General features: G+C 59.1%; 53 protein-coding genes (2 of these 53 only partly in view). 35 read left to right on the plus strand and 18 right to left on the minus strand.

What is annotated here, in order from left to right:
* The 8 genes from GSF27_RS01150 to GSF27_RS01185 form a co-directional block, all read left to right on the plus strand.
* A protein-coding gene (locus tag GSF27_RS01150; protein WP_160964882.1) for an LEPR-XLL domain-containing protein crosses the window boundary here: on the plus strand, window positions 1–8043 show its 3' end. 11862 nt of this gene lie to the left of the window's left edge; 8043 of the gene's 19905 nt are visible here — the last part of the coding sequence; its start codon lies beyond the left edge, outside the window; the stop codon is at window positions 8041–8043.
* Between the two features lie 54 nt (window positions 8044–8097).
* Complete coding sequence (locus tag GSF27_RS01155; protein WP_160964884.1) at window positions 8098–8403, plus strand: DUF3467 domain-containing protein; 306 nt, start codon at window positions 8098–8100, stop codon at window positions 8401–8403.
* Window positions 8404–8473: 70 nt separating this feature from the next.
* Window positions 8474–10321 carry an HlyD family efflux transporter periplasmic adaptor subunit gene (locus GSF27_RS18050; RefSeq protein WP_160964886.1) on the plus strand — a complete coding sequence of 616 codons (1848 nt, stop codon included), beginning with the start codon at window positions 8474–8476 and terminating at the stop codon, window positions 10319–10321.
* A 9-nt stretch (window positions 10322–10330) separates the two neighbouring features.
* Window positions 10331–12478: a PqqD family peptide modification chaperone gene (locus tag GSF27_RS01165; RefSeq protein WP_160964888.1), complete on the plus strand. Its 2148-nt coding sequence runs from the start codon at window positions 10331–10333 to the stop codon at window positions 12476–12478.
* On the plus strand, window positions 12471–14471 hold the full coding sequence (locus GSF27_RS01170) for a helicase-related protein (protein ID WP_160964890.1): 2001 nt from the start codon (window positions 12471–12473) through the stop codon (window positions 14469–14471). Before GSF27_RS01165 ends, GSF27_RS01170 begins: the two co-directional genes overlap by 8 nt.
* Window positions 14472–14553: 82 nt before the next feature.
* On the plus strand, window positions 14554–15390 hold the full coding sequence (locus tag GSF27_RS01175; RefSeq protein ID WP_160964892.1) for an efflux RND transporter periplasmic adaptor subunit: 837 nt from the start codon (window positions 14554–14556) through the stop codon (window positions 15388–15390).
* A gap of 395 nt (window positions 15391–15785) precedes the next feature.
* Window positions 15786–16295, plus strand: coding sequence for an MOSC domain-containing protein (locus GSF27_RS01180; RefSeq protein WP_160964894.1), 510 nt, complete (start codon window positions 15786–15788; stop codon window positions 16293–16295).
* 20 nt (window positions 16296–16315) lie between these two features.
* Window positions 16316–17182: a CPBP family intramembrane glutamic endopeptidase gene (locus GSF27_RS01185; RefSeq protein WP_160964896.1), complete on the plus strand. Its 867-nt coding sequence runs from the start codon at window positions 16316–16318 to the stop codon at window positions 17180–17182.
* On the opposite strand, the gene murI is transcribed toward GSF27_RS01185, so the two are convergent.
* Window positions 17139–17981 (minus strand): glutamate racemase, encoded by an 843-nt coding sequence (gene murI / locus GSF27_RS01190; protein WP_160964898.1) that lies wholly within the window; start codon window positions 17979–17981, stop codon window positions 17139–17141. The two genes, GSF27_RS01185 and murI, sit on opposite strands and share 44 nt — an antisense overlap.
* A gap of 15 nt (window positions 17982–17996) precedes the next feature.
* Complete coding sequence (locus tag GSF27_RS01195) at window positions 17997–18578, minus strand: TetR/AcrR family transcriptional regulator (RefSeq protein ID WP_160964900.1); 582 nt, start codon at window positions 18576–18578, stop codon at window positions 17997–17999.
* A gap of 212 nt (window positions 18579–18790) precedes the next feature.
* On the opposite strand from GSF27_RS01195, the gene GSF27_RS01200 reads away from it, so the two are divergent.
* A complete protein-coding gene (locus tag GSF27_RS01200; RefSeq protein ID WP_160964902.1) occupies window positions 18791–19108 on the plus strand; it encodes a 2Fe-2S iron-sulfur cluster-binding protein in 318 nt (105 codons plus the stop codon).
* 52 nt (window positions 19109–19160) lie between these two features.
* Window positions 19161–20441 (plus strand): cytochrome P450, encoded by a 1281-nt coding sequence (locus GSF27_RS01205; protein ID WP_160964904.1) that lies wholly within the window; start codon window positions 19161–19163, stop codon window positions 20439–20441.
* Between the two features lie 27 nt (window positions 20442–20468).
* Here GSF27_RS01205 and GSF27_RS01210 read toward each other — a convergent pair whose 3' ends face one another.
* A complete protein-coding gene (locus GSF27_RS01210) occupies window positions 20469–21737 on the minus strand; it encodes a TIGR03862 family flavoprotein (RefSeq protein ID WP_160964906.1) in 1269 nt (422 codons plus the stop codon).
* A gap of 135 nt (window positions 21738–21872) precedes the next feature.
* On the opposite strand from GSF27_RS01210, the gene GSF27_RS01215 reads away from it, so the two are divergent.
* Window positions 21873–23366 carry a PQQ-dependent sugar dehydrogenase gene (locus GSF27_RS01215; RefSeq protein ID WP_160964908.1) on the plus strand — a complete coding sequence of 498 codons (1494 nt, stop codon included), beginning with the start codon at window positions 21873–21875 and terminating at the stop codon, window positions 23364–23366.
* A gap of 129 nt (window positions 23367–23495) precedes the next feature.
* Here the strand turns inward: GSF27_RS01215 and GSF27_RS01220 are convergent, their stop codons facing one another.
* Complete coding sequence (locus GSF27_RS01220) at window positions 23496–24719, minus strand: NAD(P)/FAD-dependent oxidoreductase (protein ID WP_160964910.1); 1224 nt, start codon at window positions 24717–24719, stop codon at window positions 23496–23498.
* A gap of 281 nt (window positions 24720–25000) precedes the next feature.
* On the opposite strand from GSF27_RS01220, the gene GSF27_RS01225 reads away from it, so the two are divergent.
* Window positions 25001–26044, plus strand: a complete 1044-nt coding sequence (locus GSF27_RS01225; RefSeq protein WP_160964912.1) for an AraC family transcriptional regulator — start codon at window positions 25001–25003, stop codon at window positions 26042–26044.
* A 3-nt stretch (window positions 26045–26047) separates the two neighbouring features.
* Here GSF27_RS01225 and cobB read toward each other — a convergent pair whose 3' ends face one another.
* From cobB to GSF27_RS01240, 3 genes are all read right to left on the minus strand, one after another.
* On the minus strand, window positions 26048–26749 hold the full coding sequence (gene cobB, locus GSF27_RS01230; protein WP_160964914.1) for a Sir2 family NAD+-dependent deacetylase: 702 nt from the start codon (window positions 26747–26749) through the stop codon (window positions 26048–26050).
* Between the two features lie 61 nt (window positions 26750–26810).
* Window positions 26811–28169, minus strand: a complete 1359-nt coding sequence (gene yegQ / locus GSF27_RS01235; RefSeq protein WP_160964916.1) for a tRNA 5-hydroxyuridine modification protein YegQ — start codon at window positions 28167–28169, stop codon at window positions 26811–26813.
* 145 nt (window positions 28170–28314) lie between these two features.
* On the minus strand, window positions 28315–29181 hold the full coding sequence (locus GSF27_RS01240; protein WP_160964918.1) for a glutaminyl-peptide cyclotransferase: 867 nt from the start codon (window positions 29179–29181) through the stop codon (window positions 28315–28317).
* Between GSF27_RS01240 and GSF27_RS01245 the strand changes: the two genes are divergently transcribed.
* Window positions 29159–29767 (plus strand): DUF502 domain-containing protein, encoded by a 609-nt coding sequence (locus GSF27_RS01245; RefSeq protein ID WP_160964920.1) that lies wholly within the window; start codon window positions 29159–29161, stop codon window positions 29765–29767. The genes GSF27_RS01240 and GSF27_RS01245 overlap by 23 nt on opposite strands.
* Before the next feature lie 11 nt (window positions 29768–29778).
* On the opposite strand, the gene mnmC is transcribed toward GSF27_RS01245, so the two are convergent.
* From mnmC to trmL, 3 genes are all read right to left on the minus strand, one after another.
* On the minus strand, window positions 29779–31842 hold the full coding sequence (gene mnmC / locus GSF27_RS01250; protein ID WP_160964922.1) for a bifunctional tRNA (5-methylaminomethyl-2-thiouridine)(34)-methyltransferase MnmD/FAD-dependent 5-carboxymethylaminomethyl-2-thiouridine(34) oxidoreductase MnmC: 2064 nt from the start codon (window positions 31840–31842) through the stop codon (window positions 29779–29781).
* Between the two features lie 6 nt (window positions 31843–31848).
* Entirely contained in the window at window positions 31849–32379 is a 531-nt protein-coding gene (gene fldB, locus GSF27_RS01255; protein ID WP_160964924.1) for a flavodoxin FldB, read from the minus strand.
* A gap of 116 nt (window positions 32380–32495) precedes the next feature.
* Complete coding sequence (gene trmL, locus GSF27_RS01260) at window positions 32496–32975, minus strand: tRNA (uridine(34)/cytosine(34)/5-carboxymethylaminomethyluridine(34)-2'-O)-methyltransferase TrmL (RefSeq protein ID WP_160964926.1); 480 nt, start codon at window positions 32973–32975, stop codon at window positions 32496–32498.
* A gap of 209 nt (window positions 32976–33184) precedes the next feature.
* Here trmL and GSF27_RS01265 point away from each other — a divergent pair, with 209 nt between their 5' ends.
* Window positions 33185–33949, plus strand: a complete 765-nt coding sequence (locus GSF27_RS01265) for a VIT1/CCC1 transporter family protein (protein ID WP_160964928.1) — start codon at window positions 33185–33187, stop codon at window positions 33947–33949.
* Window positions 33950–33963: 14 nt separating this feature from the next.
* Here the strand turns inward: GSF27_RS01265 and GSF27_RS01270 are convergent, their stop codons facing one another.
* Window positions 33964–34506, minus strand: a complete 543-nt coding sequence (locus GSF27_RS01270) for a glycine cleavage system protein R (RefSeq protein ID WP_160964930.1) — start codon at window positions 34504–34506, stop codon at window positions 33964–33966.
* A gap of 148 nt (window positions 34507–34654) precedes the next feature.
* On the opposite strand from GSF27_RS01270, the gene GSF27_RS01275 reads away from it, so the two are divergent.
* Window positions 34655–34924: a YheU family protein gene (locus GSF27_RS01275; RefSeq protein ID WP_160964932.1), complete on the plus strand. Its 270-nt coding sequence runs from the start codon at window positions 34655–34657 to the stop codon at window positions 34922–34924.
* A complete protein-coding gene (locus GSF27_RS01280) occupies window positions 34914–35546 on the plus strand; it encodes an alpha/beta fold hydrolase (RefSeq protein WP_160964934.1) in 633 nt (210 codons plus the stop codon). The genes GSF27_RS01275 and GSF27_RS01280 overlap by 11 nt, the downstream gene beginning before the upstream one ends.
* A gap of 11 nt (window positions 35547–35557) precedes the next feature.
* Here GSF27_RS01280 and GSF27_RS01285 read toward each other — a convergent pair whose 3' ends face one another.
* Both GSF27_RS01285 and GSF27_RS01290 read right to left on the minus strand, forming a co-directional pair.
* Complete coding sequence (locus GSF27_RS01285) at window positions 35558–35839, minus strand: antibiotic biosynthesis monooxygenase (RefSeq protein WP_160964936.1); 282 nt, start codon at window positions 35837–35839, stop codon at window positions 35558–35560.
* 93 nt (window positions 35840–35932) lie between these two features.
* Window positions 35933–36340: a hypothetical protein gene (locus tag GSF27_RS01290; protein WP_160964938.1), complete on the minus strand. Its 408-nt coding sequence runs from the start codon at window positions 36338–36340 to the stop codon at window positions 35933–35935.
* A gap of 106 nt (window positions 36341–36446) precedes the next feature.
* Between GSF27_RS01290 and tusA the strand changes: the two genes are divergently transcribed.
* Window positions 36447–36680, plus strand: coding sequence for a sulfurtransferase TusA (gene tusA / locus GSF27_RS01295; protein WP_160964940.1), 234 nt, complete (start codon window positions 36447–36449; stop codon window positions 36678–36680).
* 106 nt (window positions 36681–36786) lie between these two features.
* Here the strand turns inward: tusA and GSF27_RS01300 are convergent, their stop codons facing one another.
* Window positions 36787–37485 (minus strand): hypothetical protein, encoded by a 699-nt coding sequence (locus tag GSF27_RS01300; protein ID WP_160964942.1) that lies wholly within the window; start codon window positions 37483–37485, stop codon window positions 36787–36789.
* Window positions 37486–37668: 183 nt separating this feature from the next.
* Here GSF27_RS01300 and GSF27_RS01305 point away from each other — a divergent pair, with 183 nt between their 5' ends.
* The 4 genes from GSF27_RS01305 to GSF27_RS01320 are packed head-to-tail and all read left to right on the plus strand — an operon-like array spanning window position 37669 to window position 40827.
* Complete coding sequence (locus GSF27_RS01305) at window positions 37669–38166, plus strand: gamma-glutamylcyclotransferase family protein (protein ID WP_202410224.1); 498 nt, start codon at window positions 37669–37671, stop codon at window positions 38164–38166.
* A gap of 8 nt (window positions 38167–38174) precedes the next feature.
* On the plus strand, window positions 38175–38723 hold the full coding sequence (locus tag GSF27_RS01310) for an elongation factor P hydroxylase (protein WP_237457324.1): 549 nt from the start codon (window positions 38175–38177) through the stop codon (window positions 38721–38723).
* Window positions 38720–39652 carry a 5'-3' exonuclease H3TH domain-containing protein gene (locus GSF27_RS01315; RefSeq protein WP_160964946.1) on the plus strand — a complete coding sequence of 311 codons (933 nt, stop codon included), beginning with the start codon at window positions 38720–38722 and terminating at the stop codon, window positions 39650–39652. Before GSF27_RS01310 ends, GSF27_RS01315 begins: the two co-directional genes overlap by 4 nt.
* On the plus strand, window positions 39649–40827 hold the full coding sequence (locus GSF27_RS01320) for a 4-phosphoerythronate dehydrogenase (protein WP_237457325.1): 1179 nt from the start codon (window positions 39649–39651) through the stop codon (window positions 40825–40827). The genes GSF27_RS01315 and GSF27_RS01320 overlap by 4 nt, the downstream gene beginning before the upstream one ends.
* 39 nt (window positions 40828–40866) lie before the next feature.
* Here GSF27_RS01320 and GSF27_RS01325 read toward each other — a convergent pair whose 3' ends face one another.
* Window positions 40867–41112: a PA1571 family protein gene (locus GSF27_RS01325; protein WP_202410225.1), complete on the minus strand. Its 246-nt coding sequence runs from the start codon at window positions 41110–41112 to the stop codon at window positions 40867–40869.
* A 401-nt stretch (window positions 41113–41513) separates the two neighbouring features.
* On the opposite strand from GSF27_RS01325, the gene GSF27_RS01330 reads away from it, so the two are divergent.
* The 10 genes from GSF27_RS01330 (at window position 41514) to GSF27_RS01375 (ending at window position 50427) form a co-directional block, all read left to right on the plus strand.
* On the plus strand, window positions 41514–42674 hold the full coding sequence (locus GSF27_RS01330) for an ATP-NAD kinase family protein (protein WP_237457326.1): 1161 nt from the start codon (window positions 41514–41516) through the stop codon (window positions 42672–42674).
* On the plus strand, window positions 42671–43603 hold the full coding sequence (locus tag GSF27_RS01335) for a class I SAM-dependent methyltransferase (RefSeq protein ID WP_160964948.1): 933 nt from the start codon (window positions 42671–42673) through the stop codon (window positions 43601–43603). The genes GSF27_RS01330 and GSF27_RS01335 overlap by 4 nt, the downstream gene beginning before the upstream one ends.
* A gap of 221 nt (window positions 43604–43824) precedes the next feature.
* The gene (locus tag GSF27_RS01340; protein ID WP_160964950.1) at window positions 43825–44163 is read left to right on the plus strand and encodes a hypothetical protein; all 339 of its coding nucleotides are present in this window, start codon (window positions 43825–43827) and stop codon (window positions 44161–44163) included.
* Window positions 44164–44237: 74 nt separating this feature from the next.
* Complete coding sequence (locus GSF27_RS01345; RefSeq protein ID WP_160964952.1) at window positions 44238–45107, plus strand: DUF692 domain-containing protein; 870 nt, start codon at window positions 44238–44240, stop codon at window positions 45105–45107.
* Between the two features lie 13 nt (window positions 45108–45120).
* A complete protein-coding gene (locus GSF27_RS01350; RefSeq protein WP_160964954.1) occupies window positions 45121–45864 on the plus strand; it encodes a DUF2063 domain-containing protein in 744 nt (247 codons plus the stop codon).
* 264 nt (window positions 45865–46128) lie between these two features.
* Complete coding sequence (locus GSF27_RS01355; RefSeq protein ID WP_160964956.1) at window positions 46129–47085, plus strand: porin; 957 nt, start codon at window positions 46129–46131, stop codon at window positions 47083–47085.
* 188 nt (window positions 47086–47273) lie between these two features.
* Window positions 47274–47654, plus strand: a complete 381-nt coding sequence (locus GSF27_RS01360; protein ID WP_160964958.1) for a hypothetical protein — start codon at window positions 47274–47276, stop codon at window positions 47652–47654.
* 95 nt (window positions 47655–47749) lie between these two features.
* Entirely contained in the window at window positions 47750–48520 is a 771-nt protein-coding gene (locus GSF27_RS01365) for a VacJ family lipoprotein (RefSeq protein WP_160964960.1), read from the plus strand.
* A 207-nt stretch (window positions 48521–48727) separates the two neighbouring features.
* Entirely contained in the window at window positions 48728–49915 is a 1188-nt protein-coding gene (locus tag GSF27_RS01370; RefSeq protein ID WP_160964962.1) for a fused response regulator/phosphatase, read from the plus strand.
* A 20-nt stretch (window positions 49916–49935) separates the two neighbouring features.
* Window positions 49936–50427, plus strand: coding sequence for an STAS domain-containing protein (locus tag GSF27_RS01375; protein WP_160964964.1), 492 nt, complete (start codon window positions 49936–49938; stop codon window positions 50425–50427).
* Between the two features lie 70 nt (window positions 50428–50497).
* Here the strand turns inward: GSF27_RS01375 and GSF27_RS01380 are convergent, their stop codons facing one another.
* Both GSF27_RS01380 and dusA read right to left on the minus strand, forming a co-directional pair.
* On the minus strand, window positions 50498–50935 hold the full coding sequence (locus GSF27_RS01380) for a TerB family tellurite resistance protein (RefSeq protein WP_237457327.1): 438 nt from the start codon (window positions 50933–50935) through the stop codon (window positions 50498–50500).
* A 45-nt stretch (window positions 50936–50980) separates the two neighbouring features.
* Window positions 50981–51982: a tRNA dihydrouridine(20/20a) synthase DusA gene (dusA, locus tag GSF27_RS01385; protein WP_160964966.1), complete on the minus strand. Its 1002-nt coding sequence runs from the start codon at window positions 51980–51982 to the stop codon at window positions 50981–50983.
* Window positions 51983–52227: 245 nt separating this feature from the next.
* Here dusA and GSF27_RS01390 point away from each other — a divergent pair, with 245 nt between their 5' ends.
* From GSF27_RS01390 to GSF27_RS18055, 4 genes are all read left to right on the plus strand, one after another.
* Window positions 52228–53019, plus strand: a complete 792-nt coding sequence (locus GSF27_RS01390) for a serine protease (protein WP_160964968.1) — start codon at window positions 52228–52230, stop codon at window positions 53017–53019.
* On the plus strand, window positions 53019–53498 hold the full coding sequence (locus GSF27_RS01395; protein ID WP_160964970.1) for a low molecular weight protein-tyrosine-phosphatase: 480 nt from the start codon (window positions 53019–53021) through the stop codon (window positions 53496–53498). The genes GSF27_RS01390 and GSF27_RS01395 overlap by 1 nt, the downstream gene beginning before the upstream one ends.
* A 125-nt stretch (window positions 53499–53623) precedes the next feature.
* Window positions 53624–54412: a PEP-CTERM/exosortase system-associated acyltransferase gene (locus GSF27_RS01400; protein WP_160964972.1), complete on the plus strand. Its 789-nt coding sequence runs from the start codon at window positions 53624–53626 to the stop codon at window positions 54410–54412.
* Complete coding sequence (locus tag GSF27_RS18055) at window positions 54409–56418, plus strand: ThiF family adenylyltransferase (protein WP_160964974.1); 2010 nt, start codon at window positions 54409–54411, stop codon at window positions 56416–56418. Before GSF27_RS01400 ends, GSF27_RS18055 begins: the two co-directional genes overlap by 4 nt.
* Window positions 56419–56585: 167 nt before the next feature.
* Here GSF27_RS18055 and prsT read toward each other — a convergent pair whose 3' ends face one another.
* Window positions 56586–57671 carry the end of an XrtA/PEP-CTERM system TPR-repeat protein PrsT gene (gene prsT / locus GSF27_RS01410; protein WP_160964976.1) on the minus strand. It continues 1770 nt past the right edge of the window, so 1086 of the gene's 2856 nt are visible here — the last part of the coding sequence; its start codon lies off the right edge, out of view — the gene reads right to left on this strand; the stop codon is at window positions 56586–56588.

Here is a 57671-nt window from a genome sequence, read left to right on the forward strand (position 1 = left end):
TCCCTGGAGAATGCTGACGCGGGAGTCTGGGTAGACCTGTCTGCTAACACCGCCAGCGCCGCTACCTTCCAGCAGCAGCAAACCTTCTCCTATGCGGACATAACCTTCGACACAGGGGAAGGCCCGGTCAACTCCATTTTTGTCGCTGGTCATAACTACACCACCGGCATGCGGGTTGAGGTGAACTCCGAGGATGTACCGGTGCTTGGTCTGCCGGTGGGGGACTATTACGCCATTGTTATTGACGAAAGCCATATTCGTCTGGCGAACAGTCTGGTGGATGCCGAAGCCGGTGTGGCGATCGATCTGGCTCCCTTGGGAACGCCGTTTATCAACGTCTCGGGTGTGTTGGAGGTGGAGCTGGGTGAACAGCGCATTACGCCTCTGCTGGACGACGGGTTGGCGGGCCAGTATCGCGTCACGGTGATTGATGCGTTCACCTTCAAACTGCAGGATCTTGCGGTTGCCAATGGCAGTGATCAACTGACCAAAGCCGATTTTGACCAGCTAGGTGTTAACAAGAACCCCGGTGATATTTACTGGGATGGGGGTATTCGCTCGACAGAGTTCCAGGTGGGTGACTACATCACCTACTACGAAGAGGGTCTGGTAGAGACCGTGTCCGCCTCCATGCTGGGCAAGGTGCCCGTGGAGAGGGATTTCGAGCGGGGCAACGGTAACACCACCATTGACCAGTACGAGTTTGAAGAGGGATCCAACAACATTTACGTGCCGGGACATGGCTACGCCACCGGCGATATTGTGGAATATCAGTCGGCCAACGGTAATGCCGGAGGCCTGACTGCCATTAATCCCGGACGTTATTCCGTCGTTGTGGTGGATGACAACCTGTTCACCCTGCATTACCTGGTGGCGGATGCCACCCACAATGTCGGCGATGAGGTCAATGTCTGGGCAAATATCGAATGGTACGAGGCCAATCCGGGCTCTTACGGTATTGACGGTGAGATAGACCCGACTCTGGATCTGGGTTCCATACACAAAGTGGTCAATGGCCAGTTGGTGGGTGTAGATGGGTTGGTTCACGGCCACGGCTATTACGTGATCGACACCGTAGCTGGTGACGGCTACCTCAACCTGTCGTTGACGGAAAACGGTGACGCGCTGGAGTTTGTGGCCCGCGAGGGCACCGTGACCTTCAGCCGAGAGGGCCTCAACCTGTCGCGCTCCTGGGGTGAGTTCCAGGCGCTGCTGGACTTCAGCCAACTGGCGGGCAAGGACATTGAGGTATTGGGAGAGGATGGCGTTCGCCTGAGTGAAGTCCTTAACGATGTAGGTGACAGCAAGTCATCATTAACCCTGCGCAATACCAGTGGTGGTGCGGTCAATGTCGGCACCAGTGAAGGGCACCTGACAATTGACGTGACCCTGGATACCACCATCGAAGGTGAGCTGCTGGCGCAAAGCGGCATACTGGTAGACTCGGAAAACAAAACCTTTGGTTCCATAGACAATAGGCTGGTGGGTATCGGTGTGCTCGGCGGTGGCAAAAATACGGGATCATTCCTCGATTACACCGAAAACCAGACGGTCCATATTACCGATGCGGTACTGGATGCCGGTTACGCCATAGCCATCAAGGCAGAGACAGCACCCAACATGACCACGGTCGCCAACGGCCGTGGTGGCGGTTTGGTGGATCTCAACTTTGCCAACGCCGATACCACCGTCAATATCCAGCAGAACAAGGTTATTATCGATGGCTCCTCCACCCTGGTAGCGGCTGGCCGCGGGGTAACGGATTTTGATGGCAACCCACTGCCGGGTTTGAGTGTACAGGCGATTACCGGCGGGCTGGCCAGCAACTCCTCCACCGCCTCCAACGGAGGCGTGGTGGCCGGCCTGCAGATCAACGCCCGCGGTGATTACGAGACATCCTTCACCGCACACACTGGCGTCTCCATCGGTGAACAGGCGAGCCTGGAAGCCTATGAGTTGTTGATCGAGGCCAAAAACACCGGCATTGACCTGGATTCCACAGCTCATCTGAGCATGGGCGGTCTCTTTGCCGGCGGCACGGCGGCCGCCAAAATTACGGCCAACCTTTACGCTGATGTGAGCCTGTCCGGTGCCGCCACCCTGACCGGCAGCGATGGCGTCAAGATCAAGGCCCTGAACGTCGACAACACTTTTGATACCAGCACCACCATGTACATTATCGCCCTGGGTGGAGGCGAGGGCTGGGCGCAGTCCGGTGTCAACACCTGGTCCACCATCAATGCGGCGGCGGGTACTACTGTCTATGCCGGTGCCGACGCCCAGGACGACCGGGCGCTGGTGGTGATTGCCGAGGACGGCAATAACACCATCAACAGCCGCCAGCACGATGTGATGATCGGGGCCATCCATACCAACAACAGCCGTAATCCAGTCTCCGAGGTGAACTGGGATGCCGATGTTCATATCTCCGCCATCCGCAAACCATTTGGTCTTGTGGTCTCCGGGAGTGGTTTGGTACTGGCGACCCAGGGGGTAACCGTTAACGGTGGTTATGGTACCGGTTATCAGATCACGGATGATTTCTACGTTGACGATATCAGCGGTCAGCCACTGGAGTACGGTAAAACCGTGATCGAAGCCAACAGCCAGGGGAACAACCGCACCGTCACCGGCAGTGATGGAACCTTTTTCTACAACACCCAAGGTGGTTTGCTGGAGATTGCCAATTACAGCGCCTACGACATGACCATCAATAACATTGATATGTATGGTCAGGGCGGTGGCTCTGATGGGGCGGAAATCACCATAGACGCCAATACCCGCACTTTGAGCTTCGATATAGCGTTTGAGGTGGATGGCTCCGAAATCAATATATATGGTCTGACGGATGTTGGCCTGGCAGGACATATTGATAACTCCAAAGGACGTACCACGGTGACCTCTGCCCTCGGCTCGATCAAGCTGGCAGGCAGCGGATTATTTTCGTCATTTATCGAAAGCCAGGAGGTAGCGCTGAGCGCAACCATCGGTTCGGTCGATGCGCTGGTGGCGCTGGTGTCGGATGCCACCGAGGCGAAACTGGAAGTCGATGCACTCTTCGATGTGTCGCTGTTAATCGCTAATTATGTAATCAGGGATAACGCCAGTTTCTTTGTGAACGCAGAGAACCCGCTCGAAATAGATACCCTGGGTGATGTGAACATTGTTTACCTGTCGCCATTTACACGTTCCGACGATGTAGTGACTGGTGGTGCCATTGGCGTAACGGCGCAGAACAATGACTCCACCATCAGCGCGGAATCGGGCTTTTACAGCGGCCACTACTCTACTGGCAAGGTGGGTAGCGTGGCAGACGCTCCCATTGAAGTGAGTTTCGGTGATGTGGGTGAGCAGATCGACTCAATGTTGATAGCAGATATTTCTGCAAGCAATATCAGCTTCAGCGGCCTTGGAGAAAAGCCGATAGACCTCAGGTTGACCTCGGATATCTTGGGTGACGGTGCCATTAATGTGACCAACACTGGCAGCGTGGCGGTGACAGAGTCCACCGGTGATCTTCGCGTCGGCCGTATCGCCACCAGCTACGAGTTGTCCCTCAGCACCCCCGTGGTGTTGACGGCTTTGGATGGTGGAGTGGTAGACGCCTATGGGGACCCTGAGGCCGATGTGTTGGCCCATAGCGTTTATATAGGCCGGTCTGACTTTATCGGCAGCGTCGATAACCCTCTCGAGATTGCGCCATACGATCAGGACTCCAGCACTATCAAGGTCACCGCCAGGGCGACGGGCGATATCTATCTCACGCAAACCCGGGGAGATTTGTCCATTGGCGAGATTGCCGCGGGAGGTGACGCCGGTATTGAAACTGTAAACGGCAGTATCCTGGCGGGTGAACCCGGTCTGCACGAAGAGTTTGATGTTAAGGGCGTTAATGTTTCGCTGGCAGCGAGTGGCGGCACTATAGGCTCCCCGGACTATTATCTCGATATAGTTACAGGTTACGGGGTGTTGAACGCGTTTTCCGACGAAACCATTTATCTTGTTGAGCAATCCGGCACGTTGCATGTTCAGTCTTTGGTTTCCGGGGCCGATATTAACCTGCATATGGGCGACCAGAATCCGGAGGTGGATGAGGCCACACTGCTGCATTTGATTGAGGGTGGGGTTATATCCGCGCAAGGGGCGGTGGAAATTTACGTGGCGGATGATTTCCATGCGGCCGCAGACAGTCAGATGATTGCCGGTTCAACACTGGCGCTCTATGGTGATGCGATCAAGATCCCACGCGATACCATCACCTATTTTGTGGGTGACATGGAACTGGATGGGCAGATCGCGCTGTTTTCGCAGTCGCATATCAATATTGAGGTGGAAAGGACAAATGTCACTGGCGGTTACTGGATGACCGTGAGTGGCGACCGGGCCTCCAATGTGACGCCCGATGATGACGGCGCTCATCTACTGTTTGAGGGTCTTATCGCCACGCAGGATGGGGCTTCGATTTACGGCGCTGACGATCAGGACCTGATTCATTTCAGGGGGGCGACCCTGTCTGGAATCGTTACTGCCTTTGGAGGGGATAACAATGACACCCTGATGGTCACCCGTCTTGCCCCCATGTCGGCCCCCATCGAAAGCCAGGTCGACGGCAGCATCACCGGACGCGATGTGCTCAACCTGGTGGGCGGTGACGGTGTGGATCACGTTACCATCTACACCCACGGCTCCGGCGACACCTCCAATCAATACGTGATCAACATCGACAGCGACGCTGTGGATGCCGTTGCTATCCACGGTGCCGACGACAGTGACGATATTTTCCTGCTGCGGGAAACCGTCGGTGTGGCCAGTTATCCCGGCAGTTTCAATATGGTATCGGTGATCAACGGCACCTTGCCGGATGCCACCACCAGCGGTGGTCCGGAGAGTGTGCAGCGGATCAACATCAGTACCAATCTGGATCGCCTGTGGATCGCAGGTGGCAGTGGCAATGACTACTTTGCGGTTGACAGCTTTGTGCACACCGAGCTGGTATTTGCCGGTGGGGAAGGGGTGGATACCTACGCCCTGGGGCAGTACTTCGGCAGCAAGCGTGATGCTGGTGCCCAGGTGGCAGCGCTGGATCATTTCACGACGGCTACCCGTACCATCGACGGCACCGATGTTGAGGAGAGCCCTGGCAGTGACAAACCAGTGCTGATCCTCGATGGCTACAACGGCACCTCCGGTGAACCGGAAGATCAGGTAATCCTCAGCAGTGCCGGGAATATGCCTGTGGGCGTGAACAGGGCCGAGGTGAAACTGGTGGCGGCGGTGTTGATGCCCGGTGAGCTGAATGAGATCGCCTTTGACACCTTGCCCGACGCTGGCGAAATCCTCCGGGACGAAGACGGGGTTCTGCTGTTGCAGGATACCCTGAGCAGCTATCAGAGCAGCATTGATCTGGTGTTCACCGCCGCTGACAGCGACCTGACCGGCTTTGCCTTTGACACAGATACCAGTGCTATCCGGATGATCGGGCTGGCCAGCACCGCCACCGTTAACTGGTCTGTGGTAAACGGGGCGCTGGTCGCTAACGACGGTAACCAGGATGTGCTGCGACTGGAAATCGTGGCTGCCCCCATTGCGGCCAACAGCAGTGGCAACGTAAGGGTAACGGCCACCATGCTGGGCGCTTTCAGTCACGAGAGCATTATCAATGTGGATACGCTGGCCATCACCGGGATTACTCTGCTGGCCACGGACGCCACCGGGCAATCTGCCAGCAGCGGTTTGCGGATTATGGTGGCGGATGCGGTGCCGCAGCTCAGCGTTGAAGGCGGTGGCCTGTCCGGCAGTGCCGGTGAACTGCTAAGCGGCAGCTGGAGTGGAATGGTTGGCGCAGATCTGCCGGGTGACTACACCGTGCTGCTGGATGGTATCGGCTACGGACTGGATGAGGCCATTGCCATCGTCAGGGACGGCGTGCAGGTGGGCACCTTGACCGTGAAGTCCAGCGGAGTCTGGGAGGTTGTTGGAGCCGACAGTTTGCAGGATCTCTACATCAACCAGAGCTATGTCATTAACTTTATGGTCTTCTTGCAGGACAGCGATCTGGATAGTGTCAGCGGTTCTGGCAATGTCACCCTGATCGGTGCCAAGGTACCGGAGATCCCCGCCATCGGCGAGGACGCGTTCCTGAGTGTGACCGATACCACCACAACCGACGTTCACAGCGTGGAGCTGACCTATACCGCCGGTGGCCTGGATCTGGTATCGGTAGGGTTTGACAACGACTTCTCTACCATCCAATTGGACGGCCTGGACGACGCAGCCGTGATGAACTGGTCGCTGGTGGACGGGGCGCTGGTAGGCAACAACGGCATAAGTAATGTGATTATGCTGGAAGTATCCGCCGACCGGATCGCGGCGCTCACCAGCGGCAAGGTGACCGTCAGCGTGACTTTGATGGGCGCCCTGGCTCATGAGGATTCCCTCAATGTTGACCAGCTGACCATCAGTGGCATCGGTTTGGTGGCCATCGACAGTGCCGGCTTCGAGTTGCACCAGTCAGCCACTGTGACCGTGTATGACTCTCTGCCCACCATCAGCGCTAACCAGCCGGTGTCACAGGTTCTGCAGGGTGAAACCATCAGCGGTACCTGGAGCTACGATGCCGGAGCTGACGGACTCGGCCTGCTTGGCGTCAGGGTCGACAATATGGACTATGCTCTGGATACCGCTATTGCGGTGTTCGGGGATGGGCGCCAGATCGGTCAGTTGACTGTATCTTCCGATGGCACCTGGCAGTTGCAGGCCTTGCCGGATCTCTGGACGGTGGATGGTGCTGCAGCGCTCTATCAGCTGGGTGTGGAGATCATGGTGGCCGACAGCGACCAGGACACAGCCGCAGTGCAATTCGGCCTGGCTGTGGAGGTCCCGGCAGTGGTCTTTGCCCAGATCGAAACCGGTACCGTGGTGCTCGACGAAGACCTGATCGTGGACGAGAAATCCATTGACCTCGCCGTGAAGACCGGCACCTTCGCCCTGGCAACCGTGGCGTTTAACAGCGACACCTCCGGCATACAGATTGACGGCCTGGATAACGCGGCGGCGATCAGCTGGCGTATTGATGAGAGCGGGGCATTGATCGGTAACGACGGAACCGGGGATGTTATCCAGCTGACTCTCACCTACGAGAACATGATCCAGGCGCAATCCGAAGGGGTGGTGCGACTGACCGCGACGCTGCTGGGGGCCATGTCCCACGAAGATATGGTCAATGTGGACAGCCTGTCCATCAGCGGTGTGTCGTTGGTTCTGATGGACAGCTGGGGTTACAGCGTTGCCCAGACGGTTGGTATCAGCGTGCTGGACGATGAGCCGGTAGTGGGGCTCTCCACCAACGATTACATCGGCAATTACAAGGGCGGTGAAGTTCACAGCGGCACCTGGAATGTGGATATGGGGGCTGATGCCGATGGCGCCATTATGGTGGTGGTCAATGGCCAGCAGTACGCCATTGGTGAAACCATCGAAGTGGTATTTGATACCGACTATGTGGGTGACCTGACGGTCCACGACGACGGCACCTGGACCTTCGTGGCGCAGAAGAAAACCTACGACGAAACTGCTGTGGTTCTGGATATCAGTTTTGAGCTGGTAGCCGTCGATGCCGATGGTGATCAGGTTGCCGACGACACCACCTTTACCGTGACCCGTATTCTTGGTCGCGCCAACAATGGCGTCGGTAACGGCCTCGATCCGCAACCGCCGGGCTTGCCACCGGAAAACGACACCGGCGACGCGGTACCGGGTGACCCGGGTAACGAAGGCGGGGCGGATTATGACAGCGAACTCAGCGTTTCGACCCTGGAGTTTGAAGATTCTGAATCCACTACCATTATCACGGCGACCGCTTCTTCGGCCACGCCTTCCACCAGCGAAGAGCTCGGGGATAGTGTGATGAGCGGGGAAACCTGGTTGCTGGAGGAGGAGAGTCTGGAGCTGGCCGAACTGTCGGATGAGGAGCTGGCATCTGCGGAGCTTGTAGCCGGTGCGGAGACAATCAATACCGGTGAAGAGTGGCAGCTGGTCAGCTGACCACATTGCGATTGGTATTTTGGAAGTGTTAATTAACTGAAAAGGGAACAAGGCATGTCGAAAGGAAATGCAGAAACGGTTGAAGTCGCAGCGGAGCCGGTACAGCAACCACAGGTGGTGTGGAGCGATAAAAACATGGTCTCCAACTTCGCTAACGTGGTGAATATCCAGAGTACCAAGGATCAGATTGACCTGTTTTTTGGCACCAATCAGACCTGGAACCTGTCCCAAAGCAACGGAGTAACCGTTGATCTCTCCAGTCGTATTATCCTCACGCCCCATGTGGCCAAGCGCCTCTGCCAATCGCTCACGAAGTTGCTGGCGGAGCATGAAGCCCGCCATGGTGTGCTGACTGATTGATGTCGGGTCCGGGTAATGCCGCCGGTTTGACGTGGTGTCAGCCCGGCGCCGACCGGTCGGAGTTGTGTCCGTGAACCATCCTGCCGAAGAGCCTCTCACCGCCGTATCCCGTGCGTCGGCGGAGGCCACTGATCGTCACTGGTCGATGCTGATTCAGGCCGCTTCGCTGCAGGCCGCGGCCCAGTCCTGGCTGGCGGTGATGTGCGAACAGGTTGATGAGACCAATGCCGGCTTACTGGTATTGCAGCAGGCCGCTGGAGGCTACCAGCCGGTAGCCCATTGGCCCGAAGATCAATTGCTGCCGGAGCCTCTGCGCTCGCTGGCTGGTGTTGCTCTCGAATCCGCCAAAGGCACCGTTCGCAAGGCCGATAACGCCACCCTGATTGCCTACCCGGTAAAGTCCGGTGAACAGGTATTTGCCGTGGCCTGCCTCTCTGTCACCACCGACAACATGGCCCGTATACGCAAGACCATGCGGCAATTGCAGTGGGGCAGCAGTTGGTTGCGGGATCTGTGGCAGCGGGACTCCAGGCAGCTTGAGGATGGCCGGCAACGGCTGACTCACCTGGCACTGGATATTATCGGCGATACTCTGGAGGCGAGCAGTGCGAAAGTGGCGGAGCACGACCTGGTGCACCGTCTGGTTGCCGAGTTTGCCCTGGAGCGCGCGAGTCTTGGCTTTCTCGATCACCAACAGTTGCGGGTGACTACCATCTCCCACAGCGCCAGCTTCGGCGAAGAGATGAACCTGATTCGCCAGATTGGCGAGGCCATGGACGAGGCGATCGAGCAGGGCACCAGCATTGTCTATCCCTCAACTGACAGCGAGACTCCGGTGATGGTGCGGGCCCACGAGTCGCTGCACCACGCCAACCGGGATGGAATGATTCTGACCATCCCGCTGCTGAAATGTGGCGAGCCCGTTGGCGCTCTGTTGTGCGAGGCGGGAAGGGGGCAGGAACTCAACCGGCAGCAGGTGGATTTGATCGCTGCAGTGGCGGCCTATATGGGCGGCTTGCTGTTTGAAAAACGCTGCAACGACGCCCACATTCTCTCCAAGGTCCGGCAATCAGCCAGGGTGCAGTGGACACGTATGACGGGGCGGGGTTACACCGGTCGCAAGTTGTGTGTGGCGCTGTTGGTGGTGCTGGGTGTGTTGTTTACTTTTTTGTCGGGTACTTATCAGGTCAAGGCCAATGCCGTACTCAAAGGGCAGATACAGCGCGCTATCGTGGCGCCCTTTGACGGCTTTATTCTCAACAGTGATGTCCGCGCCGGGGATGTCGTGCAGGCGGGTGATCTGATGGCGGCCTTTGATGACCGGGATCTGGCACTGGAGCGGCTTAACTGGGTGTCGCAAAAGCAGGAGTACCTGTTCGAATACAATCGCGCTCTGGGCAGTCGCAAGCGGGCTGAAGCCAAAGTCTACGAGGCTCGCGTCACCCAGGCTGAAATCCAGCTGGAGCTGTTGGATCAGCAGTTGGCGAGGACCCGTTTGACGGCTCCCTTCGATGGAGTGGTGGTGAGCGGTGACCTGAGCCAGTCCATCGGCGGCAGCCGTAAACGCGGTGAGGTGTTGTTTGAAGTCGCCCCGCTGGATGCCTATCGGCTGACGCTGCTGGTGGACGAATCGCAAATCACTGATGTTCGGGTGGGCCAGCAGGGCAAGTTCCTGGCGGCCTCCCTGCCCGATGCTCCTTTCAGTTTTGAAGTGAGCAAGATTACCCCGGTGGCGCGGGCCGAGGAGGGGAAAACCGTGTTCGAAGTCGAGGCGATGGTATTGCACTCGACGGCGCAGCTGCTCCCGGGCATGCAGGGGCTGGGAAAAATCAACGCCGGTGAACGCAACCTGCTGTGGATCTGGACCCGCAGTTTCGGTCACTGGTTACGGCTACACCTCTGGTCACTGTTTGATTAAGGGGCGTCGGTGAAAGAGTCGCACTTTTCCCCCAACTGGTACCGGGTAGCAAACCTGAAACTGTGTTTGCGCAACCATGTTGAGATTCATCGCCAGCAAATGCGGGGACGTACCTGGTACGTCCTCCAGGATGCCCAGTCCGGCAAATATTTCCGGGTGTCTCCGGCGGTACGGGATATTATCCAGCGCCTTGATGGCAGGGCGAGTATCGATGACATCTGGCAGGCGGCGGCAGCGCGGCTGGGAAAGGAGCAGCCAACCCAGTCGGAGGTCATTGAACTGATTGCCCAGCTCTATCGTGCCGACCTGATCCGCGGGGACGTTCCACCGGATATGGATGAACTGGTTCACCGTGCCGGTACCCAGGCGCGACAGCGTTTCCTGAGTCGTTACAAAAACCCTTTGGCACTGCGGTTTCCGCTGCTGGACCCGGACAGGTTCCTTAACCGGATCATGCCTGTGTTCCGCCCACTCTTCACTTACTGGGGCGCGCTGTTGCTGGTGGTGTTGGGTATAACTGGTGTAGTGCTGGCCGTATTGAATTTTACGGCGCTGACCTCCAACCTGTCGGACCGCGTGTTATCGCGGGATAACCTGATATTGATGCTGCTGCTCTACCCGGTGATCAAGGGGCTGCACGAGATGGGGCATGCTATTGCTGCCAAGGCTTTCGGCGGCGAGGTGCACGAGATCGGCATTATGCTGCTGGTATTCATGCCAGTGCCTTACGTGGATGCCAGCGCAGCTTCCGCCTTCCGCAGTCGCTGGCAGCGGGCGGCGGTGGGGGCGGCGGGTATCGCGGTGGAGTTTTTGCTGGCAGTGCTGGCACTGTTGGTCTGGTTACAGGCCGAGCCGGGCCTGGTACGGGCGGCGGCCTTCAATGTGATAATAATCGGTGGCGTTTCAACCCTGCTGTTTAACGGCAACCCGTTGTTGCGCTTTGACGGTTATTACGTGCTGTCGGACCTGCTGGCGATACCGAATCTTGCCAGTCGTTCCAACCGTTATCTGATGTATCTGATCAAAACCCGCCTGTTTTCCCTGCCCAACCAGGAAAATCCTGCACATAGCCGGGGCGAGCAACGCTGGTTCATCTTTTACGGTATCGCGTCGTTTGTCTACCGCCTGTTTATCACCATTACCATTGCCTTGTTTATCGCGACCCGGTTCTTTTTTATCGGTGTTCTGCTGGCCTGCTTCAGCCTCTACATGGCACTGCTCAAGCCCACCTTTAATGCCCTTCGCTACCTGCTGTTTGCGCCCTCACTGGGGCAGCAACGGGCAAGGGTACAGATGATTTCGGCAACCCTGCTGGTGACGCTGTTGGCGGCGCTGTTTTATTTGCCTGCCCCCTATAGCACACGGACAGAGGGGGTGCTGTCCATGGGGCAGCAGGCGCAGGTGGTGGCCGGGGCCTCCGGCTTCGTTGCCCGCGTGGTGCAGGAAAGTGGCTCCGAGGTTCAGGCGGGCGACGACCTGATTGTGCTGGAGGACCTGGAACTGGCGTCAACCCTGGAGTTGCTGGAAGCACAGTTGCAGGAGTTTACCGCCAGTTATCGCGGGGTGAACCTGTTCGATAAGGTACAGGCGGATATTCTCAATCAGCAGATCGCCCGCACCCGGGCCCGTCTCGATTACTTTCGCCAGCGCCAGCAGCAACTCTCGCTCACCGCTGCCAGCACCGGCCAGTTGGTGATACCCGCTGTTGATGAGCTGCCGGGGCGGTTTCTGGAAGAGGGAACCGTTGCGGCCTACGTGTTGCCGGCCGCTGTCCGCGAGGTGGATGTGGTGGTGGGCAGCGACCGGGTATCGCTGGTCAGCGACGGGACACTGCAAGTGGAGGTGCGGGTGGAAGGCGCCGTTGACAGGGTCATTCCCGCCCGCATCATCCGTCAGACACCATCGTCGCTGGAGCGCTTACCCAGTCACGTGCTCACTGCCCGGGGCGGCGGAACGATTGCTGTAGACCCGGAGGCCGCCAGTACGCTGGCGCCTCTCGGCAGCTACTATCTGTTTACCCTGGCACTGGACGAGCCGGTGGAGCAGCGGTTGGTGGAGGGGCGGGTTTACGTCCGTTTTGTGCATCAGGCGCTGCCTCTCGGCCGGCAGTGGTTGCTGGTTATTCGTCAAACCTTCCTGAGACTGTTAAATGTCTGAAACTTCCCGCCTGGAACCGGTGCCAATCACTGCGCCATCGTTGATCACCGCCTTTGAAAAAAATCGGCCTCGGGAGGGTGTTTTCGAACGCTGGGTGAAACGCATCGACGGCTGGCTGGGGCACCGCCGGAGTGGCCGCAGGCTGGAGAAAAAATTAGCCCTGCTGACGGATTTGTCCGGCTATGCAGAGGAACTGGTACGACTGGACGATGCACAGTTGTGCTCCCGCGCCAGGTTCCTCGGCGCCACCCTGCGGCACTCGGGCCTGACAAATACCACAGCCTTGCTGGAGTTGCTGGCATCGTTGAGCGAAGTGTCGAAACGAAGCCTCGGCCTGCAACCCCATAGTGTGCAACTGGCCGGGGTATGGGTGTTGCTGGAGGGGCAGCTGGCGGAGATGGCGACCGGCGAGGGCAAAACCCTGGTGGCAGGGCTGGCCGCAGCCGCGGCGGCACTGTGTGGCCGCAAGGTGCACGTGGTTACCGTTAATGATTATCTGGCCGAGCGGGATTCGGCCTGGGTACTGCCATTGATGAAGTTTCTGCGTCTGTCGGTGGGCGTTGTGGTACAGAAGACCGGCGACAGTGTGCGTCGCAGTGCCTATGACAAGCCGGTCTGTTACTGCACCAATAAAGAGTTGGCCTTCGACTACCTGAAGGATGCCCGCCTGAACGCCCGTCAGGGCCGCTTGTCGCGGCTGGCCTTTTCGGGCCTGACTGCCGCTGCCGTGGCACAGACTCGTATCACCTCACTGGATTTTGCCATTGTCGACGAGGCGGACAGTATCCTGGTGGATGAGGCCCGGACGCCGTTGATTCTCTCGGAGGGGGCAGATGCCAGTATCGCCCCGGAGGTTATCCGGCAGGTGATGAATGTGGCTGTGACTCTGGACGAGGATATCCACTTCCGCCTCCTCGCGCAGCAGGATACGGTGGTTCTGCTGGAGCCGGCGCGACAGCTGTTAAGCCGGGAGTTCGCGGATATCACCTGCGGGCCGCTGTTGCTGGAGGCGCTGCGTGAAGAACTGTTGGTGAAGGCCCTGTGTGCGCTGTATCTCTATCATGCCAATCAACACTACCTGGTGGCGGATGACCGCATCTGCATGATTGATGAGTACACCGGCCGCGTCATGCCAGACCGGGTCTGGAGTGAAGGCCTGCACCAGATGATCGAATTCAAGGAGCAGTGTCCGTTATCGGATCCCCTGAAGACGGTAGCGCGCATGACTTTTCAGCGCTTTTTCCGGCGCTACCGGACATTGGCGGCCATGACCGGCACCGCCGCCGAGGTGCGCGGCGAGCTCTGGCAGGTCTATGGACTGGAGGTGGTGGCTATTCCCACCCACGCGCCCTGTGCCAGGGTCAGCCTGCCAGAGCGCATTTTCCTGACCCGTGAAGAGAAGTGGCAGGCACTGGTCACCCGCGTGATTGAGATCCATAACAGCGGCGCACCGGTACTGATAGGCGTGCGCACGGTGGCGGAGGTGGAAACCCTGCTGCCACTGCTACGGCAGGCGGGATTGGAATTCGCGGCCTTGCACGCGGCGGACGATCGGCAGGAGGCGGAGACAATTGCCCGCGCGGGCCAGAAGGGCAGCATAACCGTGGCCACCAACATGGCGGGGCGGGGTACGGATATTGCCCTTGGTCCGGGTGTTGGCGGCCTCGGTGGCCTGCATGTCATTATGACCGAGCGGCACGATTCCGGTCGTATCGACCGACAGCTGATGGGGCGCTGTGCCCGCCAGGGCAATCCCGGTTGTTTTCAGGCCTTTCTCAGCCTGGAGGATGACCTGGCGCTGCTGGCGGCTCCGGAGTGGACCCTGCGATGGGCGCGTTACCGATTACGACAGGCGCATCCGCAGGCGGCAGCGAACGTATTGTGCAGGGGGCAGAAACAACAGGAACAGGCTCACTCCAGAGCGCGACAGAGATTGCTGCAGAGTGACCAGTCGGAAAGTGAATTGCTGGCCTTCAGTGGGCAGCCGGAATAGCAGCAGGGAATACACAGGGATGATGGACAGCAGAACCAGCACGAGCAAAACAAACAACCGATTGGCGCTATTGTGGCAGGGGATGTGGCAATCGTTGTGGCAATGGCTGTGGCAGGTGCGGCGGATCCTGCCGGCGCTGGTTCTGCTTGGCCTGGCCAACATAACACACGCCTCCGTGGAGGTGCAGAACGAATACGATTGCCTGATTGACCCGGCCCAGGTCCTGGAAATTGGCAGTCCGGTTATGGGGATTCTGGAGAAGGTGCTGGTGTCCCGTGGCGACACGGTCACCGCCGGTCAGCAACTGGCGCAGCTGGAATCCACCATTGAAGAGGCTTCGCTCAATATTACCCGTGTGATGGCCGACAGTGATGCCGCCATCAAGGCCCGTGAGGCAAAACTGGATTACGCCCGCAAGCAACGGGATAGAGCGGTTGAGCTGCAGGGCAGGGGAGCGATCTCCAGCCAGAGCTTTGATGAACTGGGAGCCGATTACACCATTGCCCTGCAGGAGCTACAGCTGGCCAGGTTTGAGCAGCAGAGGCTGCTGCTGGAGCGTAAAAGAGCGGAAGCGGTGTTGGCGCAACGGCATATCAAAAGTCCGATTAGCGGTGTGGTACAGAAGGTGGACCGGGGGCCGGGCGAGTACGTTTTCCAGGAGGCCTCAATTATGACCGTGGTGCAGCTGGACCCGCTTTATATTGAAACCTTTGTACCGGTGAGCAGTTACCGGGATATCGCCCCGGGCATGGAGGGGGAGGTTATGCTCAGCCAACCGCAGGAGCAATCGGTGACGGCCAGGGTGATCGTTATTGATCGGGTTTTTGACACCTCCAGTGACACCATCGGGGTGCGCTTGCAGTTGGACAACCCCGGCGGAGTGATTCCCGCGGGCCAGCGTTGCAAGGTACGCTTTTAACGGTCACGCCTGCAGTTGTGTAAGACGCTATCTGGTGCTGGTTACCGGATATTTTATCCGCTGCAGGCTGGCCACCTGTTCCTCTCCCCGCAGTAACATGATCGCGCCGTTATCGGTCGCATCAACCCTTCGCCCCTGGTGGCGTCATCGCCGGCACAACTCATGTTGAGCCGCAGTCCGGCAGGTCGCCGGATGTTTAACCGAGAATCATACCGAAGGGCAAGGCCCGGCTTTTGATTTTGCTCATAACACCTCATCGCGGAAACGAGCAGGCGAGCGGCTATGGAGTTGACGGGGTCTTTGCGACACACTGCGGCGACAGGCTGACTGGTTCAACTCAGCCATGGATTTCGGACAACGGATCTGGCAATGGAGCCGGGGCAACGGAGGTCGTTATGCGTGGCAATATTGAAAAGCTGCTGGCCACACTTCCACAGCAGGGCACATTGGAGAAAATTCTCTTGCGGCCGTCACGGGAGCTACCCATGGTCAGTGTCGATCGGGTTGGTGTCGTACCCGGGCTGGGGCTTGAGGGAGATCGCTTCAAAGGGCGCGTCGACAGCAAGCGGCAAGTGACACTGTACCAGGCGGAAAACCTGGCGGTGCTGGCCTCACTGCTGCATCGGGAGACCATCGATCCGGCGCTGCTGCGCCGCAATTTGCTGGTGCAAGGCATCAACCTGCACGCTCTCAGCGGACGTCGCTTCCGCATCGGCGAAGTGCTGTTTGAAGGTGCCGGCCAGTGCCACCCCTGTTCGCGTATGGAGTCCGCCTTGGGGGCGGGTGGTTTCAACGCCATGCGCGGCATGGGCGGACTGTGTGCGAAAGTGCTCAGTGAAGGCACGATTAGTCTGGGCGACGCGGTTGTGGCCCTGGCGGATGAGCAGCAGCAAGAAGATAAGTGATTTAAACGGGGATTTGTACTTTGACCATTGGGTTGCCGCTGCAGGCATTTTTACTCTACGTACTGGTGTTGATGTTAGGCCTGCTGGTGCACTACCGGCGCTTGCCAAGGGAAATCCTGATTGTCGGCATGGCGGATTTGTGTGCCCTGTTGCTGCTCGGTGGCTGGTTTCTGTTGGGCGTGGTGGATTGGCGGGCGGCACTGGCCGGGGCCATCCTGATGTTGCTGGCACGGTTCCAGGCGCGACTCTCCGGTTACCCGCAGGGGGTGATGACCGGTGCGCTGGTGGTGCTGTGCCTGGCGCTGGCGCTGCATTACGTTCCCGGCTTGTCCCGCTGGCAGGTGGAAGCACCACAAATCCTGACCCCGGGTTACGGCTTTTTCAGCCTCCATCTCAGTCTCGATAAGGCACTGGTGGGGGCGGCACTGTTACTCTACCTGTTGCCGGCAACAGCGGCCCGGTTGCCGCGGGACTGGTTGGGTGTGGCGCTGGTGGCGCCGGCGTTGCTGGTGGGGCTGGCGGTGTTTCTCGGTATCCGTTTTGATCCCAAGGCGGGCAGCTACCTGCTCTGGTTTGTGCCCATCAACCTGCTGATTACCGTGTTGGCGGAAGAGCTTTTCTTCCGGCGCCTGATTCAGGACTCCATAGCGCGCCTGATCCGGCCCCAGGCCCTCAGTGCACTGGTGGCGATTCTGTTGACCTCCTGGCTGTTTCTGGTGGCCCATGGCATCTGGTATCCCACGGGCACGGTCACCATGCTCTTTGCCGGCGCCAGCCTGCTCTATGCGGCGGTCTACCAGTTCTCCGGGCGGGTGGAGTTATCCATACTCTGCCACTTCATGGTCAACCTGCTGCACATCCTTTTACTGCCGTATCCGCTCTGGTAACACCGTTGACGGGACTCTCCAGACTGACACTCTGTCGCAGGTTCAGCGCCTGCAACAGGGGCGTCAGTGTGGACTGGTAGGCCGGACCTGTGTGGTAAAAGCAGGGCGTTGCCGTGGTTCGCGTCGCCGGGCTGGTTTCAGCCAGCAGGCTCTGCAGTCGCCGTGCCACCGCCGCGCCGGAATCCAGCCACTGTACCTGTGGTGCAATGCGTTGCAGCTCTTCCCGCAGCCAGGGAAAGTGGGTGCACCCCAGAATACCGGTATCAATCCCGCTCTCCAGCAGTGGGGCTACCAGTTGATGCAGCTCGCTGATATCGACGGCTTCTCCCTGTAATTTCCCTTCCGCCATTTGCACCAGCTGCGGTGCGGCCAATTTAAACAGTTGGCAGTGGCTGGCGAAGCTGTCCGCCAGTTGTTGGGCATAGGTGCCGTTAACGGTGGCGGCGGTAGCCAGCAGACCAATCCTGCCATTGGTGGTTCGCTCGGCGGCGGTTTTGATGGCGGGGACCACACCGACAAACGGTATGCCGAAGGCGGTGCGCAGGTGTGCGAGGGCTACTGTGCTGGCGGTGTTGCAGGCGATAACCACCGCATCAAAGGCGCCGTTCTGCAGCAGCGGGTGCAGGAGATCCTGCAACCGCTGCTGCAGCTGTTGTGCTGTTTTATTGCCGTACGGAAGGAAGTGGTTGTCGGCCAGGTAACTGCAGTGCAGGGGTTGCAGGCGGATGATATCGCGCAGCACGCTGAGCCCGCCGAGGCCGGAATCCAGCACCAGTACCCGATGCAGGGTGGTTGTCATACAGAACCTGTTGTTTCAGGGGGCGGAGCGGAATTCCACCCGGGATTGCAGAATGCCGGCAACCTTCTGCGGCTTGAAGGGCCGGGCCTGTCGCAGCCACCAGGAGAGGGTTTCCAGGATGGTAGTGACCGACAGGATCAGGGTCAGTTCCATCTCGTCGCTGTTGGCCCTGGGTTGGTCGCCGTAGAGCTGTTCGGCAATTTCCCGGGAGATCTGCAGCAGCTCCTCCTTCACCGCACTGGCGGCGCCACCGGTGAGCAACGTGGTCCAGAGCTGACGATGCTGATCCACATAGCTGCACATCTCCAGCCACGCGGCGCTGGAGTCAGACTCACTCAGCAGTGGCAGCGTCAGCTGCACCATGTGGCGTATTTCATCGGCTGCCAAATCATTCAGCAGGGCTTCCTTGCTGCTGTAGTGGCGGTAGAAGGTGGCGTGACCAATGCCGGCTGCCGCTGCCAATTCGCGAATGGAGATCTGCTCCAGGGTTTTCTGCTCCAGCAGCTGCAGCAGGGTCTGGTGCATGGCGCTGCGCGAGCGTATCTGGCGGCCATCGGTCGTGGCGGGGGCTTTTAACTGGTCGAGTCGCTTGATCATGGTTCGGGCATTCGTGGCCGTGCATTGCCTGAGATGTTACAGGGTCGGACGGATTCAACGCCAGTGATCCGCTGGTTGTCCGGCGCCGGGGCCATCATTGACAGTGGTTATTCGGGATGTCTATGATACTGTGTGTATCATAAATAATAAATCCACTGACCTGCTTCGAGGCAATCCACTGCCGGCAGGTGAAAGCACCGGAGCCTGCTGTCATGACCGGCATTATTGTTACCACCCGCGAGAGTGAATCCCGCACCCTGGAACTGGAACCGGAGGCGACGCTGATGCAGTTGATCTGCGATGCCGGCGTCGACGAACTGCTGGCTCTCTGTGGCGGTGTCTGTTCCTGTGGTACCTGCCATGTCTATGTCGACGCAGAATTCCTGCCCCTGTTACCACCGGTGGAGGAAGATGAAGACCTGATCCTGCAGGAGTCGCCTGCCCGCCAGCCGAATTCACGCCTGTCCTGCCAGATCCGCCTGACGGAGGCGTTGCAGGGGTTGCGCGTCACTATTGCACCGGAAGGTTGAACACTTGCACGACTGCATCAATAACAATCAATAATCTGTCGAGGAGAACACCATGTCTGCCCAGGCTCTGAACGAAAAAGATTACTTTACCGACCTCTCTGTGCTGCTGGATCCCTACGCCTATTTCGAGGCCATGCGCGAGCAGGGACCGGTATGCCCGCTGCCCAATCACGAGGGCGCACTGATGATTACCGGCTTTGCCGAGGCGATTGAAGTGCTGCGTAACCACAAGGATTTTTCCTCCCTCAATTCCACCGTCGGTGCCGGTTTTCCACTGCCATTCAAGCCGGAAGGGAATGACATTACGGCGTTGATGGAAGCCAACCGCGACAAGTACATGGGTGGTGACCTGCTGGTGGCATTGGACGGGGAGAAGCACTCGGCCCTGCGCTCGGTGATGAATCGCCTGTTGACGCCGACGCGGCTGAAAGCCAACCAGGAATTTATGGTGGAGTACGCAGAGCAGCTGGTAAAGGAGGCTGTTGCGAAAGGTGGGTGTGAACTGGTGAATGAGATTGCCACCCCCTTTGTGACCCTGGTGATTGCCGACCTGCTGGGTGTGCCGGCAGAGGACCGGGAGAAATTCCGCGAGGTGATCGACAACGCACCGCCACCCGGCAATATGAACAACGAGGCAATGCCGACGGAAATGTCGGTGCTGGTATTTCTGGGGACGTTCTTTTACGAGTACCTGATAGATCGCAAGGAGAATCCCCGGGAGGATGTACTGTCACAACTGGCTCACGCCAAGTACCCCGATGGCAGCGACGCCGACCTGCTGGATATGGTGAAAATGGCCACCTTTATGTTTGCCGCCGGACAGGACACCAGCGCCAAATTGCTGGGTAACGCCATGCGTTACATCGTCGACGTCCCCGGTCTGCAGGAGCAGTTGCGCGCTGACTACAGCCTGATTACGCCGTTCCTGGAAGAAGTACTGCGTCTGGAGGGCTCCACCAAGATCACCTCCCGCCTGGCCTGCCGCGACACCAAAATTGGTGACATCGAGGTGCCGGCCGGTACCCAGGTTCTGATCTCCCTGGCGGCAGCCAATCGCGATCCACGGCGTTGGGAAAACCCCAACCAGTTTCAGCTGCATCGCCCGCGCATCATGGAACACCTGGCGTTTGGGCGCGGGGTTCACACCTGTGCCGGTGCGCCATTGGCCCGCGCTGAAGTGAAGGTGATCCTGGAGCGTTTCTTTGAGAACACCAGTCATATTGACCTGAACCCGGAGAAGCACGGCACGGCGGGTAATCGTAAGCTGGAGTTTGAGCCCAGCTTTATTATTCGCGGCTTATCGAACCTGCAGGTGGATCTCACACCCGCCTGACCTGCCGCAATAAGGGGTGAGGGAGTGTTACTCGCCCCGAAGGGCCAACCAGTTGGCCAGTCCACGGCCTGCCAGACGGCCGGTGGCAAAGCAGGCAGTCAGCAGGTAACCGCCGGTGGGTGCTTCCCAGTCCAGCATCTCGCCGGCCACAAACACACCGGGCAAGGCACGCAGCATCAGCTGTTCATCCACGGCGGTAAAGCGGACGCCGCCGGCGCTGCTGATGGCTTCGCTCAGGGGGCGGGTGCCGGTTACGGTTGGCAGCGGCATCGCTTTGAGGGCGCGGGCCAGTGCCCTGTGATCACTCATCACCAGATCCGGGCAGCATTCCCGCAGCAGCGCGTTGGCGATCGACGGCAGTTTCAATTTTTTCTGTAACAGGTTGCTGCTGCTCATACCTTTGCGGGCTTGCTGCAACTTATCAACAATCTCTGCCTCGCTGTTATGGGGCAGCCAATCCAGCAACAGCCGGGCCTTGTCGGGAGTCTGCTGCGTCAGTTCACGCAGGGGAGCGCTGAGGGCGTAAACCAGGCTGCCTTCCACACCATAGGCCGAGACAATGCATTCGCCGGTCTGCCGCTCCTGTTGGCCATCTGCGGTGGTCAGGCCCAGGCCGACATTTTTCAACGGGGTACCGGCAAAGCGTTCGCGGATGTAGTCGCTCCAGGGCAATTCAAAACCACAGTTACTGGCCTGCAGGGGGTTGATCTCAACGCCCACGTCACCCAGCAGGTCGCACCAGTTACCGGTGGAACCCAGTTGCGGCCAGCTGCCACCGCCCAGTGCCAGTACCACGCCGCCAAAGCGCAACTCTTGTACGCCATGAGGTGTGTCCAGTTGCCAGCACAGCCCCTGTTCATCCTGCTGCAGGCCAACCCAGCGATGACGGGTATGGAGGGTGATTCCCTGTTCCCGCAGCCGGTGCAGCCAAGCTCGCAGCAGCGGGGCGGCTTTCATCTCCCTGGGGAAAACCCGGCCGGAGGTGCCGACAAAGGTTTCCACCCCGAGGGCGTGAATCCAACCGCGCAATTCATCGGGCGTAAACGCATCGATGGCGGGGCGTAAACAGGGCTCCGCTTCCCGGTAGCGGGGCAGGAATTGCTCATAGCCCTCGGCGTGGGTAATGTTCATACCACCAACCCCGGCGCGCAGGAATTTACGTGCGGCACTGGGCATGGATTCGAACACCGCCACCTTATAGCCAGCGCCTGCCAGTTGTTCTGCCGCCATCAGACCGGCCGGACCAGCGCCGATCACGGCAACAGGCAAAGTTTGGGGGGCAGGGGGTGTGGTCATGGTGTTTCCGGCGGCAGTTCAGTGCCGCGCAGTGTACCATTTCAGCAGCGCTGAGGTGGGGAAAGCTGAGCCATTCGGACAGCTGCTGTTATTGCCTTGGCAGACAAAAAATAGCAAAGCGCAGGGAGTGGTCGAATGAAAAAAATCCTGGTGGCACTGGCGATCGTGGTGCTGTTGCTGGTGGCGGTGAAACTGCTCACCAGCGACGTCACGGTGAATGCTCCCTTCAGCCAGTTTCTTTATCAATACACTGGCAAGGTGCCTGAGGATGCGGCTGTGGTCGGGCGTATGCGTGTTCCGGACGGGCTACAGCTGCAGGTCTGGGCTACCGGGTTGCCCGGGGTGCGTATGCTGGAGATGACCCCCCAGGGACACCTGCTGGCGAGCCTGCCACGACAGGGGCGGGTGGTTGCCATAACAACAGGGCCGCAGGGGCAGGCGTTGTCGGTGCGGGATCTGCTTACTGACCTGGATCGTCCTCATGGATTGGCGCTGCATGGTGGTTACCTGTATGTGGCGGAGGGCACCCGGGTGGTGCGCGCGGTCATGGAGGAGCGCGCTGATGGCATTGCGTTGAGTGGCATGCCGGAAACCGTAGTCAGCGGTTTGCCGGATGGTGGCAACCACTGGACCCGCAGTATTGGCTTTGGCCCCGATGATCGCCTCTACATCACCGCCGGTTCCAGCTGTAATGTCTGTGAGGAGAGCGAACCCATGCGCGCCGCCATGATGGTGGCCAATGCGGATGGTTCGGATTTCCGGGTTTATGCCAGCGGCCTGCGCAACAGTGTGGGGTTCGACTGGCACCCGTTAACAGAAGTGCTCTATGCCACGGACAACGGTCGGGACCTGCTGGGGGATGATTTCCCGCCCTGCGAACTCAACCGGGTTGTGGACGGGGGTTTTTACGGCTGGCCTTACGCCAATGGCGCCAATGTCCCGGATCCTGATTTTGGGGCGGCTAACGCCGATATAATCGCCAGCGCCAGGGCACCGGTGTTTGATTTTCCTGCCCACACTGCCCCCTTGGGTATCACTTTTCTAACCAGCCTGCAGGCGCCGCCGGGGTATCGCAATGCCGCATTGGTGGCCTTGCACGGCTCCTGGAATCGCAGCAAAAAATCCGGATATAAAGTTGTGTCGCTGCACTGGCCGCAGGATGGCCGCATTCAGATGCGTGACTTCCTTACCGGCTTTGAAGTGGATGAAGATGTGATCGGCCGGCCGGTGGATATCGCCGAGGGGCAGGATGGCAGTATCTATATTTCGGACGATTTTGCCGGGGTTATCTGGCGGGTCTCGGGGGCGCCGGGCGACTCTGGCACACTGCTGAACCAGCCACTTGCCGCCAGTGCAGCAAAGACGGCCGCTGTGGTGTTTGCACCTGAGCAGGTAGCCCGGGGCAAAGCACTGTTTGCCAGTTATGGGTGTGGCAGCTGTCATCTGCAGCAGGAAGCGGATCAGGGCGTGGTGGTAAAGCCGCTGCTGGAACTAGCGGAGCGCTACGACCAGCTGGCGCTGGTGGCGTTCCTGTCGGCGCCCACTCCGCCCATGCCGCAATTCCCGTTGTCGGATACGGAGCGGGAAGATCTGGCCGCTTACCTGTTGTCGGAGTCGACGCTGCAGTGAGGATCGGTTTCCTGCTGCGGGAGTGAGGTCTTTGAAGTCATTATCTGGCGTTGGCCTGACGACAAGGCATAAAAAAGCCAGCTCCAAGGGGCTGGCTTTTCAGGTTCAGGTACAGGCTGGTAACCGGAATTACTGGACCAGCAGCTCCTTCACCGCAATGCTCTCATCCGCCAGGCGCGCAGGATCTACCGGCAGGCTGTCGGCAATAATGCGCTTGGCCAGCATAAACTCCTGCGGACGGTTTACGCAGTCAGCAGCAATCAGTTTGCCTTCTTTCAGGTAGTAGGCCACGAAGCTGCGGCTGGTGTCCTTGTCGCCACGAATGACCACCTGATCGTAACCCTGGCTCATACCGGCGATCTGCAGTTTCAGGTCGAACTGATCGGACCAGAACCATGGCAGGGCGTTGTAGACCTTCTCCTTGCCACAGATGCTGGCAGCGGCGGACTTGGACTGCTCGGTGGCGTTGGGTACAGACTCCAGGCGCATGCGGATGTTGTAGAGGTGGTTGAAGTGGTTGGCGCAGTCACCGGAAGCCACGATATCGGGATCATTGGTGCGGGCGTAATCGTCCAGCACGATACCGTTTTCCACGGTGATGCCAGCGGCTTCGGCCAGCTCGGTGTTGGGGATAATACCCACGCCTACCACCACCAGATCGGCGTCGAAGCTGGTGCCGTCGGCACACACAACGCGCTGTACGTGACCGTCACCTTCAAAGGCGGAGACGGCCACGCCGGTGCGGATATCCACGCCTTCTTCGCTGTGGACGCGGGTGTAGAACTCGGACAGTTCGGGAGCGGTCACACGGGCCAGCACACGGGGCGCCATTTCCAGTACGGTGACGTTCATGCCCATCTTTTTCAGGGATGCAGCGGTTTCCAGACCGATGTAACCACCACCAACAATCACGGCGCTCTTGCCGGGGCCTACATCGCCCTGGATGGCAAGGGTGTCTTTCAGGTCGCGCATGTAGTGGATACCGCCCAGCTCTACGCCAGGCAGGGAGACCTTGCGCACGCGGGAGCCGGTGCACAGCGCCAGCTTGTCGTAGCTCAGCACTTCGCCATCGGTGAGAGTGATGGTTTTATGGGCGCGATCGATGCTCTCGACGCGGGTGTTGAGACGGAATTCGATGTTCTGCTTTTCATAGAGTGCCGCGGCGCGGATCAGCAGGTCATCGGCCTGCTTTTCACCGGACAGTACCGCCTTGGAGAGTGGCGGACGGTGGTAGGGCAGGTAGGGCTCGTCGCCAATTACCAGGATACGGCCTTCCCAGCCTTCCTGACGCAGGGAGGGGGCCAGCTGTGCCGCCGCGTGGCTGGCACCGATAATAATGCAGGTCTGAGACATGTGAATCGCTCTTCCGTTGGATTGATCATAAAGCCCATGCCGGGCGTATGGTTATTAACTCTTTGTGACCCCAAGAATAGGGGGGTGGGCCGCCAAAGCCTATATCATTTAAGGCCATAAAATTATCATTATCGGCCAAAGTTCAGTATCATTATCGGCCATTATTGTTGAGGAACTAGGACCACAACAATCCTGAGAACCTAGAACCTAGAACCTAGAACCTAGAACCTAGAACCTAGAACCTAGAACCTAGAACCTAGAACCTAGAACCTGGAATTTTCATGGCCAACCCCTACGTCGAAGCATCCCAGGGCTTTCTGGGACGTCGCATCCAGCAGCTCAACGATGTGTTACAGGAGCAGTGTCCCTACGTGGATCGGGAGGCGCTGGGGTACTGGTGTGGTTTGCCGGGCCCCTGGTGGTTGCCGGATGCCGGTTTGGCGGACCAGGATTACTTCCGCCTGCTGCGTCAGCTGCACGATAACGAGGTGCCCAATATCGCCCTGCGGGTGGCCGCCAAGTCCCGCATCAGTGACCTGGATGTTATCGGTTACGCCATGATGGCCAGCCGCACACTGGAGCAGGCATTGCGACTGAGTATGTCGGTGGCGGAGCAGTCCTACGGCTTCGTCAAGGTGGGGCTGACCGTGGATCGGGAGCACGCGCTGCTGAGCTGTGAGGTATTGCCGGCGGGCTCGGACTACTACCAGTTGCTGCTGGAAGAGTGGATGGTGACCATCTGGCAGTTTGTGCGCAGCATCCTGCCCGAGGGGCTGGCGGCCTGCGCCAGTTACGCCACGCTAAATTACAAGGCACCCACCTACCACTGGGAGTACCAGCGCATCCTCGGCTGCCGGGTCAGCTTTGACCAGCCGCTCACTGTACTGGCGATTCCCAAACAGTGGCTCTACACCGGTATCAATCGCCGCGATGCCCAGGCGCAGAGTCTCTATGAGTCGCAGGTAAAGCGTCTGCTGAAGAACCAGCTGGGGCGTCCGGATATCGTCACCCGGGTCAAGCGCATGCTGGTGGAGCGTCCGGCCCAGTGCCGTTTCCAGCTGGAAACCACTGCACCGCTGCTGTCGCTCTCCAGTCGCACCCTGCGGCGGCAATTGGCGGTAGCGGGTACCAGTTTCCGGGAGGTGAGCCTGGAAGTGCGGATGGAGCTGGCACAGGATTATTTGCTCAATTCGCAACTGACAGCACAGGAAGTGGCGTACCAGCTGGGTTATTCACAACCCAACAATTTCTTTCGCGCATTCCGCAGTTTTTATGGCATGCCGCCGGAGCGTTTCCGCACCGAGCACCGTATTCCCCGTTTGTGACAATCAGAGGCTCTGCAGGAACGCCGGCACTTCAACCGTAGCCGGTCCGTAACGGGCATCATCAAAACGCGAGCCGTGGTTCGACGGTTCCAGGTTCAGCTCTACCGTATGGGCACCAACGGCTTTGGCCATCTGATAAAAGCCCGCCGCTGGATAGACGTTGCCGGAGGTGCCGATGGAGATAAACAGGTCGCACTGGCTCAGTGCGTCTTCAATTTCGTCCATATGGAGTGGCATCTCGCCAAACCACACCACGTGGGGGCGCAGGTTGCCGGACTGGTTGCAGCAGGGGCAGGGCTGTTCCGGAGAGGTTGGCTCATGGCAATCGAACAGCTGGCCGCTGCGTTTGCAGCGTATCTTCAGCAGCTCGCCGTGCATGGGCAGCAGGTTGCGGGAGCCGGCGCGCTGATGCAGGTCGTCGATGTTCTGGGTGACCAGCGTGAACTGACCGGTGTGGCCGGCTTCGAATTTCGCCAGCGCGCGATGAGCGGCGTTGGGCTCAATGCCATCCAGCAGGTAGGCGCGACGCTCGTTGTAGAAACGGTGCACCAGTTGCGGGTCGCGCTGGAAGGCTTCCGGGGTGGCCACATCCTCAACGTGGTGGTTTTCCCACAGGCCGTCGGCATCACGGAAGGTTTTGATGCCGGACTCCGCCGAAATGCCGGCGCCCGTCAGTACCACGATATTGCGGAATTCCTTAGCCATTCCCTGCGGCCCTCTGCTCTGGCGTAACGGTTGATTGCAACGTTTTACGGATGACTGTCGCTCAGGAGAGCAGGTCCCGCATCAGCAAGGCGTAGCCACCATCTTCCGCCAGCTGGATATCGGCGGGGATGGGCAGGCGCACGTGGTGGCCTGAGCCCAGCGCCGCCTCCACCGCCTGGCCCTTCTGGTTCTCCATCTCACCCAGGGTGAAGGCAAAGTTACCCTGCGGGGTAATCAGTTGCAGGCGGTCGCCCTTGTCGAAGCGGTTTTTCACCTCGATATCGAGCATGCCGGTGCCAGCGTCAAAGCGGGTGACCTCACCGACAAACTGTTGGTTGATTTCCGGATTGCCGCTCTCGTAGTTCTGGTACTCCGCCGGCAGGTGGCGGCGGTAGAAACCTTCGGTGTAGCCGCGGTTGGCCAGGTGCTCCAGCTCGTCCATCAGCGCCATATCGAAGGGGATACCGGCCTGGGCGTTGTCGATGGCGCGGCGGTAGACCTGGGCGGTGCGGCCGACGTAGTAGTGGGACTTGGTGCGGCCTTCGATCTTGAGGGAGTGGATACCCATCTTCACCAGCCGGTCCACGTGCTGTACGGCACGCAGGTCACGGGAGTTCATGATGTAGGTGCCGTGCTCGTCCTCGTAGGCGGGCATGTATTCGCCGGGACGGGAGCGCTCCTGCAGCAGTACGGCGATCTCGTCGCGGGGCTGCTCGGCGACGGCCTGGGCAGGGTCAAACTGTGCGGCACCGCTGATGGTTCCGGAGTCCACGGCGATCAGCTCACCGGTCACATCCTCCTTGGCTTCGTGCACGTTGTACTGCCAGCGGCAGGAGTTGGTGCAGGCGCCTTGGTTGGAGTCGCGGTGGGTCATGTAGCCGGACAGCAGGCAGCGACCCGAGTAGGCGATGCAGAGTGCGCCGTGGACAAACACCTCCAGCTCAATGTCCGGGCAGCGCTGGCGGATCTCCTCGATCTCATCCAGCGACAGTTCACGGGAGAGGATCACCCGCTCGATACCCTGTTTCTCCCAGAACTTCACGGTCGCCCAGTTGACCGCATTGGCCTGTACCGACAGGTGCACCGGCATATCCGGCCAGGTCTCCCGCACCATCATGATCAGGCCCGGGTCGGACATAATCAGGGCGTCCGGTTTCATGGCGATTACCGGCTCCAGGTCGCGCAGGTAGGTGCGCACCTTGTCGTTGTGGGGCGAGAGGTTGCTGGCGAGGTAGAACTGCTTGCCCATGCCGTGGGCCTCGTCGATGGCGGCGGCGAGGTTCTCCAGCTTGTTGAACTCGTTGTTGCGCACCCGCAGGCTGTAGCGCGGCTGGCCGGCGTAAACGGCATCGGCGCCATAGGCGAAGGCAAAACGCATGCTTTTGAGGGTGCCGGCGGGTGAAAGCAGTTCGGTACTCATGATCTCTCTCGGGATAGATTTTCTCCGCGGAACAGGGTGGCCTGGGAGGCCGGCAGCGTCCGCGGAGAAGGGCGTCAGGGAAAGGGGGCAATTTTACCGGAGTCCGGCAGAGAAATCAGTGGTCAGGTCAGGCCAGTGGCGGACTTTATTGGCTGCCGGCTTGATCAAGGTCAGGGATTGCCGAGGTACTGCCGGCGGGTGGCAGCAGGCGCAGCAGGTAGTAATTGCGCCAGTACTTGCCGGTCACCCACAGGGCCTGTTGCCCGGCATCCCAGGCGAGCCCGTTGAGCACCTCGTCGGTGTCGTTGCGATCTTCCATATCCGCCAGCGCCTGCAGTGACAGTTGGGCCATCACCTCACCACTGGCAGGGTTGATGGCCAGTACGCGGGATTCTTTCCAGATGTTGGCCCAGATGCGTTCGCCATCGAAGGTGAGATCGTTGAGTTGCTGTACCGGACGGCCATTCTCGCGCACCGTGATGCAATCCAGGCGGCGGAAGTCGATCCTGCGATGGCGGCACAGGCGAGCCGAGCCGTCACTCATCAGCAGCTGGTCACCCATGGGGGTGAGCCCCCAGCCTTCGCCATCGTAGTGGAGTGATGACAGGGGTTGTAGTTGGCGACGGTCAAAACGCAACAGCTCTCCACTGCGCCAGGTGAGTACGTGCGCCACATCACCGATTACGGCGGCACCTTCGGCAAAGCGATTGCGGGGTAACCGGTGCTGGTGCAGTATGTGCCCGTCTGTGATTCGCACCCTTTGTACAAAGGAGCGACCGTAGTGTCCGCTGCTCTCCAGCAGCACGTCGCCATCACGCTGCAACCCCTGGGTAAAACTGGCCTGGGGTTTGGGCAGGGTGCGCAGAATCTCATAACCGTAGGCGGGAGATTGCGGGCGATAGGTGGCGGCCGCCAGCAGTGACGCCGGGTGCGACAGGCACAGAACAACCGTAAGGCAGGATGCTGCCAGCCATCGATTGAGGAGTTGTATGCAAAAGTTGCGTTCCTTCATTGCCCTGACAGTGTTGGGTGGACTGACTGTGGTGCTGCCTATTGCCATTCTGGTAATGCTGTTCCAGTGGTTGTTCGAGTTGATTACCGATTTTATCCAACCCTTCAGCGAGTTGCTGTCACACCGTGCCGATGTACGGGACCTGGCGGCGGACCTGCTTGTGCTGCTGATTATACTGTCTCTCTGCTTCAGTATCGGCCTGCTGGTGAAAACCCGCGTGGGCGCCTGGTTTCACCGGGTGGTAGATCGTTTACTGGCGCGCTTCGCTCCCGGCTACAGCACCATCCGTGACCTGGTGGTGCAGTTGTTGGGGGGCAGTGGTGAAACGTCCCTGCTGAGCGGGCAGGTGGCACTGGTAAAGCTGTTCCCCGACAGTGAACTCAAGGTTACCGCGATTGTGACCTCCGAGCACAGCGCCGGCTATACCGTGTTTGTGCCCACCGCACCGGTGCCCACCTCGGGCATGGTCTATCACGTCACCCGTGACGCCGTGACCCTGTTGCCGGATGTGACCGTGGAGCAGGCGATGAAGACGGTGATTGCCTGTGGCTCCGGCTCCCAGGCGCTGCTGATACCGCGCAGCTGATTTCTGAACCTTTACTTGCCCCGGATCAGGTCGCGGATCGCGAAGCGCGCCGGGTGCAGGGCAAGGCGCAAGCTGCGTGGCAGTGGCGACGGCTCGCCGTGCATTTCGGCGGCCAGCAGTTCGGCGCAGATGGGGGTATAAGCCAGCCCGCGGCTGCCATGGCCAACGTTGATATAGAGCCCCGGCAGGTAACTGCCGGCGGTGGCGATACTGGCGCGGGCATTTTTCGCCAGCAGTTCAAACTCCTTCCTTAACAGACTCTCATCCGCCACCGGTCCCACCAGTGGCAGGTAGTCGGGACTGGTACAGCGCAGGCCGCTGCGTCCGCTGATGACGTTTTCTTCCAGTAGTGCACCTGACAGTGCCGGCACTTGCGAGCTCAGCAGTTGCAGGTTCTTGTAGTGATCCTCCTGCCGAACCGTCAGTTCCAGGTCACGGGGGTCGTAGGTGGCCCCCAGGCAGTGTTGTGCGTCGCGGGCGGGAGCGATATAGCCATCGCCACACAGGGCCACCTGCAGTTGTGCCGTGCTGGCATCGGCGCGCAGTAGAGTGATCTGTCCGCGAATGGGTTTCAGCGGCAGGCCGTGAGTAGGGGCAAAGCGGCGGCTATCCTGGGCGGTAGTCAGAATCACGTTGGCGGCGTAAAGCGGATCACGGCCGGTGTTGACCTGCCATTGCTGGAGGTCAGCTTGCCACTGCAGGGATTCCACGGCGGTGTCATAACGACAGCGGATATTGTCGTGCTGCAGCAGCTGGCGACAGATCGCCGCCGGCGATAACCAGCCGCTGTCGGGAAACAGCAGCCCGCCACAATCCAGTGTCACGCCGGCCCGCTTGCTGGCCTCGGCGGCAGTCAATGGCCGGAACAGCTCCTGCTCGCCGAAATAGTCCTGCAGGTGCTGCTGCAGCACTGCGCTTTTGTCCGAGTGCGCCAGCTGCAGCACGCCGCAGGCCGCGCCGCTGTCCGCGCCCGTGGCCCAGAACGGCGCGTAGTGGCGCTGGGCGAATTGCAGGGCCAGCAGGTTGAAGTCGGAGAGGGTCTCCGGGCGGTGGGAGAGTTTGGCGTAGAGGATGCCCTGGGGATTACCGGAGCCCTCGCTGGCCGGCTGCGGGTGACGCTCCACCACCGTGACCTGCCAGCCACGCTCTGCCAGCGCCCGAGCCGTGTGGCAGCCTGCCAGCCCGGCACCGATGATCAGTGCCTGTTGCTGTGTCGGCGCTGCGGCACCGCAATACCAGGGCGCAACCCAGGGGGCGTTGCGATGGCTGACGGGAAACTCCGTGCTCGCGGGTGTGATGAACGGCTGCTGCAGTTGCGCCACGATCATGTCGCGCTTGTGGCCAAAGCCGGGAGTTTTGCGCACCAGGAAGCCGTTGTCGCGCAGGCCGCGCTTGACGATACCGGCGGCGGTGAAGGTGGCGGCGGTGGTACCGGTGTGGCTCAGCTTGTGGATCAACTGAAACAGCTCATCGCGCCACATGTCGGGATTTTTCGCCGGGGCGAAACCGTCCAGGAACCAGGTGTCCACGGCGCGGCGTGGTCGCTGGTGGGCCGGGTGGTCGCTCTCCAGCAACTGCTCAAAACCGCTGCAGGCGTCGTCAATAATCAGTGTCAGGGTGATGCGGCCCTGATCGAAGGTCAGGCGGTGGAAAGCCGGATTGGTAATGGCCGGGTACTGATCCAGCAGGGCATTACTGAGTGACTGCAGCTCCGGCCACAGTGCCAGCGCCCGACGCAGGTCCTCCCTGCGCAACGGGTATTTCTCCACCGTGACAAAGTGCAGGCGGGCATCAGAAGGCGCGGTTTGCTGCCACAGTTGCCAGCAGGCGAGGAAGTTGAGCCCGGTGCCGAAACCGGTCTCTGCCACCACAAACTCGCCATGGGCAGGGAGGGCGGCAAAGCGCTCGGCCAGCTGGTTGTTCTGCAGGAACACATAGCGGGTCTCCTCCAGGCCATTGGCGCGGGAGAAATAGCAGTCATCGAAGACGCTGGAGTGGGGCTGGCCGTCGCTGTCCCAGGTGAGCTCGGCGTTGCGGCTGCCGGGATCCGTGTCGGTGCTAGGGGAGTCGCTCATAGGGGTTCAGCCGTCGGTCAGGCCAAACTCCCGCAGGATCTGCAGGCACCATTGGTCGAGACGCTCATCGGTGAGGTCGAACTGGGTCTCCTCATCCAGTGCCAGACCGACAAACTGCGTTTCGTCGCCGGTCAGTGCCTTGCTCTGTTCGAATTCAAAGCCCTCGTTGGGCCAGTAGCCCACCGCACGGGCGCCGAGGTTCACCAGCTTGTGGTGCAGGTAGCCCATGGCATCCAGGAACCACTCCGGATAACCCTCCTGATCGCCGAGACCGTAGATGGCAATGGTGCGACCCTGCCAATCCAGTTCATCGATCTCGTCCCAGATCTCCTCCCAGTCTTCCTGCAGCTCGCCATAGTCCCAGGTGGGTATGCCCAGGATCAGGTGCTGGTAGAACTGGATGTTACTGATGGGGTCGTTGGCGATGTTGTGCACATCCACCAGCTCACTGCCCAGCCGCTCGCGGATCTTGTCGGCGACCATTTCGGTGTAGCAGGTGGAGCTGCCGTAGAACAGACCGATGGGGGCGTGACTCATGGGAAAAATACCTTGTGGCTGCAGCGGGTAAAACGGGGCCAGCGGGCTGGCGGGGCGCTATTTTAGGGGGTACAGGCGCTAATTGCACGGCTGCCCGGCAGGACCGGGCGGGGGCGCTATACGGCGCCGTCAAAGCCCATCTGGCGCCAGGCTTCGTAGACAATAACGGCCGCTGCGTTGGAAAGATTCATGCTGCGGCTGTCGGGCTGCATGGGGATACGCAGGACGTGTCCCGCGGGCTGGGCGGACAGTATCTCCGCGGGCAGGCCGCGGGTCTCGGGCCCGAACACCACATAATCGCCGGCCTGAAAGCCGGCGTCGGTATAGGAACGTGTGCCCTTGGTGCTGATGGCAAAGAGCCGCTTTGGCTGGCACTGCTGCAGGAAGGCCTCCCAGCTGTCATGTACCTGCATATCCTTCCACTCACCGTAATCGAGGCCGGCCCGGCGCAGGCGCTTGTCGTCCAGCTCGAAGGCGATGGGGCGAATCAGGTGCAGGCGGGCGCCGGTATTGGCCGCCAGGCGTATGATATTGCCGGTATTGGGGGGGATTTCCGGTTGGAACAGCACGAGGTGCAGTCTGGCGTTATCGGTCATTGGGGGTTATATCCTGAATAGAGCGAGCCGGCTGCGCACCTGCAGGCTGTTTAGTATCGGTAACGGGTGGCAGCAAGCGGCGAGTATAAAGCAGCCCGGCGCCAATGTCGGGTGGTTGACTGCCATCAACGCGGTCAGTGGGGCGGCGGTGGACAATTGAACGAGCAGCAACAGTTGCGCAGGCCAGGCACTAACGGAAGGGGGCAGCAGTGATCAGTTCGGTAACCCATAAGATTCTGAAGAAGACCCATACACCGGAAGCGATCTCCGAGCGCTTTGCACAGGGCCCCAGCCAGATCTATCTGAAAGACTCCATCTACGGCGCCATTGATGGCGCCGTGACCACCTTTGCCGTGGTCTCCGGCGTCGCTGGCGCCGGGCTCAGCAGCGGGGTGGTCATTATCCTCGGTCTGGCAAACCTCCTCGCTGACGGATTCAGCATGGCGGCCGGTAACTACCTGGGAACCCGCTCGGAAAACCAGTACCGCGCCAGTATGCGTCGCCGCGAGGCGGCGGAAATTGATGCCTACCCGGAAGGGGAGCGGGAGGAGATCCGCCAGATCTACGAACGCAAGGGGATCAACGGTGAGGCGCTTGAGCACATGGTGGAGGTGATTACCTCCGACCGGACCCTGTGGGTCGATACCATGTTGCAGGAGGAGCACAACCTGGCCACGGAGGATGCCAATGCCTGGTTGGCTGGGCTGGTGACCTTTATTGCCTTTCTGGTGGTGGGCATGCTGCCACTGGTGAGCTTTCTGGCCAACTGGGTGCGGCCGGGACTGATTGCGCAGCCCATGCTGGTGAGTGTGTCGGTGACCCTCTGCAGCTTTGTGGCGGTGGGTTATATCAAGGGCCGTTATGTCAATCAGGGGGCGTGGCGTTCGGCGGCAGAGACCCTGGCAGTGGGTGTTATTGCCGCCGGCCTGGCGTTCCTCGTTGGCTTCGGGTTGCAGCGGCTGGGGGTAGCCTGAGCTGCTGACACGGATTACTGCACCAGGTCGCTGCTGGCCTCCAGAAGGTCAATCTCCACATCCAGCTGATCGGCAATGGCGTCCAGCTGTTCCTGCAGTCGATCGATATCCACTGCCGCCGGAATCTGCAGCACACCGCGGGCGCTGAACATGGCGTCGCCGGTAAAGGGCATGCTGGAACAGCTGGTCTGCAGGTCATCCAGGTTGATCTGGTGGCTGGCCAGTGCCTGGGACAGCTCGCGCACGATACCCGGACGATCATTGCCCACCAGGCTGAAGTGCAGCACTTTCTGGTCGCCACCAGCGCTGCGCTCCGACGCTTCCGAACTGATCACCTGGATACCACCGGATATCTTCAGCGCCTGCAGTGCCTGCTGCAGGGGCTCCGCCTGGCTTTCCGGCAGGTTGACCTGCAGGATACCGGCAAATTTCCCTGCCATGTGGCTCAGGCGGCTGTCCAGCCAGTTACCGTCGTGCTGGCTGATGGTTTTTGCCAGGGCTTCCACAATGCCGGGGCGGTCATCACTGAGTATGCAGAGAACGAGTGTGCGATTCATGGGGCGGCCTGTTGTCTGTGTTGTTTTATCAAGTTTAGGTTATGTACTCTCTGACGTCCCTTGGGGGCGTGTTTGCTGTGCACGAGTATAATGCAGCCCGCCGCCAATACCAGTTGCCGGCGGCAACCATCCAACAGAGGTAACAGTAGTGGAAATACCCTGGCAAAGACTATCCCCGGAGGCCCTGCGGGGATTGATGGAAGAGTTCATCACTCGCGAGGGCACCGACTATGGCGAGAGCGAAGTAGAGCTGGAAGAGAAGGTGCTGCAGGTGGAGCGCCAGATCAGGGCGGGCGAAGTGGTCATCGTCTTTGATGCGGTGCTGGAGACCTGCTCGCTGCTGACCCGCCAGGCGGCCCGGGAGTTTGAACGGCAGATGCAGTCGGCGGCGGAGCGGGGTGACTACGATGACTATTGAGTACCTCCGCAATGGCCCGTCAACGCCTCGACTGTTACTGGCGCACGGTGCCGGCGTAGGTATGGATAGTGACTTTATGCAGCAGATGGCGGAACGGATCGCGGCACTGGGCGTGGGGGTGGTGCGTTTTGAGTTCCCCTATATGGCCGAACGACGCCAGACCGGCAAGAAGCGACCGCCGGATCGTCAGCCGGTGCTGCTGGACACCTGGCGGCAGGTGCTGGCGGATCATGCCGGTGAGGGGCCGCTGGTTATCGGTGGTAAATCCATGGGGGGTCGTATGGCTACCCTGTTGGCCGCAGAGCTGGAGGCTGAGGGGTGTCCGGTGGCGGGGGTCATTTGTCTTGGCTATCCCTTTCACCCGCCGGGCAAACCGGAGAAGCTCCGCACGGAGCATCTGCAGTCACTGCGGACGCCGGTGCTGATGCTGCAGGGCAGCCGCGATCCAATGGGCAGCAGGGAAGAGGTGCAAGGTTACGACCTGAGCGATACGGTGGTGATGAGCTGGCTGGAGGATGGAAACCACGATTTGAAACCGAGGGTAAAGTCCGGCTTCAGCCATGACCAGCACCTGGCCACGGCTGCGGGTAATATTGTGGATTTTTTCGGCGGCCTGTGCTGACCGGCTGTCGATCAATTTTCCAGCAGTGAAATCTTTTCCGGCTCATTCAGCATGGGCATGAGCTCGTTCATCATGCTGCGGCGCGCTTCAGAGTTGTACCAGTTGTACCAGTCCCGGGCGGAGCGCCATCTGGAAAAGACATAACGCTTGTTGGCGTTGTGCAGGTCGGAATAGGTCTCGCCATTGACAAAGCCTTCGGCCTGGTAGGCCAGGTGCAGGGTGCGTTTGGCGCTGGCTTCGTAGGTGCTCTCCATGTCCGGAGCGAGGGTGCGTTCGATCAAAACGGTAATCATGCGCTGGCCTTATGTTCTGTGGTTGTTGCAGGCGCAGTTTACTGGTTGGTTCCCGTGACGCCTAGCCCCGGGGCCGGACTTCCGCCGCAGGCTTTACTCGCTGAGTGATCTGCTGCCGGGGAGGTAGTCGTCCTCTGCCTGATGTATCATCCACTCCCCGAGCCGGATCCAGTTACGCATCAGGTCGCGCAACATGGCACTCTCGCTGCCGCTGCGACGTTTGTTGCTGAGGTAACGGGTTCCCACCTCGGTGAGTGCGGCCACAATCTGGCCCACCACCTGGGCGTCGAGACGAACAAAAAAACGGTCGCTGTGATGGCGTTGTCCGGGAGGTGCAAAAGAGGCGCTGACCGTTCCGGGCCAATGGGGGTTCTGCAGTTGGTTCTGTACCGCCAGTGCCAGGCGGGGGTGTTGCCGGCGCAGTAAGGTAAAGCTGGTTTCCAGTGCCGCGCGGCTGAAAATATCGGCACGTTGGGAGTAGCTGTTGTGCAGTGGAAGCATGTAAGACCTGCCCTTAATGCGTAAAACAAGGGATTTTTCATCCAGCCAAAGTAAGTGTAGCAGTGCCTGCGGACGTTGCAGGTTCAATTGAGAGGAATGCATCACAATGACCCCAAACGCTGATCACACCCTGGATACCCGCGGCTTGCTGTGCCCCGAGCCGGTGATGATGTTGCACAATGCCGTGCGTGATGCGCAGTCGGGTGATGTGATCGAGGTGGTGGCGACGGACCCGTCCACCGAGCGGGATATCCCCAAGTTCTGTCAGTTCCTGGGGCATGAATTACTGCATCACGAGCAGCGGGGGGAGGAGTGGTACTACTGGATTCGCAGGGCCTGATCGACAGGCGCGGGCCGGGTTAGGAATGGCAATGCCGGAAAACAAAAGGCCCGCTGTGATGCGGGCCTTTTGTGTCAAGGGTTAGGTGAACAGCCTTCTTGCCGGGTCAGACATCTTCCACCAGGGCTGATATGGCGGCCAGCGCTTCCGGGTCTTCCGATTTGATCTTGTTGGCGATCTGGTGCTGGAAGAAGTAGCGGAATTCGCTGCGACTCTGTGCAGGATAGAGACAATCATCGCCGGGCAGGATGGGGGTGCACTTGATCTTGGCCGGGTCTGCGAGCATGCCACAGAGGTTGCCGTCATGATGCAGCCTCCAGCTCACCACCTCCGTCAGGGTAATGCTGTGGAAGCCGTTATCCGAAAGCACCGCATGAGTACCGATGGTGTCGGGAATCTCCTGGATCACGTCGTTGTCGTTGTCGCAGGTGTAGTCGTAATACTCTGCGGCTGTTTCCAGCTCGACAATCTTGTGAATCGGGGCCTCGTAGAAGATCTCGTCAATACCCGGATCAAAGTATCCCTCCCACTTGCCGTTCAGCGGATCCTGAATCTCCGTGGCGGGCATAATACTGTTCAGCCAGGGAACCATGCCGACCACTTCGCCGTTGGCACGCAGTGCCCAGCAGAGGATCTTGAGACTGAACAGGGAGTCCGGGCTGGCTTCATTGGAGTAGAGCATTTCCAGTCCGTCCAGTTCGGGGGATAGCCGGATTATGCGGGAGTTGTGGGCCTCCGAGAGCGGTCGCCCGGTGAAGAAATCGACCACGTTATCCATGTTGTGGCCGGGGGTTGAGGTCTTCATAATACCACCTCCGAGAGAGGCCCCTTCGACGCCGGCCACAGTGTGAGAACCGCGTCATTCGGGGGCGGATGCATATAGAAATACACCGTTCAACTCTACGGTATATGCAGATTGCAAAAAGCACAATACTTGGTTGTAAAAAAGTTTATAACCACACTATTTAGTTAGACCCGAGGTTTTAGATTGTCGCTGTATTACTTCGCCTACGGCTCAAATATGAATCAGGCGCGCATGGTTGCGCGTGGCCTTGAGTACCGTCGGGCCCTGGCCGGCCGCTTGCCGGGGCTGGCCCTCGCCTTTAACAAGCAGGCCTCGGATGCACCCCATCGCGCCTATGCCAATGTGGTTTATGCCCCGGGCCGTGTGGTGGAGGGCGTGCTTTATGAGCTGGCTTCGCTGCAAGAGATCCGCAAAATGGATCCTTTCGAGGGGGCTCCCCGCCGCTACAGTCGCGAGATCTATCACATTCACACCGATGAGGGCGAAATCCCGGCCTGGGTCTACGTAGCCAATCCAGCCATGTTGCGCACAGGCCTGATGCCGGAGACCTGGTACCTGCAGCACCTGCTGGCCGGCAGCGAATTCCTGACCGAGGAGTATCGACGCTTCCTGGCCGCGGTAGAGTGTCGTGACCAGCGGGATCCCGTTCCCATGCCAGCCTGTATGGGACGCAACTCATGATGTCGGACATGGCATGTGACCTGCGGACACTCGATCGCACAGCGATTGAGGAGGCTTTTCACGGCTGTTTCCGGGAGTCTGAAAATACCCGTTTGCAGGGCGGAGCGGCGGAACCGCTCTACCGTCCTGCCCGCGATAATGAGCCCCATTGCATCTATTACACCCTGGATTACGCCGCCAGCGCCTTGCATGAGGTAGCCCACTGGTGTGTGGCAGGGGAGGAACGACGCCGGCTGGAAGATTACGGCTACTGGTATGCCCCGGACGGACGCAGTGAGGAACAACAGCAGTTGTTCGAGACCGTCGAAGTGCGCCCGCAGGCGATGGAGTGGATCTTTAATACGGCCGCCGGACGTCAATTCCGGGTCAGTGCTGACAACCTCACCATGGGGCTGGGCCCCAGTGACTCTTTCAAGCAAGCGGTGTTCGAGCAGACGCGGCGGTTCTGTCGTGAGGGCTTGCCGCCGAGGGCTGCGCGATTTGCCCTGGCACTGGCGTTGCGCTCAGGTGTGGAAAACCCCTTTGCCGAAGAGCTCTACCTGAGGCAGGCGCTGTGAGTTCTTCTCCAGCGGCGGAGTCGCCCCCGGCCTGCCTGATTGATGCCTCCATCTATATTTTCCGCTACTACTTTTCCCTGCCGGATAACTGGTTCAGTCAGGAGGGCAATCCCACCGCGGCGGTGTATGGCTACACCCAATTCCTGTTGGGATTGCTGCAGCATGAGCGACCGGCCTGGGGCGTAGCCTGTTTTGATGAAAGCCTGGGTAGCTGCTTTCGCAACCAGATCTATCCTGACTATAAAAGCAGTCGTGTCCTGCCTGATGAGCTGCTGGAGTTTCAGCTGCACGCCTGCCAGGAAGTCACCGGCCTGTTGGGGTTTACCTGCCTGGCCAGCCAAACCTATGAAGCGGACGACCTGCTGGGCAGTACCATGACCATGCTGCACCAACTGCAGCCACAATTGCCGGTGGCACTACTGACCCGCGATAAGGATCTGGGACAGCTGCTGGGACGGCCACAGGATTACCTGTGGGATTACGTCAAACCGGCCCAGCAACAGCGACTGTACCGGGAGGCGATTTTTACCAAATTCGGTGTCTGGCCGGAGCAGCTGCCGGACTACCTGGCGTTGGTGGGAGACGCGGTGGATGACATTCCCGGGGTGCCCGGCATTGGCGCCAAAACCGCACAGGCATTGCTGCAATGGGGCGGCGACCTGACCGCCATCGTGCAGCGCAGGGAAGAGATTGGCGGGCTACTGCTACGCGGTGCGCGACGCTTGCCAGAGCTGCTGGGTGAGCATCTTGAACAGCTGGCTGTCTCCCGGGTGCTGGCGCAAATCGTCACCGATGCGGAACTGCCAATTACTGAACAGCAGTTGCGGGTCGCTTCGCCGGATGTGCCGGCTTTTATTGATTTCTGTGAACGCATGGGGCTGCCTGCCTCCTGGCAGCGACGCTGTCAGCAACTGGAGGAGTACGCTTGAATTCACTGCGTATTGTCGCCGACGAGAATATCCCGTTTGTGGAGCAGGTGTTCGGTTCCCTGGGGCAGGTAACCACCTTGCCGGGCCGTACCATGACTGCCGCCCAGGTTGCCGAAGCCGATGTACTGCTGGTGCGCTCGGTTACGGCGGTTAACAAGGCGCTGCTGCAGGGCTCGCGCGTCAAATTTGTCGGTACCTGCACCATCGGCACTGATCACCTCGATATTGCCTGGCTACAGCAGCAGGGGATTACTGCTGCCAGCGCACCGGGTTGTAACGCCAACTCCGTGGTGCAATACGCACTGGCGGTGATGGCGCTGTTGCGTCCGGGCTGGCGGCAGATGACGGTGGGGATTGTGGGCTGCGGTAATGTCGGCGATCGCCTGCGACAGAAACTGCTGGCCCTCGGGGTTCAGGTGCATTGTTACGATCCATGGCTGACACCGCAGCAAGTGCCACAACTGACGAGCCTGGAGGTGGTACTGGGCTGCGACATCGTCTGCCTGCATGCGCCGCTGGTGCATACGCAACCCCATCCCAGCTGGCATCTTCTGGATTTGCCGAGGTTGCAGCAGCTGGGTCAGGGCACACTGCTGATGAACGCCGGACGCGGCGCGGTGATCGATAATCAGGCGCTGAAAACGGTGCTGGCAAGTCGGCGGGACCTGACGGTTGCGCTGGATGTGTGGGAGCCGGAACCGCTGCTGGATCTGGAGTTGCTGCAACAGGTGGCGCTGGCTACACCGCACATTGCCGGCTACAGCTACGATGGCAAGGTGGGTGGCACGGTACAGATTGCCGCAGCCTTGTGTGAGCACCTGGGGCTCGAACCGGTAGCGGATCTCAAAACCTTGTTGTCAGCCGATGCCAGCAGTCATCAGTCCCTGGCGTGGTCCGGGCATGAAGGCGGGGCAGGTGTGGATGCGTGGCTCAATGACGCCATTCTTGCCACTTATGATCTGGTGGGTGATGACAGCCGTTGTCGGCAGGCGTTGCTGCAGGCAGATGGCGAGCTGGCGCGAGCCCGTGCCTTTGATGAGTTACGTAAGCACTATCCCAAACGCCGTGAGTTTGACAGCTTTCGGCTTGGTGCTCTGCCGGACGGCTTATCGGCAACAGAAAAAAAGTCGCTCAACCAGTGGTTGGCGACTTTGGGAATGTCCCGGCAAGAGTAGCTTCTACTAGGAGAGAACGTACTAGGAGAGAAAACGGATTCAGCAGGCCCGGAGAGATCGGGGCAACAGCTCCGGCGACAGGAAATCCTGCACCTGCTGCAAGGCATCGTCGATCATCTTCGCGGTCATGGGGATCTCGCGTCCGCGTTCATCCAGCAGGGCAGCACCGTGAAAGTCCCGTGATTCATTCCGGGGGCGGTCACTGCCGAACTGTTTGCCTGCCAGTGTGTAAACTCGGGTCTTGCGCTCGTTCATGGCGATACCTGTGGAATGGGTTGCAGACATGTCGTGGGCGGCTCGCTCCAACCTGGTCGCGACCACGGATCGACTGTCCCTGACACAGTGCGCACTATAGGAGGCGTCTGTGACAGTAATGTGACTGCTTGTGATCCGGGACGGTGGTAAGGTGTGCGCTTGTCCACGTTCCTGAGTTCAGTATAGTGATGCCTCGATTGGCCAAATGTGCGGCCCGTCAAAACATTCAGACCAATTTTTCATAATGTGGCGCCAAACGCTTCATAATGGTCATTTAGGCCAGCTCGCCTGCTCCGGCCAGTGCTTTACTGGCGCCATATACTTTACTGTCTCCTTTTATAGCTGCCGTCCAGTGTCACCGCGTCCGGTTTTGGACAGAGCTTCCTGTTGCGCGGAACGGCACATGAAGAAATTTACCAGAGAGCACCACATTGACTACTGAGGTGAACCCCCCGGCTTCCATGCGTCTGGGTTTGATCATCAATCCTCTGGCCGGGCTGGGTGGCCCTGCCGGCTTAAAGGGCAGTGATAACCGCGCGCAGGTTGCGACACTGCTTTCCACAAGCGAGCCAAGTCGGGCGCTGCTGAGGGCTGCACGTTGTCTTTCCCTGCTGGCGGAGAGCGGCTGCACTGTATTTTCGGCAGCGGGCCCCATGGGGGGTGATCTGGCGCAAGCGTCGGGATTAACGCTGGAGACCCTGATGGTCACCGGCGCGCGCACCAGTGCTGTGGATACACGCCAGTTGGCACAGGCAATCCTGCAGGCGGGGGTGGACCTGCTGCTGTTCGCCGGCGGCGATGGCACGGCCCGGGATATCTGCTCGGTGGTGGGTGAGCAACTGCCGGTGCTGGGTATTCCCGCCGGTGTGAAAATGCACTCCGGCGTCTTTGCCTTGTCGCCGGAGGCCGCGGCGGAAGTGGTGTTGGCAATGATTCGCGGTGAACTGGTGGATATCCAGTCACAGGAGGTGCGCGATATTGACGAAGCCCTGCTGCAGCAGGGGCGGGTCAACAGCCGTTACTTTGGCTCCCTGAGAGTGCCGTCTCCAGGCCAGTTCGTGCAGTCCACCAAACAGGGTGGCAGGGAAGTGGAAGAGCTGGTTATTGATGACATAGTCGCCGATCTGTGTGAGCAGATGGAGGAGGACACTCTTTACCTTATCGGTGCCGGCACCACCAATCAGGCCTTGATGGATGCCCTGGGACTGCCCAACACCTTGCTGGGTGTGGATGTGGTACTGGCTGGTGAGCTGGTGGCAGCCGATGTGAGCGCCAGTCAGCTGGAGCAGCTGTTGTTGCAGCATAGTGGCCCGGTACAGGCCATGCTCTCTATTACGGCTAACCAGGGTGCCCTGATTGGTCGTGGTAATCAGCAGTTATCGCCCATGGTGCTGCGTCGCCTTGGCAGGGAGGGGATTTGTGCTCTGGCTACCAAAGGCAAACTGCGGGAGCTGGCTGGCCGACCGTTGTTGCTGGATACCAATGACCCGCAACTGGACAGGGAGTGGAGCGGCTATATCGAAGTGGTGACCGGCTATCACGAACGCACACTCTATCCTCTGGGCTTGCCTGCCGGGGGAGAAACAGTATGAGTGCACTGAGCGATGCCATTAAGCAGCAGTTGGATCTGCTCAGCGATGACAACAGTGATTCCCGTCGTTGGTTTCACGGGCGTGGCCGTACTTTCCCCGGTTTTGAACAGGTAGCGGTGGACTGGTTTGATCCGGTGCTGTGGGTGACCCTGTTTAAACCGGAGGAGACTGCGGGGCTGGAACAGCAGTGGCTGCGAGAGATTGTCGAACTGTTGCAGACCAGCGGTTCCCGGGTGGCTGCGGTGCTGGTGCAGCGCCGCTTCGCCGGTCACTCCAGTTGCGAGTGTATCTGGGGTGAAGTGCCGGAGCTGCTGTATGCGCGGCGTGGAGCCTTGCGTTTCCACCTGCAACTGGGGGAGCGCCAGAACACCGGCTATTTCCTCGATATGGAACCGGGACGCTGTTGGTTGGATGGGCTGTCGAAGGGTCGGCGGGTGTTGAACCTGTTCTCCTACACCTGCAGCCTCTCGGTGGTTGCCATGGCGGCGGGAGCCAACAGCGTGGTGAATGTGGATATGAGCAGTGCCGCGCTCGGTCAGGGCCGTGACAATCATCGCCTCAATGACCAGGACCTGGGGGCGGTGCGCTTCCTGTCGGAGAATATTCTCAAGTCCTGGGGGCGTATTCGCCGTCAGGGGCCTTACGATCTGGTGGTGATGGACCCGCCGTCGTTCCAGAAGGGCAGTTTTGTCGCACAGCGGGATTACCCCAAGTTACTGCGCCGGGTACCGGAGTTGATGCCTGCTGGCGGGGATCTGCTGCTGTCGCTTAATGCGCCGGAATTGCCGGAGTCTTTCCTGCATGACTGTATCGCCGAGGCAGCGCTGCAGTGTGAAGTGGTGGGGCGCCTTCCTGAACATCCGGATTTCCCTGACAGTGACAGTGAGCGGCGGCTGAAGCTGCTGCATGTCCGTTACAGGCCGACATAATCACCGGATTTCCCGGAGAGGTTTCCCCGTTCAATAGCCCGGCAATCAGCACTCGTTACTGTTAACCGGTGCAGGTAACTTGTCATTCGGTGACAGGTTCAGGAAACTAAGGTCGGCCGAACACGGTCCCAGGAAAGCCCGTAACAGCTGCGGAGATCATCCGGAGTGTAAGATTGGGCGGACCGGAACGACTAACCATAAAACACAGTAAGGATCAGATTATGGCTAAGAAACTGAATACCCCCCTGGCGGCTGCCGTTGGTGCCGCATTTATCGCCTCTGCCAGCTTCTCCGGTGCAACCCTCGCAGCCGATGCCAACCCTTTTGCCGCCACCGACCTGGGCGTTGGTTACAACCTGGCCGACAAGCACGGCGAGGGCAAGTGTGGTGAGGGTAAATGTGGCGACGACATGAAGAAGAAAGACAAAATGCCCGCCAAAGCCAAAGAAGGAAAGTGTGGTGAAGGCAAGTGCGGTGCAGAGATGATGAAAGGCAAGGGTACCGACAACAGTGGCCAGCAGAAGGCGGCTGAAAAAGCGGCTGAGCCGGCTGGCAAGTAAGCTTGTCACTCCGGATGGTTGGCCTGCGGTGCAGGCCTCCGTCCGGGATGCCTGAACGACAAGGGGACGAGCTGATGACGGATCAGATCGCTGCAATCAGTGGAGCCGGGCTGGGGTTGCGTCGCAGCCTGCTGGATGAGCTGGGAGAGGTTGGCCTGGATGAGGTTCAGTTTCTGGAGGTGGCTCCTGAAAACTGGATCGGTGTGGGCGGGCGCCTGGGTTCGGCGTTGCGGGCTTACACGGAGCGCTTCCCGTTTGTCTGTCATGGCCTGTCCCTCTCTATCGGGTCTACAGACCCTCTGGATATGGCACTGCTGACCGATATTCGCGCATTTATGCGCAGCCATAACATTTCTGTTTACAGCGAACACCTGAGCTACTGCAGTGACAGTGGCCATCTCTACGACCTGCTGCCCATTCCTTTTACAGAAGAGGCTGTGCGCCATGTGGCACAGCGGGTAGGGCAGGTGCAGGATTTTCTTGGCCAGCGAATCGCCCTGGAAAACGCCTCCTACTACTGCGCCCCGCAGCAGGAGATGTCCGAGATCGACTTTATCAATGCCGTGGTGGCGGAAGCCGATTGTGACCTGCTGCTGGACGTTAACAATATCTACGTTAACAGCATCAATCACCGCTATGACCCCTATGATTTTCTCGCGCGCCTGCCCCTGGAGCAGGCGGTGTATGTGCATGTAGCCGGCCACTATAACGAAGCGGAAGACCTGCGGGTGGATACCCACGGGGCCGATGTCATAGACCCGGTCTGGGGCTTGTTGCAGGCGGCCTATGGCCTCTGCGGCCCGCTGCCCACACTGCTGGAGAGGGACTTTAATATTCCGCCGTTGCCCCAGTTACTGGAGGAGGTGGGTACCATTCGCCAGTTGCAGCAGGCTTGCGTGTCGCAGAGACCCGCTGAGCTGCTCAGTGGTCGCAAAGGAGCCTGAAGCGGTGCCTGATATGTCGTTTGCGGGGGTTCAGAAGCAGTTGGCCGATCATCTCCGGGATCCGCAGCAGGTTGCCCCCCCCGGTGCAATGGAAGAGCGTCGGTTGGCGATCTACCGGGAGCTGGTGTTTAACAACATTGAAGGTTTCCTCAGCAGTGGCTTTCCCGTATTGCGCAGCCTCTACGACGATGAGGCCTGGCTGGGGCTGGTGCGGGAATTTATCCGCACGCACCGCTCGGAGAGCCCCTATTTCCTGCAGATCAGCGAAGAGTTCCTGGCGTTTCTGCAGGAAGAGTACCAGCCGGGAGCAGCGGATCCGGCCTTCCTGCTGGAGCTGGCCCACTATGAGTGGGTGGAATTGGCTCTGGATGTCTCTACAGAGGAGATCCCTGAGAGCTCGCACACGGCAGGCCTGAGTCCGGAGCAACTCCTGGACACCCGCCTGAGCCTGTCCCCACTGGTCTGGCGGCTCTCCTACCAATTTCCGGTACACCGCATCGGGCCTGACTACCGCCCGGCAGAACCTCCGGCGGAGCCCATCTTTCTGCTGGTCTACCGCAACCGGCAGCAACAGGTCCGTTTTATGGAGAGCAATGCCCTAACCGTGCATCTGCTGAATCTGCTGGAAGAGGGCCTCAGTGGCAGGGCGGCGCTGCAAACACTGGCGGCCGATTTGCAGCATCCCCACCCGGAGCAGCTGCTGGCCATGGGCGCCAAGCTTCTGGCTCAACTGGTGGGCAGCGATATCCTGGTCTGATACCTATCCGGACACGCCCGCCTTCTGTAACCGATACCCGGGTTACGAATCCTCGCAGTCTACCCATCGATTGACGCCTCAATCGGTATGCTGGCGCCGTATTTTTTCATTTGGTAATAAAAATCCTCGTTTTTACTAGTCTGTCATATTGTTGACATATTCCGGTCGCAGAATGCCCGGCATACGCTGATGAGGCATCTCGCGTCACAGCTGTTGTTGATTAGCACTTGGGTCTATCTAAAACCACAATCGGGAGTGAACTCCATGAAAAAAGCACTGTTGCCTCTGGCTATCGCCGCTGCAATGCCAGCTGCCGCTCTGGCGGAAGGTCCAATCGACGGAAAAGTTTACGGTAAGGTAAACGTCTCAATCGTAAATGCTGATGATGGCGACAGCGATGTTTGGGATGTAAACAGCAACGCTTCTCGCATCGGCTTTGCGGGCAAAACCGATCTGTCGGATTCCCTGGCAGTAATCTATAAGCTGGAGTACGAAACTTTCGTTGACGATGGCAGCAATGGTACTTCAACTTTCTCCCAGCGTAATATCTACGGTGGTCTGACTGGCGGATTCGGTACAATTATTGCCGGTCGTCACGATACCCCTACCAAACTGGCGCAGAACAAGATTGACCTGTTCAACGATCTCGAAGGTGATATCAAAAATACCTTCGAAGGTGAAAATCGTGAATCCAACATCGTGATCTATACCACGCCTTCTTTTGCCGGTTTTGAGGCGTCTGCGGCTTTCGTAGCGTCTGAAGGCTCCGATGTGGACGGTGACGGTGAAAACGATGACGGTTTCGACGGTAACTCCATCGCCATCAGCTACACCTCTGACATGTTCTATGTGGCGCTGACCAACGATATAGATATCGATGATAAAGACAACCTGATGCGCGCTGTAGGCCAGATGAACCTGGGTGCCTTCCAGCTGGGCCTGATGTTCCAGGATGTGGAAGAGCAGGATGGTGACGAAGAAGATGGTTACTTCGCCAGTGTTCAGTACAAGATCGGTGATGTAGCCCTGAAGGCTCAGTACGGTCTGGTTGAGGGTGAGGAAGACGCAGAAGAGGAGACCTTCTCCGTCGGTGCCGACTACAAGCTGGCCAAGAGCACCAAACTGTTCGCTTTCTACACCACGAATGAAGATACTGACACCACCGGTGCCACCTCGTCCGAAGACGATTACTTCGGTATTGGTTTGGAGCACAAGTTCTAAGAACTCTAAGGAGTTCCGGAACCAGGGAAAGGGTGCTTCGGCACCCTTTTTCTTTCATAATTGGCAACGCCAAATTGATTAGCGGAGAGAGCTTTTTGAAACTGCAACAGTGGTTGGTCGTAGTATCATTATCATGTGTAGCACAAGGCGTATGGGCTAAGGATCCTGAGTGCGGTGAAACCGTGGATATGGCCGATAGTCTGAATTTCCACAAAATGCACGTTGACTGCAGTGATGAGGCGGTGGATACCTACGAACCCGGCTTGATTGACAAGCTGTTGGGCAAAGAGAAAGGGGTTGATACCTACGATGGTGACACGAATGATTCGTCAACTGCTGCTGCCAATGTTCCCGTGAGTGCGGTAGACGCATCGCAGGATGATAGTGCCGGTATCACTTTCAACATTCGCGAACCCTTCACCGCCACCGGTGGCCCTCAATCCGCCCTGAACGGTCTGTTTGCCCAGATGATTCACTACTGCCCAAAGGGGTGGGAGAAGAAGAAAGAGTGGGCCGAACCGTCAGAAGGTGGTTACTTCCTGTACTACCAGTTCCGCTGTGCGGAATAGGGCGGTTTATAGCAGGTTGGTTATGTCCGCGGGAGCCTTTGACTCTGTTTGGGCATAAGCTAGAATGCCTTTCCGCTTTGGCAGGAGAGGCAGCGATGGGGTTCAAGGTTTTTATCAGGCAGGTATCCGCAGGTTTGCTGCTGATCTGCTGTGCCCATGCTGTCCACGCCCAAGAGAACCCAGCCGAAGCCGGGCCACTGTCGGACTCCCCCGCAGTTGTCGACAGGGATCCCTGGGAAGGCTTTAACCGCAAGATCTTTGTCTTTAATGACACCCTGGACACCTGGTTCCTGAAACCGGTTGCCAAGGGCTACCGCTTTGTCACCCCCGATCCCCTGGAGACAGGCGTCTCCAACTTCTTCAGTAACTTGCTGGAGATCCGCAACGTACTCAATGATGTGCTGCAGTGGAAATGGGGCCAGGCGGGTAACGATACTGGTCGTTTTCTGGTCAATTCGACTGTGGGTATCGCGGGCCTGATTGATGTTGCCCAGTATATCGGCATGCCCCGCAGTGCCGGCGAGGACTTTGGCCAGACCCTGGCGGTCTGGGGCGTAGGGCAGGGCAACTTCGTGGTGCTGCCGTTCTTCGGCGCCAGCACCTTCCGGGATGCCGCTGGCATGCCGGTGAATACCCTGGTTAGTCCCATTTCCTACGTCGACCATGTGCCCACGCGCAATACCCTCTATGGCACCAGCCTGGTGGATACCCGTGCCCAGCTGTTGAGTGCTGAAGAACTCATCAGTGGCGACAAGTATGTCTTCCTGCGCGATGCCTACCTGCAACGGCGCGAGTTCCTGATTAATGACGGCGTGGTGGAAGACGACTTTGGCGCTGACTTCGGCGATGATTTTGACGAGTTCTGACACGGTCACCTGCGGCCGCTAAGGGCAGCGTTTCCCCGGCCTTCAGGCCCGCTTTCCTCCCCCTGGAAGCACTTGCAGCACCAGACTGATGGGAGTAGTGTTAGCCCTTTTTATGGCGTTCAACTCTTCTGCCGCCGGGGCTCGGCTCCCGCTGGCGAAAATCACGCAGCGCTGCACCGCCCCAGGGCCCGGAAGCTGGAATTCCCAATGACCACAGACAACTGTAAGTTGCTCATCGTAGATGACGACAGCATTGTGCGTCAGGGGGTGGTCGCCTACCTGGAAGACAGTGGTTTTACGGTGTTTGAGGCGGCTGGTGGAGAGGTGGCACTGGAGCTGTTCCGCGAAGAGCAGCCGGATGTGGTGCTGACCGACCTTAAAATGCCGGGTATGGACGGCATGCAGTTGCTGGAGCAAATCCGCCAGTTGTCCCCGGCCACGCCGGTGCTGGTGATGTCCGGCGTGGGTGTGATGGGGGATGTGGTGGCCGCCTTGAGGCTGGGGGCCACGGATTTTCTGGTCAAGCCCTTTGCCGATATGGAAGTGCTTGTACATGCCGTCAGCAAAAGCCTGGAGCGCCGTGACCTGCTGGCGGAGAATCGCCAGTATCGACACGACCTGGAGCGGGCCAATCGCGAGCTGCGTGATCACCTGCGTACCCTGGAGAGAGACCAGCGTGCCGGCCGCCGGGTCCAGCAACACCTGTTGCCGCCCACGCCGGTTACCAAGGGCTCCTACTCCGTGGAGCACCGGGTTATTCCCTCCCTGTTCCTCAGTGGCGACTTTGTCGACCTGGCCTACACCTCCGATCGCTATATCTCCTTCTACCTGATCGACGTTGCCGGACACGGTGCTTCATCGGCATTTGTGACCATCTGGATGAAGCATGTGGCGACGGAGATCTTTAATGAGCGTCAGTCTTTCCGGCACTACGCAAAAATCGACAGTGATCTCAAGGAGTGGCTGCAGGAGATTAACCGGCGTCTGCTGGAGTCCCGGCTGGGCACTCATATGACGTGCCTGGTGGGTGTTATCGACCTGCAGGAGAACCTGCTGCACTACGGTGTGGCCGGTCATTTGCCGCTGCCGGTACTGGTCTCCGGCGATGGAGCTCACTACCTGCAGGGTAAAGGGGCACCGCTGGGCCTGTTCCCCGACCATGACTGGGAAATCTTCCGCCACCCATTCCCCGCTGATGGGCATCTGCTGGCCCTGTCCGATGGCATTCTGGAAGTGATGCCCGCCAAGGATTTGCTGGAAAAAGAGGAATATTTGCTTAAACTGTTGTCCTGCAGTGGCAAAAGCCTGACCGAAGTCTGTTCAGCATTGGGCCTGGAAGAGCTGTCGGCAGCACCGGATGACATTGCCATAGTCAGTATCGTCAGACATGCATAAGGACCCGTCGCGAGGAATTTATGCCGCAAGGTAAGATCTGGGTAGCCGATCACGATGGTGTGTATCTGATCAGGATGGTCGGCGATGTGCGCCTGACCCTGTGCATGTCATTCGATCACTTTATTGACAATATGTTTGCCGCGGATGATTTCGCAGCCATCATCTTTGACCTTTCCGAAGCCGACGCCATCGACAGTACCACCCTGGGGCTGATGGCCAAGATTTCCATTCTCGCTGACCAGCGCAAGCATTTACGTCCTTCGGTGATTGCCACCACGCCCGGCATGAATCGCCTGCTGGATTCCATGGGGTTTGGCGAGATCTTCGATATCCTGCAGGAGAAGCCCTCCTCGGTGGCGGATGCCTCCATCCAGGCGCTGGTGTGTGAGGAGATGTCCGAGCAGCAGGCCCGCGCCAAGGTGCTGGAGGCGCATCGGATACTCATGCAGTTGAACGAGAAGAACCAAAACACCTTTCAGGACCTGGTACGGACTCTGGAGAACAGTCAGTAGCTGTCCGCCGGATCTTCCGTCTCCCGCCGTGCATTAGCCAACTTCTCACGTTCCCCAGGATCCCCGGCTGTCAGCCGTCTCGGGCGATAACCTTGGCGCGGATAAAGTCGCTCTGGCTCATGTGCAGAAGATCGGCGATCTTGCGGATGGTGTACTCTTCGTACTTATCCAGGTTGAGATCAGCGTAGGCGATTCGCCACATGCCGGTGAGCAGGTCAAACTTCTCTTCCTGCGTGAAGTGATCGTTGACGTAGCGTGTAAACGGGTAGACCGAGGTGTTCTGGCTGGCATTGTTGCGGGCCCGCTCCACCAGGTTGTGCAGGGTCTCCCCATCCAGGTGGAACTGCTGGCCGAGCTCCTGCAGCAGGGTTTGCATCTCGCTGGCATCCAGGTGGTGGTCGACAGTGGCCACTTCCAGCATCAGTCCCGCCGCCGCCAGCTCCCGTGCCCTGGAGTCGTCTTCAACCTCGGTCGTGGTTCCCAAAAGTTCGCGCAGAGCGCTTTTCAAGTTAGTCAGCACCTGTCATTCCCGATTACTGTTTGGATGAATGGATTACCTGCACACCAGTGCAAGCGCGTCGTCCAGCAAGTTGATGCCAACACCCCGGCGGTGGACATTTTCGCTCAGGTGGCGACGGAACTTGCGCGCGCCGGGCAGCCCCTGGAACAGCCCCAGCATATGACGGGTCATGTACTTCAGTTCCAGTCCTTGCTCCAGTTGTGCAGCGCAGTAATTGCGGAACGCCAGTGCCACGGCCTGACGGTCGGCGACAGGGTGGTAGTCATCGTAAAAGCGACTGTCCACTTCCGCCAACAGGTACGGGTTGGTGTAGGCTTCCCGCCCCACCATCACGCCATCCAGGGCGGTCTCGTCGTCGTGTGGATGAATCAGGGTTTCACACTGCTCCAGGGTTTGCAGGCCGCCGTTAATAATGATGTTCAACTCCGGATAGTCACGCTTGAGCTGCCGGACCATGCCGTATTGCAGAGGGGGGACTTCCCGGTTCTCCTTGGGGCTCAGTCCCTTCAGCCAGGCTTTACGGGCATGGACGATGAAGGTACGACAACCGGTGGCGGCGATGGTTTCGACGAAATTGCACATGCCGGCGTAGTCGTCCATGTCGTCGATACCGATGCGGTGCTTAACGGTGACTTCAATACTGGTGCTGTCCTGCATGGCTTTGATGCAATCGGCCACCCGCTGTGGGTGGGCCATCAGAATCGCCCCGATCATGCCGTTTTGTACCCGGCCGCTGGGACAGCCGCAGTTGAGGTTGACCTCATCATAGCCCCACTCTTCAGCCATGCGGCTACAGGTGGCCAGGTCTGCGGGATCGCTGCCGCCCAGCTGTAATGCCAGCGGGTGCTCTTCGGCATTGAAGTCCAGGAAGCGGGCCCTGTCCCCGTGTATGAGGGCACCGGTGGTGACCATCTCTGTATAGAGGACAGCGTGCCTGCTGATCAGCCTCCAGAGATAGCGGCAGTGCCGGTCACTCCAATCCATCATGGGGGCCAGACAGAAGGCGTGGTGCGGGGCGTGTAAGGATGAATTCATGGGGCAGGCAGGGGTAATTGTGATCACTGGGTTACGGTAGGCAGGCATCTTACCACAGGGGCGATGGGTGGATCTGCCTGCGTCCTCCGTACGCGGTCGGCGGAAGGTTTCCCCGGAGGATTATGTCGGGTAGTCTTAGGCGACAGAGGCGGGGCAGGCTGAGTCATGGGTCGCCCGGCAATGCGCCCAGGCGGGCTACACTGATCTCAACAGAAGAGATCGTGCTGATAACAGGGATGGTAACTATGGACTATGTGCTTCGTCAGGGATCCGTGATCGTATTGGCAGTGCTACTGCTGTTGGTCAATACGCCGCTCAGGGCCGCAGAACTTGCGGATCTGCTGGAGGTGGTGAGGCCCGGTGTGGTGGCCGTTGGCACCATGAGACCGGTGAAGACGGCTAACCCCAAGAACCCTCCTGTGGTGTTTAAAGGCACCGGTTTCCTGGTGGCGGATGGGCGTACCGTGGTGACTAACCTGCATGTGGTGCCCGGGGAACTGGATGATGAGAACAACGAAAAGCTGACGGTGTTTGTCGGCCGCGGGCAAAAGGTCACTGCTCATTCTGCCGAAGTTGTGGCCAAGGATGTTGAGCACGATCTGGCGGTACTGCGGATACAGACCACGCTGAACTTCAAGCCACTGAAGCTGGCTAAAAATGACATGATCCGCGAGGGGGAGAGCGTGTTCTTTACCGGCTTTCCCCTGGGTATGGTGCTGGGGCTGTTCCCGGTCACCAATCAAACCATTGTGTCGGCCAGGACACCTCTGGTCATCCCTGCTATCTCCTCGGGCACTCTCAGTGCCGCCCAGATCAAAGCACTGCGTCAACCGTTTGAGGTCTACCAGCTGGATGCCATCGCTTATCCGGGCAACAGTGGTAGCCCTGTCTTTGATGGCAGGAGTGGGGAGGTGATAGGTGTGGTCAACAGTGTCTTTGTTAAACAGACCAAGGAGACGGTGCTACAGGCCCCCTCAGGTATCACCTACGCCATCCCGGTTCGCTATGTAAACGATCTGCTGAAACAGGTGCGCTAGTGGCTGCGATTCGAGTCCTGGTGGTGTGTACCGCCAACCTTTGCCGTTCGCCGATGGCGGAAGGGATTCTGAAAAGCAAACTGTCGGCCCAGGCAAAAGACATCAAGGTGAAAGTGGAGTCCCGGGGTATCAGCGTGCCGGTAGCCGGTCTGAAGGCGGATCCCCGGGCGGTACGTGTGAGTCAGCGAAACGGGGTGGACCTGGGTAAAATGCGCACCCGGCAACTGAAACCCAGGGAGCTGCGGCAGGCGGACTACGTGTTGGTGATGAACCAGCGTCACCTGACAGTATTGGCCGAGATGTGCGACGGTGACATGCCGGCGGGTGCCAGTCTGATTACCCTGTTCGCCAGTGAACCCGTCCGGGATCAGGAAGTGCCTGATCCCTACTACAGCACGGAGCAGGGGTTTGCCAGTGTATTTGATCTGTTGTCAGAGGCCCTGGATGGCTTTGTGGCACACCTGCAGATTCAGAAGTAGATCAAGTTTCAGAAAACCAGCTGTAGTATCCAGCGACAATCAGCGTCAGTCATGGGTGACTGACGGCGTCGGGAGTTTACAATCAACAACAGAATGACAAAGGTCTGCATGGAAGGACGTGTTCTATGGCCAACCCCACTTTGAGCCAAACGTTTCAAGAGTATTTTGACGTGCAGCTGGCTGACGATCCGCAATCGCTCCGGGAAGTGTACGCGCTGAGATACCGGGTCTACTGTGAAGAGTTCGGCTTTGAGGAGAGTTCCCACTTTCCAGATCATCTAGAGCAGGACGAGTTCGACCAGCAATCCCTGCACTGCCTGATCCGCCATCGTCCCACCGGCAGTCCGGCAGGCTGCGTGAGGATGGTGCCCACATTTGCGTCCCGGGATACGGACCCTTTACCCTTCGAAAAATACTGTTCGGCCAGCCTGGATGAACGCTTTTTCACGGCATTGGATTTGCCCCGTGAGTCACTTTGTGAGGTCTCCCGGCTGGCGGTGGCCCGGGAGTTCCGCAAGCGGCGAGGTGAAAGCCAGAATATGTGGGGGGCGCCGGATACCGTTGAGCACCCTGATCGCAGTGAAAGGCGCACATTCCCGCTGATAGCGGTATCGGCGTTTTTGGCCAGTACGGCCCTGTCCATGCTAAGCGGTCGACATAACGCCTTTATGGTGACTGAACCCTTCCTGCCACGGTTGCTGGCCAGGGCGGGCATACGGGTGAAGCCGGTAGGCAACCCCATCTACTACCACGGCTATCGTGCCCCTTATTACATCACCGCGACTGAAGCGGAAGCCGGTCTGCGTGGCGAGCTGCGTGAACTGTACCAGGAAATTCACCGGGTTTTTGCCAATCACAGTGCGCTGCAAACTCTGCAAAAGCCGCGGCACCACAGAATTCGGGAGTGCCAGTGACAGGGTTTGATTACCACGAAGCTTTCTCCCGCAACATCGGTTGGGTAACGGAAGCCGAGCAGGGAATCCTGCAGGCCAAGACAGTTGCCATTGCCGGGCTGGGTGGTGTAGGCGGCAGTCATCTGCTGACGTTGGCTCGGCTGGGTGTTGGCAGGTTTCATATCTCGGATATGGATGTGTTCGAGCTTGGCAATTTCAATCGCCAGGCCGGGGCGAACCTCAACACTATTGGTCGCCCGAAAATCGAAGTGGTGGCGGAGATGGCCCGGGCCATCAACCCACAGGTGCAGATCCGGCAGTTTCCCGAAGGGGTCAAAGAAGAGAACCTGGACGAATTCCTCGAGGGGGTGGATCTCTATATCGACGGGCTCGATTTTTTCGTGCTCGATATCCGGCGCAAGGTATTCGGGGCCTGTTATGAGAAGGGCGTGGTGGCGTTGACTGCGGCTCCGCTGGGCATGGGTACAGCGTTTCTCTGCTTCAGACCAGGGGGTATGAGTTTCGAGGATTACTTCTGCATGGAAGGGCGTTCTGAAGAAGAGCGTCGGCTGCGCTTCCTGATTGGCCTGGCGCCTTCGGTGTTGCAGGCTGCCTACCTGACCGACGACAGCCTGGTGGATATGGATAATCGCAAAGGCCCTTCAACGGTTATGGCTTGTGAATTGTGTGCCGCGGTGGCCGCGACCAATTCACTGAAGATACTGCTGAACCGGGGCAAGGTGGTTGCGGCCCCCTGGGGGTTACATTTCGATGCCTATCGTAACCGACTGAAAAGGACCTGGCGCCCGTGGGGTAACCGCAATCCCATACAGGTGTTGTTGTTGCTGTACGCCCGTAAAAGACTGCACAAGCCGGACAAACCGTCGCCGCAACAGAATCAGCCGCGAAATGACGCTGCACTGACCATAGCCGACCCCGTACTGGGCAGAATCCTGGAGTCGGCGCGCTGGGCCCCCAGTGGGGACAATACACAGCCGTGGCGTTTTGAAATCCTGGGGCCCAGACGTCTTCGGATCCACAGCCGCGATACCCGGGATTGGTGTGTGTACGATCTGCAGGGGCGGGCGACACAGATAGCACTCGGTGCACTGCTGGAGACGCTGGATATCGCCGCGAGCGCGGAACAGTTGAAACTTGAATGGCGTTGCCAGCCGGGGGAGGACGATCAGGGCTTGATCGTTGACGTGGATCTTGTCGATGATCCGGCGCTGAGCAGCAGCCCATGGTTACCCTACGTCAAGTCCCGTACGGTACAGCGCCGGCCATTGAAAACCACCGCTCTGCCAGCCCCAATCCGGGAGCGGTTGGAGCAGGCTGCCGGTGAGGACTATAAGCTGGTCTGGATGGCTGACCGCCGCTCCTGCTGGCAAATGGCGAAATTGCTGTTTCTCAGCGCAGGCTTGCGCCTGAGCATTCGGGAAGGGTTCGAAGTCCATCGCCAGGTGATCCAGTGGAACGCACGCTACAGCGAAGATCGTATCCCTGATCGTGCGGTCGGGGCGGATCCACTGACCATCAGACTGATGCGTTGGGCACTGCAGAGCTGGCAGCGGGTAAGCTTTATGAACCGTTACCTGGCGGGTACTTGGCTGCCCCGGTTCGAACTCGATTTCCTGCCGGGCTATTTTTGTGGCGCGCACTTTATTCTGGTAGCAAAAAATCCAGGCAACACACCTGAATTTTATCTGCAGGGTGGCAGGGCAGTGCAACGTGTCTGGCTCGAGTCACACAAGCTGGGTTTGCAGTTCCAGCCGGAAATGACGCCACTTATCTTTGCACAGTATGACCAGGATGGAGTCAGCTTTACAGAAGACGGTGCTGAGGCTGAAAAGGCTGCGCTGGTCCGGGAAGGGCTATCCAGCCAATTGGCGGCTTACCTGGGCGACGGCGATGTATCCGGAGCCGTGTTCATGGGGCGGATGGGCTATGGCAAGGCACCCGTTTCACGATCGCTGCGTAAGCCCTTGCAGGACTTGATTGTCAGCAACGGGAAGCAGGCAGGGTAAGAACCTGCTATCCGGCATCCAGTCCTCAGGCGGGTTTGGCTCCCGGGCGGGGATTCTTTGGTAGGGATTCCTGCCGGGGATTTTTGCTGGAGACAGACCTTGGTCAGGCCCGCCGGTGCGTAAAATCCCGGGAGACTGCTGCCTCCCGGAATCCGTCGTACCTTCACTTACAGACGCTTGAGCATGTCCTGCGCTTCCGCCTTTTCCGGAAAGTCGGTTTCGCTATCCAGCAGTGCGTTGAGGATCAGCTTGCTCTCATCCTTTTTGCCCATGGCATCCAGAATCTGGGCTTTATGGAAAAAATAGGTGGGATCACCCTGGCCGGGCGTGGAGTTCCGGGTGGCTTCGTTAATAGCTTCCAGTGCCCGGTCATAGTACTCATTGTGCATCAGGACCACAGCGAAAGTATCCAGCAGTGGCGGTGAGCCCGCCTGCAGGCGGGTAGCCTTGCGCGAGTAATCCAGTGCCGTTTCCGGCTTGTCCTGCCGGTAGAGCCAGGCCAGGTTGTTCAGGGCAAGCAGGTTGTTGGGGGCGGTTTGTAGGATGCTTTCATACTGTTTTGCCGCGGCTGTCTCCCGACCTTCCTTCAGGTAAAGACCGGCAAGCAAACTTCGGCTGGGTACTTCATCCGGGTGCTTCGAGATACGTCCCTCAAGCAGCGACAGGGCCTCTTTGGGCTCAGTCTCGAACAGCAGGCTGGCGTAGGGGGCGAGGGTGACAGCGCCGGGTGCATTCTTATAGGCCTGCTCAAGGTTGTCCCGGGCTTCGCTGGATTTTCCCAGCGCTCGCTGTGCAATGCCGAGCTTCATCAACAACTGGGGATTACCCGGGTACTTGCCCAGCATGCGCTCGGCGTGTTGCTCTGCACCGCTGAAATCCTTGCGCCGGGTAAGATCGTCAATGTAGTCAATATTAGCCAGTAGGTAATCTGGTTGAAGTTTGAGGATGCGCGAAATCAGTTTGCCCGCCGCAGCGTCCTCCTTCCTGAGTCTGAGCAGCTGCGATTTGAGGAACAGGGCATCGATGTCGTCGGCGTTGTTCCGGATCGTCAGGTCGCACAGACGCTCGGCTTCCTTACTGTCACCGGTATAGAAATAATATTCCGCCTGTAACAGGGCTATCTCCCGGTTGTAGGTTTCGTAGACGTTGTAGTCACCCAGGGTGCGCAGGACTTTCTCCGTCTCGCGGTTTTCCAGGTAGTAGCGTGCCAGTAAATAGCGGGGATGCAGTGCTTCCGGATGATGGGTGATCGC

Source organism: Pseudomaricurvus sp. HS19, assembly GCF_009857815.1.
Lineage (GTDB): Bacteria > Pseudomonadota > Gammaproteobacteria > Pseudomonadales > Cellvibrionaceae > Pseudomaricurvus.

What these genes read in the sequence shown, in the direction of transcription:
- GSF27_RS01155 (WP_160964884.1), top strand. Translation starts at nt 8,098, where the DNA reads ATGTCGAAAGGAAATGCAGAAACGGTTGAAGTCGCAGCGGAGCCGGTA.
- GSF27_RS01170 (WP_160964890.1), top strand. Translation starts at nt 12,471, where the DNA reads ATGTCTGAAACTTCCCGCCTGGAACCGGTGCCAATCACTGCGCCATCG.
- GSF27_RS01175 (WP_160964892.1), top strand. Translation starts at nt 14,554, where the DNA reads ATGTGGCAATCGTTGTGGCAATGGCTGTGGCAGGTGCGGCGGATCCTG.
- GSF27_RS01180 (WP_160964894.1), top strand. Translation starts at nt 15,786, where the DNA reads ATGCGTGGCAATATTGAAAAGCTGCTGGCCACACTTCCACAGCAGGGC.
- murI (WP_160964898.1), bottom strand. Translation starts at nt 17,981, where the DNA reads ATGACAACCACCCTGCATCGGGTACTGGTGCTGGATTCCGGCCTCGGC.
- GSF27_RS01195 (WP_160964900.1), bottom strand. Translation starts at nt 18,578, where the DNA reads ATGATCAAGCGACTCGACCAGTTAAAAGCCCCCGCCACGACCGATGGC.
- GSF27_RS01200 (WP_160964902.1), top strand. Translation starts at nt 18,791, where the DNA reads ATGACCGGCATTATTGTTACCACCCGCGAGAGTGAATCCCGCACCCTG.
- GSF27_RS01205 (WP_160964904.1), top strand. Translation starts at nt 19,161, where the DNA reads ATGTCTGCCCAGGCTCTGAACGAAAAAGATTACTTTACCGACCTCTCT.
- GSF27_RS01210 (WP_160964906.1), bottom strand. Translation starts at nt 21,737, where the DNA reads ATGACCACACCCCCTGCCCCCCAAACTTTGCCTGTTGCCGTGATCGGC.
- GSF27_RS01215 (WP_160964908.1), top strand. Translation starts at nt 21,873, where the DNA reads ATGAAAAAAATCCTGGTGGCACTGGCGATCGTGGTGCTGTTGCTGGTG.
- GSF27_RS01220 (WP_160964910.1), bottom strand. Translation starts at nt 24,719, where the DNA reads ATGTCTCAGACCTGCATTATTATCGGTGCCAGCCACGCGGCGGCACAG.
- GSF27_RS01225 (WP_160964912.1), top strand. Translation starts at nt 25,001, where the DNA reads ATGGCCAACCCCTACGTCGAAGCATCCCAGGGCTTTCTGGGACGTCGC.
- cobB (WP_160964914.1), bottom strand. Translation starts at nt 26,749, where the DNA reads ATGGCTAAGGAATTCCGCAATATCGTGGTACTGACGGGCGCCGGCATT.
- yegQ (WP_160964916.1), bottom strand. Translation starts at nt 28,169, where the DNA reads ATGAGTACCGAACTGCTTTCACCCGCCGGCACCCTCAAAAGCATGCGT.
- GSF27_RS01245 (WP_160964920.1), top strand. Translation starts at nt 29,159, where the DNA reads ATGCAAAAGTTGCGTTCCTTCATTGCCCTGACAGTGTTGGGTGGACTG.
- GSF27_RS01240 (WP_160964918.1), bottom strand. Translation starts at nt 29,181, where the DNA reads ATGAAGGAACGCAACTTTTGCATACAACTCCTCAATCGATGGCTGGCA.
- mnmC (WP_160964922.1), bottom strand. Translation starts at nt 31,842, where the DNA reads ATGAGCGACTCCCCTAGCACCGACACGGATCCCGGCAGCCGCAACGCC.
- fldB (WP_160964924.1), bottom strand. Translation starts at nt 32,379, where the DNA reads ATGAGTCACGCCCCCATCGGTCTGTTCTACGGCAGCTCCACCTGCTAC.
- trmL (WP_160964926.1), bottom strand. Translation starts at nt 32,975, where the DNA reads ATGACCGATAACGCCAGACTGCACCTCGTGCTGTTCCAACCGGAAATC.
- GSF27_RS01270 (WP_160964930.1), bottom strand. Translation starts at nt 34,506, where the DNA reads ATGAATCGCACACTCGTTCTCTGCATACTCAGTGATGACCGCCCCGGC.
- GSF27_RS01280 (WP_160964934.1), top strand. Translation starts at nt 34,914, where the DNA reads ATGACTATTGAGTACCTCCGCAATGGCCCGTCAACGCCTCGACTGTTA.
- GSF27_RS01285 (WP_160964936.1), bottom strand. Translation starts at nt 35,839, where the DNA reads ATGATTACCGTTTTGATCGAACGCACCCTCGCTCCGGACATGGAGAGC.
- GSF27_RS01290 (WP_160964938.1), bottom strand. Translation starts at nt 36,340, where the DNA reads ATGCTTCCACTGCACAACAGCTACTCCCAACGTGCCGATATTTTCAGC.
- tusA (WP_160964940.1), top strand. Translation starts at nt 36,447, where the DNA reads ATGACCCCAAACGCTGATCACACCCTGGATACCCGCGGCTTGCTGTGC.
- GSF27_RS01300 (WP_160964942.1), bottom strand. Translation starts at nt 37,485, where the DNA reads ATGAAGACCTCAACCCCCGGCCACAACATGGATAACGTGGTCGATTTC.
- GSF27_RS01310 (WP_237457324.1), top strand. Translation starts at nt 38,175, where the DNA reads ATGGCATGTGACCTGCGGACACTCGATCGCACAGCGATTGAGGAGGCT.
- GSF27_RS01325 (WP_202410225.1), bottom strand. Translation starts at nt 41,112, where the DNA reads ATGTCTGCAACCCATTCCACAGGTATCGCCATGAACGAGCGCAAGACC.
- GSF27_RS01335 (WP_160964948.1), top strand. Translation starts at nt 42,671, where the DNA reads ATGAGTGCACTGAGCGATGCCATTAAGCAGCAGTTGGATCTGCTCAGC.
- GSF27_RS01340 (WP_160964950.1), top strand. Translation starts at nt 43,825, where the DNA reads ATGGCTAAGAAACTGAATACCCCCCTGGCGGCTGCCGTTGGTGCCGCA.
- GSF27_RS01345 (WP_160964952.1), top strand. Translation starts at nt 44,238, where the DNA reads ATGACGGATCAGATCGCTGCAATCAGTGGAGCCGGGCTGGGGTTGCGT.
- GSF27_RS01350 (WP_160964954.1), top strand. Translation starts at nt 45,121, where the DNA reads ATGTCGTTTGCGGGGGTTCAGAAGCAGTTGGCCGATCATCTCCGGGAT.
- GSF27_RS01355 (WP_160964956.1), top strand. Translation starts at nt 46,129, where the DNA reads ATGAAAAAAGCACTGTTGCCTCTGGCTATCGCCGCTGCAATGCCAGCT.
- GSF27_RS01360 (WP_160964958.1), top strand. Translation starts at nt 47,274, where the DNA reads ATGGCCGATAGTCTGAATTTCCACAAAATGCACGTTGACTGCAGTGAT.
- GSF27_RS01365 (WP_160964960.1), top strand. Translation starts at nt 47,750, where the DNA reads ATGGGGTTCAAGGTTTTTATCAGGCAGGTATCCGCAGGTTTGCTGCTG.
- GSF27_RS01370 (WP_160964962.1), top strand. Translation starts at nt 48,728, where the DNA reads ATGACCACAGACAACTGTAAGTTGCTCATCGTAGATGACGACAGCATT.
- GSF27_RS01375 (WP_160964964.1), top strand. Translation starts at nt 49,936, where the DNA reads ATGCCGCAAGGTAAGATCTGGGTAGCCGATCACGATGGTGTGTATCTG.
- dusA (WP_160964966.1), bottom strand. Translation starts at nt 51,982, where the DNA reads ATGAATTCATCCTTACACGCCCCGCACCACGCCTTCTGTCTGGCCCCC.
- GSF27_RS01390 (WP_160964968.1), top strand. Translation starts at nt 52,228, where the DNA reads ATGGACTATGTGCTTCGTCAGGGATCCGTGATCGTATTGGCAGTGCTA.
- GSF27_RS01400 (WP_160964972.1), top strand. Translation starts at nt 53,624, where the DNA reads ATGGCCAACCCCACTTTGAGCCAAACGTTTCAAGAGTATTTTGACGTG.